This is a genomic window from Streptomyces luteoverticillatus (genome assembly GCF_003970715.1).
GTDB lineage: Bacteria > Actinomycetota > Actinomycetes > Streptomycetales > Streptomycetaceae > Streptomyces > Streptomyces abikoensis.
The window spans coordinates 5,957,499-6,013,307 of sequence record NZ_CP034587.1; the positions used below are offsets into that span (position 1 = coordinate 5,957,499).

Sequence of the window (55,809 nt, forward strand, 5' to 3'; positions counted from 1 at the left end):
CGACGCGGGCTCCCCGGAGAAGGCCCCCGCGGACATCGTCGCGGAGCGGCGCGCGGCGTACGTGCCGCGCTAGGCGCGCGGCCCCGTAAGAGGCGCGAGCCCCTAGGGGCGCGGGGCAGTGTCGATATGCGGCTCCGCCGCGTGGGCGCGACCAGCCCCCACCGGCCCGCGGTCGGGAACGGCGCGACCGCCCAGGACGGGGGTCCGGACGGTCAGGCCTGAGCGCCCCGCTGGTGGGGCAGTCGGGTCGCTGCGGGCCGTCCCGGGCTGAGCGCGCAGTTCCCCGCGCCCCTTCGGGGCGCTCGGAACGGGGCGCTCAGACCGTCCAGTCGAAGAGCGGCATCCGCCGTTCCAAGAACGCGGCGACACCCTCGGCGGTGTCGCCGCTGCCGCGTTCCCGCGCGGCCCAGTGGGCCACGCGTTCCGCCGTGGCCGGGGACGAGGCGAACTCCTTGGCCGCCGCCTGCGTCAGCTGCGAGCGCGCCGCCAGCGTCGCCGCGAACTCCGCCACCCGGCCGTCGAGCGCGTCCGCCGGCCACACCTCGTCCACCAGCCCGGTGCGCAGGGCCCGCTCGGTGTCGATCAGCTCGGCGGAGAACAGCAGGTACTTGGCGGTCGCCGGGCCCACCAGTTCCACCAGCCGCCGCGTCGTGGACGCCGGGTAGACGATGCCCAGCCGCGCCGGGGTCACCCCGAAGGACGCCCCCTCCGCCGCGAACCGCAGGTCGCAGGCGACCGCGAGCTGGCAGCCGCCACCGACGCAGTGGCCGCGCACGGCCGCGATCGTCGGCTTGGGGAACGCGGCCAGCGCCTCCTCCGCCGCCACCGCCAGGTCCCGCGAGCCCACGCCGCCGTCGGCGGCCAGCGTGGTGATGTCCGCGCCCGCGCAGAACGTATCGCCCTCGCCGGTCAGCACCAGCACCCGGACCGCCGGGTCGGCGGCGCAGCGCGCGAGGAGCCCGGGCAGGTCCTTCCACATCCCGGTGGTCATGGCGTTCCGTTTGGCGGGGTTGACGATCCGGACGGTGGCGACGGGTCCGTCGATCACAAGCTGCAGTGCGGGCTCCATGGGCGGATGCTAACCGGGACCAGGAAGTCATGATCAAACAGTCTGCGGGGCGACAGCCGCGTGCGTGATCGGTCGAACCCCGCCGGAATCCGTCGATAGCGATGACTTCTGGTCAGCTCACCGGAGCGGACGCCAAGGTTCCCAACACTCGGCACAGGTGGTCGGGCCACGGCGAGGGGTGGGTTACGGAGATGGAGATGTGCGGGGGACGCCCGCCCGGGCCGGGGCGGGCGGCCGCGCCCCGCAAGCCCGCCGAGTACGACGGGAGCTGGCGCTGGACGGCTCCCGCGCTCGACCGGTCCGTTCCCGCGGCCCGCAGCGCCGTCCGCGAGCTGATCCGGCGCCGCGCGGTGCCGCTGCGCGAGGACCAGCTGTACGGGCTGCTGCTCATCGTCTCCGAGCTGGTCACCAACGCCGTGCGGCACGCGGCGCTGCTCTCCCCGGAGGTGGCCGTGGAGGTCTCCGTGGGCCCGGAGTGGGTCCGGGTGGCCGTCGAGGACAACCACCCGTACCGCCCCGCGCCCATGGAGGCGTGCCCCGAGGACGAGCCGCGCACCGGCGGCCGGGGCCTGCTGCTGGTGCAGGCGACGGTGGAGGAGGCCGGCGGCTGCTACGACATCGAGCACACCGCCGGCGGCGGCAAGGTGGTCTGGGCCGCCCTGCCGCTGCGCTCCCGGCCTACCAGCCCGCGGCGTCCCCGGTGACCTCGCGGATCGCCGGGCGGGCGGCGTCCAGCACGGTCATGAACCACGCCGAGAAGGGGTACTTCTCGCGCAGCGCGTCGAGCTCGGCGGGGGTGACGAACGCGGTCTCCGCGATCTCGGAGGGGTCCGGATCCGGCAGGGCCGCGACGGTACCCACGAACAGGTGGTTGTACTCCTGCTCGACCAGGCCAGAGGCCGGGTCCGGGTGGTTGTAGCGGACGGTCCCGGCCTCGCGCATCAGCGCGGGCGCCAGGCCGAGCTCCTCACCGGTGCGGCGGGCGGCGGCGACGAAGGGCGGCTCGGCCGGGTAGGGGTGGCCGCAGCAGGTGTTCGACCACACGCCGGGGGAGTGGTACTTCTCCAGCGCCCGGCGCTGGAGCAGCAGCCGGCCCGCGTCGTCGAAGAGAAAGACCGAGAAGGCCCGGTGGAGCCTGCCGGGGGCGATGTGGGCGGAGACCTTCTCGGCGGTGCCGATGGTTCTGCCGTCCTCGTCGACCAGCTCCAGCATGATCGGTTCGGCGTCGTCGGCGGCCTCGGGGCGCCGGTCCGAGTCGGCGGAGCGGCCCTTGGCAGATGTGATCGGCATTGACCATCCTCATTGTCGGTCTTCCACCTTCAAGTCTGCCGTACGGAATGCCCACGACCACGGCGGACGATTCCTCGGGGCCTCGGTGCGAGGCCTCAGCGGCAGAGGCCGGCCTCGTGCTCGGCGTGCCCGCCGGGCTCCAGCTGAAAGGTGCAGTGCTCCACGGCGAAGTGTTCGCCGAGGCAGTCCTGAAGGTCGTGCAACATCTTCTCCTGTCCCGCCGAGTCCAGCGCGCCCGGGTCCACCACCACGTGCGCCGACAGCACCGGCATCCCCGAGGTGATCGTCCACATGTGGAGGTCGTGGAGGCCCCGCACCCCGGGCAGGGCCAGGATGTGCGCCCGCACCTCGTCCATGTCGACGTGCCTCGGCGCCGCCTCCAGCAGCACGTCCAGCGCCTCGCGCAGCAGCTTCACCGTGCGCGGCACGATCATCAGCCCGATCAGCAGCGAGGCGACCGGGTCCGCCCGGGTCCAGCCCGTCGCCATGATCACCAGCGCGGAGACGACCACGGCCAGGGAGCCCAGGGCGTCCGAGAGGACCTCCAGGAACGCGCCCCGCACGTTCAGGCTCTCCTTGCTGCCCCGGGTCAGCAGGGCCAGCGAGACGCCGTTGGCGACCACGCCGACCAGGCCGAAGACGACCGTCCGCGCGCCCGGCACCGGCGCGGGCTCCGCCAGCCGCTCGACGGCCTCGATCAGGACGTAGCCGCCGACGCCGAGCAGCAGCACACAGTTCAGCAGGGCGGCGAGGATCTCGGCCCGGGCGTAGCCCCAGGTGCGTCTGCCGGAGGCCGGGCGGGCGGCGAAACGGATCGCCAGGAGGGCCATGAAGACCCCGACCGCGTCCGTGGCCATGTGGCCCGCCTCGGCGAACAGCGCGAGCGAACCGGTCAGCGCGCTGCCGACCGCGTAGACCAGCAGGACGGTCAGGGTGATGCCCAGCGCGATCCGCAGCCGCCCCTTGTGGGCGGCCGCGGCCGTGCCGGTCGCACCGGGCGGGCGTCCCCCGTGCGAGTGGCCGTGGTGGTGACCCGCTCCCATGCCCGCCGCCTTCCGAAGCCGTCGTCGGGCCCAGTCAACTACGGGCGGGGGCGGGATCGCGGGGATCAGGCGCGGCGCGCCTCGGGGTGGTGGAGGCACCAGCCCTCCCAGGCGGAGGCGACCATGTCGCGGAGGCCGTGGCGGGCGCTCCAGCCCAGCTCCTTCGCGATCAGCTCGTTGGACGCCACGACACGCGCCGGATCACCCGGACGGCGCGGGGCCGTCTCGGGCGTCAGCTCCGGGCGCCCGGTGATCTCGCCGATCAGGTCGGCCATCTCCCGGACGGACACCCCGAACCCGGTGCCGACGTTCAGCGTCAGGTCGCCCGCGCCCGGCCGCTCGGCCAGCCGGCGGGCGGCGGCGAGGTGGGCGGTCGCCAGGTCCTCGATGTGGATGTAGTCACGGACGCAGGTGCCGTCCGGGGTGGCGTAGTCGTCGCCGAAGATCAGCGGCCGCTCGCCCCGGGTGACGCGGTCGAACATCATCGGGATGATGTTGAAGACGCCGGTGTCGGCCAGCTCCGGCCGGGCCGCGCCCGCCACGTTGAAGTAGCGCAGGCACGCCGTGGCGATGCCGTGCGCGGCGCCCGTCGCCCGGACGAGCCACTCCCCGGCGAGCTTGGTCTCGCCGTACGGGTTGATCGGCAGACAGGGCGTCCGCTCGGTGACCAGGTCCACGTCGGGCATGCCGTAGACGGCCGCCGAGGACGAGAAGACGAAGCTGCGGACCCCGGCCGCGACCACGGCCTCCAGCAGCACGGTCAGCCCGTGGACGTTCTCCCGGTAGTACAGCAGGGGCTTCTCGACCGACTCCCCGACCTGCTTCTTCGCCGCCAGGTGCACCACTCCCGTCACGCCGAGACCGGTGAGCGTGCGGTCGAGCAGCTCACGGTCCAGCACCGAGCCCCGCACCAGCGGGACCGACTCCGGCAGCCGGCCGCTCACGCCCGAGGACAGGTCGTCCAGGACGGCCACCCGCTCCCCGGCCTCCGTCATCGCCCGCGCCACATGCGCCCCGATGTACCCAGCTCCGCCTGTGATCAGCCACGTCATGACGGCACCCTATTCCAGCCATCCGACGGGAAACGTTTCGTCCGTCCGTGGGAACCGCCCGGACGTCCGGGACGTCCCTGTAGGGGCCGGTTCCCGGGCCCCCGCCCGGGCCGGGAACGCCCGGGTGCACGTGCGGTGAACTCGGCCTTCCGGTGATCCGATAGCCTCTGCCGTCGTGTGCCGTGCGCCGCCCCGCAGACCGGGGCCCGGCGCGGCACGCCAGCCGCCCGCCGCGTCCTGCGGCCGCATGGCGGCCACGCCAGCCGCAAGGAGTGAGTTCGTCTGTCGACCGCCATCCTCACCGGTCCGCCGCCCGCCGGCTCCTCGCTCGAGGACGACCTGCGGGCGCTCGGCTTCGACGTGCGCACCGCGACCGGTGCCGCGGGCGCGGCCGGGGAGCTCGCCGCGGTCCCGGCCGCCGAGCGCGTCGCCGTCGTCGACCCCCGCTTCACGGGACACGTCCACGCCCTGCGCCTGGCCCTGACCGACCCCCGCTTCCCGGCGGGCGCCGTACCGGGTGCCCTCGCGGTCCAGGCGGAAGCGCGGCAGGCGCTCGCGCTGGCGCTGACCGAGACGGCGGGCGCCGGCCCGACGCCGGCCAGTGCTCCCCCGGTCGCCCCGACCGCCGGCCGCCCGGCGGCCGAGGGCGCCGCGAAGCCCGCCGCGTCCGGCGCGGCGGCCGCCCGGCCGGAGGGCTCGCGCCCGGTCGAGCCGGGCGAGGCAGGGGCCGGCACCGGCCCGGCCACCCCAGCCGAGGCCGCGGCCCTGGGCGAGCCGCTCCCCGACACCCTCGCCGCCCGGCTGGAGGCCGGCGGCGTGACCGTGCACCGCCCCGAGCTGGGCGTGCTCGTCGCCGAGCTGCCCGAGGGCGCGGACGCCCGCGCGAAGGCGCTGGCGGAGGTCGCCGCCGTCGACGACGAGGCCGTGCGGCTGCGCGCCGCCGTGAAGTCCCGCGACGGCTTCTTCACGACCTTCTGCGTCAGCCCGTACTCCCGGTACATCGCCCGCTGGTGCGCCCGCCGCGGCCTCACCCCCAATCAGGTGACGACCGCCTCCCTGCTGACCGCGCTGATCGCGGCCGGCTGCGCGGCCACCGGCACCCGGACCGGGTTCGTCGCGGCCGGCGTGCTGCTGATCGCCTCGTTCGTCCTGGACTGCACCGACGGGCAGCTCGCCCGCTACTCGCTGCAGTACTCGACGCTCGGCGCCTGGCTCGACGCGACCTTCGACCGGGCCAAGGAGTACGCCTACTACGCGGGCCTCGCCCTGGGCGCCGCCCGTGGCGGCGACGACGTCTGGGCGCTCGCGCTCGGCGCCATGGTCCTCCAGACCTGCCGGCACGTCGTCGACTTCGCCTTCAACGAGGCCAACCACGACGCCACCGCCAACACCAGCCCCACCGCCGCCCTCTCCGGCAGGCTCGACAGCGTCGGCTGGACCGTCTGGGCCCGGCGCATGATCATTCTGCCCATCGGCGAGCGCTGGGCGCTGATAGCGCTGCTCACGGCGCTCACCACCCCCCGGGTGACCTTCGTCGTCCTGCTGATCGGCTGCGCCTTCGCCGCCTGCTACACCACCGCCGGCCGGGTGCTGCGCTCGCTCACCCGCAAGGCGAAGCGCACCGACCGCGCCGCCCAGGCGCTGGCCGACCTCGTGGACTCCGGCCCCGTGGCCGAGGCCGTGGGCCGCCTGCTGGGCCGCCGGGTGCCCGGCGGCTCGTACAGCGCCCCCTACTGGGCGCTGCTCGCCGCCGTGGCCCTGTTCGTCTGGCCGCTGGCCGCCGGAACCCTGGGCACCTGGCAGGGCCTGGCCCCCGCCGCGGTGTACGCGCTGCTCGCGGGCGTCGCCGTGGCGCACGCCCTCAAGGGGCCGCTCGACTGGCTGCTCCCCGCCGTCTTCCGGGCCACCGAGTACGGGATCGTCCTGCTCCTGGCCGCCCGCTCGGCGGCCCCCGGCGCCCTGCCCGCGGCTTTCGGGCTGGTCGCCGCGGTCGCCTACCATCACTACGACACGGTGTACCGCATCCGCGGCGGCACCGGCGCGCCCCCGCACTGGCTCGTACGGGCCATCGGCGGGCACGAGGGACGCGTGCTGGCGGTCACCGCCGCCGCCTCCCTGTGGCACGGCCGAGGCTTCACCATCGCGCTGACGGTCCTGGCGGCCGCCATCGCGCTCGTGGTGCTCAGCGAGAGCATCCGGTTCTGGGTGTCCTCCGGGGCGCCCGCAGTCCACGACGAAACAGGAGAACCCGCATGATCGGCCTCGTGCTGGCCGCCGGCGCCGGACGGCGTCTGCGCCCCTACACCGACACGCTGCCCAAGGCGCTGGTGCCGGTGGGCCCTGAAGGGGATGAGGAGTCGACGACCGTCCTCGACCTGACCCTCGGCAACTTCGCCGAGGTCGGCCTGACCGAGGTCGCGATCGTCGTCGGCTACCGCAAGGAGGCCGTGTACGCGCGCAAGGAGGCCCTGGAGGCCAAGTACGGCGTCACCCTCACCCTGATCGACAACGACAAGGCCGAGGAGTGGAACAACGCCTACTCCCTGTGGTGCGCCCGTGACGTGCTCGGCCGCGGTGTGATCCTCGCCAACGGCGACACCGTCCACCCCGTCTCCGTCGAGAAGACGCTGCTCGCCGCGCGCGGCGACGGCAAGCGGATCATCCTCGCCCTGGACACGGTGAAGAACCTCGCCGACGAGGAGATGAAGGTCGTCGTCGACCCCGACAAGGGCGTCCAGAGGATCACCAAGCTGATGGAGCCCGCCGACGCCACCGGCGAGTACATCGGCGTCACCCTCATCGAGGCCGACGCCGCCGCCGAGCTGGCCGACGCCCTGAAGGCCACCTTCGAGCGCGACCCCGACCTGTACTACGAGGACGGCTACCAGGAGCTCGTCCACCGCGGCTTCAAGATCGACACGGCCCCCATCGGCGAAGTGAAGTGGGTCGAGATCGACAACCACGACGACCTCGCCAAGGGCCGGGAGATCGCGTGCCAGTACTGACGAGGCTCATCCCCTCGCCGGTCGTCGTCGACATCCGCGCCGGAGCGCTGGACAACCTGGCCGGGCTCCTCCACGACCAGCGGATCTCCAGCTCCGGCAAGCTGGCCGTCGCCATCAGCGGCGGCTCCGGGGCGCAGCTGCGCGAGCGGCTCGCCCCGGCGCTGCCGGGCGCCTCCTGGTACGAGGTGGGCGGCGGCACCCTCGACGACGCCGTCCGGCTCGGCGACCGCATGAAGAAGGGGCGCTACGACGCGGTCGTGGGCCTCGGCGGCGGGAAGATCATCGACTGCGCCAAGTACGCGGCCGCCCGCATAGGGCTTCCGCTGGTCGCCGTGGCCACCAACCTCTCGCACGACGGGCTCTGCTCGCCGGTCGCCACCCTCGACAACGACGCGGGCCGCGGCTCCTACGGCGTGCCCAACCCGATCGCCGTCGTCATCGACCTGGACATCATCCGCGAGGCCCCCTCGCGCTACGTCCGCTCCGGGATCGGCGACGCGATCTCCAACATCTCCGCCGTCGCCGACTGGGAGCTCGCCCACCGCGAGCGCGGCGAGGACATCGACGGGCTGGCCGCCGCCATGGCCCGCCAGGCCGGCGAGGCCGTGCTGCGCCACCCCGGCGGCGTCGGCGACGACGCCTTCCTCCAGGTGCTGGCCGAGGGCCTGGTGCTCACCGGCATCTCGATGTCCGTCGCGGGCGACAGCCGGCCGGCCTCCGGCGCCTGCCACGAGATCAACCACGCCTTCGACCTCCTGTTCCCCAGGCGCGCCGCCAGCCACGGCGAGCAGTGCGGCCTCGGGGCAGCCTTCGCGATGCACCTGCGCGGTGCCCACCAGGAATCCGCGCTCATGGTCGAGGTGCTGCGCCGCCACGGTCTGCCCGTGCTGCCGGGCGACATCGGCTTCACCGACGACGAGTTCGTCTCGATCGTGGAGTACGCGCCGCAGACCCGCCCCGGGAGGTACACCATCCTGGAGCACCTCGACCTCTCCACCGATCAGATCAGGGACGCGTACGCCGACTATGCACAAACCATCAGTCGCTGAACTCCGCCCGGTCGTCCACCCCGCGGGTGTGAAGGACCGGCGCAGTGGCGAGCACTGGATGGGCCGCCTGTACATGCGGGAGATCTCGCTGCGGGTCGACCGCCATCTGGTGAACACCAGGGTCACGCCCAACCAGCTCACCTACCTGATGACCGTGGCGGGCGTCCTCGCGCTCCCGGCGCTGCTGGTGCCGGGGATCTGGGGCGCCGTCCTCGGTGTGGTCATGGTGCAGCTCTATCTGCTGCTGGACTGTGTCGACGGCGAGATCGCCCGCTGGAAGAAGCAGTACTCGAACTCCGGGGTGTACCTGGACCGGGTCGGCGCCTATCTGTGCGACGCCGCGGTCCTGGTCGGCCTGGGTCTGCGCGCCGCCGACCTGTGGGGGAGCGGCCGGATCGACTGGCTGTGGGCCTTCCTCGGCACGCTCGCCGCGCTCGGCGCCGTCCTGATCAAGGCCGAGACGGACCTCGTCGGCGTCGCCCGCCACCAGGCCGGGCTGCCGCCGGTCAAGGAGTCCGCGTCCGAGCCGCGCTCCTCGGGCATGGCCCTGGCCCGCAAGGCCGCCGCCGCCCTGAAGTTCCACCGGCTGATCCTCGGCATCGAGGCGTCCCTGCTGATCCTCGTCCTCGCGATCGCGGACGCGGCCCACGGCGACCTGTTCTTCACCCGTCTCGGCACCGCCGTCCTCGCGGGCATCGCGCTGCTGCAGACGGTGCTGCACCTGGTGTCCATCCTGGCGTCGAGCAGGCTGAAATGAGCGATACGAGCATGAAGGTCGGCGCGGTCGTCCTGACCATGGGCAACCGCCCCGACGAGCTGCGCGCCCTGCTGGAGTCCGTCGCCAAGCAGACCGGCGACCCCATCGAGGTCGTCGTCGTCGGCAACGGCTCCCCGCTGCCCGAGCTGTCCGTGCCCGGCCTGGCCGTGCGCACCGTCGAGCTGCCGGAGAACGTGGGCATCCCGGCCGGCCGCAACGTCGGCATCGAGGCCTTCGGCCCCGCCGGCCGGGACGTGGACGTCCTGCTCTTCCTCGACGACGACGGGCACCTGCCGAACCAGGACACGGCCCAGCTGTGCCGGGAGGCGTTCGCCGCCGACCCGGAGCTGGGCATCATCAGCTTCCGGATCGCCGATCCGGACACCGGCGTCACCCAGCGCCGCCACGTGCCCCGGCTGCGGGCCTCCGACCCGATGCGCTCCTCGCGCGTGACGACCTTCCTGGGCGGCGCCAACGCGGCGCGCACCCGGGTCTTCGCCGACGTCGGCGGGCTGCCGGACGAGTTCTTCTACGCCCACGAGGAGACCGACCTGGCCTGGCGGGCCCTGGACGCGGGCTGGATGATCGACTACCGGTCGGACATGGTCCTCCACCACCCGACGACCGCCCCGAGCCGCCATGCCGTTTATCACAGGATGGTGGCCCGGAACCGGGTCTGGCTGGCCCGCCGCAATCTGCCCGCGCCGCTGGTCCCCGTCTACGTCGGGGTCTGGCTGCTGCTGACCCTGGCCCGGCGGCCCTCCCTGCCCGCGCTGCGCGCCTGGCTGGGCGGCTTCCGGGAGGGCTGGACGACTCCGTGCGGGCCACGGCGCCCGATGAAGTGGCGTACCGTGTGGCGCCTGACCCGACTGGGTCGTCCCCCCGTGATCTGACAAGCTCGTATCCGAGAGTCGTGTCGAAGAGCATCGGGCGCGCACCGGGGCAGGGCCCCGGGAGCGCGCCTTGAGGACGAAAGTGTCAACTGTGAGCGAGACAACGCACGACAGTGCGGTCGCCCTGACTGTGCCGTCGTCACCCGACGACGGACTGCCCGCCGCCGAGCTGGCCCGCAAGTACGGCCTCGCGGTGAGCGGCGCCCGGCCGACCCTGGGCGAGTACGCGCGGCAGCTGTGGGAGCGGCGCCACTTCATCTCCGCCTTCTCCCGGGCGAAGCTGACCGCTCAGTACAGCCAGGCCAAGCTGGGCCAGGTCTGGCAGGTGGCCACGCCGCTGCTGAACGCCGTCGTGTACTACTTCATCTTCGGCGTGATGATGGACCAGAAGCGCGCGATGTCGGTGAACACCTACGTGCCGTTCCTCGTGACCGGTGTGTTCGTCTTCACCTTCACCCAGAGCTCGGCGATGGCGGGCGTCCGGGCGATCGCGGGCAACCTGGGCCTGGTCCGGGCGCTGCACTTCCCCCGGGCGGCCCTGCCGATCTCCTTCGCGCTCCAGCAGCTCCAGCAGCTGCTGTACTCGATGGTCGTGCTGGCCCTCGTCCTGGTCGCCTGCGGGCACATGCCCTCGATGGCCTGGCTGATGATCGTCCCGGTGCTGGCGTTCCAGTTCCTCTTCAACACCGGACTGGCGCTGATCCTGGCCCGCGCGGGCAGCAAGACCCCCGACCTGGCCCAGCTGCTGCCGTTCCTGCTGCGCACCTGGATGTACGCCTCGGGCGTGATGTACAGCCTGGTCGACAACCTCAAGCGGACCCACGCGTCCCAGTGGGTGATCGATCTGCTGGGGGCCAACCCGGCGGCCGTCTACATCGACCTGATGCGCTACGCGCTGATCGACGACTACGGGGCGAAGCACCTGCCGCCGCACGTATGGCTGCTGGCGATCGGCTGGGCCGTGGTGATCGGCGTCGGCGGCTTCGTCTACTTCTGGAAGGCTGAGGAGAAGTACGGCCGTGGCTGAGCAGATCATTCCCAAGGGTGCCGAGCGCGTCCCCACCGTGATCGCGGAGGACGTCCACATCGTCTACCGCGTCTACGGCGGCAACACCGGCCGGGGCAGTGCCACGGCCGCCCTGAACCGGATCGTCCGCCGGCAGCCGAGCGCCGGGGTGCGGGAGGTGCACGCCGTCAAGGGCGTGAGCTTCACCGCCTACCGGGGCCAGGCCATCGGCCTGATCGGCTCCAACGGCTCGGGCAAGTCGACCCTGCTCAAGGCGATCGCCGGGCTGCTGCCCACCGAGCGCGGCAAGGTCTACACCGACGGTCAGCCCTCGCTGCTGGGCGTCAACGCCGCCCTGATGAACGACCTCACCGGCGAGAAGAACGTGATGCTCGGCGGACTGGCGATGGGCATGTCCCGGGAGCAGATCCGCGAGCGCTACCAGGACATCGTCGACTTCTCGGGGATCAACGAGAAGGGCGACTTCATCACCCTGCCGATGCGCACCTACTCGTCCGGCATGGCGGCGCGGCTGCGGTTCTCCATCGCGGCCGCCAAGGACCACGACGTGCTGATGATCGACGAGGCGCTGGCCACGGGCGACCGGGCCTTCCAGAAGCGCTCGGAGGAACGCATCCGCGAGCTCCGCAAGGAGGCCGGCACGGTGTTCCTGGTCAGCCACAACAACAAGTCCATCCGGGACACGTGCGACCGGGTGCTGTGGCTGGAGCGCGGGGAACTGCTGATGGACGGGCCGACGGACGAGGTCGTCCGGGCCTATGAGAAGGAAACGGCCCGCTGACGCGGATGTGATGTGCGAGGCCCCCGCCGCGCTGTCGCGGCGGGGGCCTTGACCGTTCCGTGACGATCAACTGGCTTATTGTCAGGGCTGATTGGGCGCTCGCGTGGCATTGTGAGGATCAAGCACATACCCCGGCGAGCGTCGGACACCTGTGCGGCGTACGCTGTAGCCTGCTCTTTTGCGGCTGTTTTGGCCCGGGGCGTGGCGATACACGCGGACGGTCCCGCCACCGGGGTCGCGATGAAGCGGCCCGGAGGGAGGCCAGGGGCACGGCCCGCCCTGCGGCGTGTCCGAAATAGGATGTTCTGGGTCGGCAGTGTAGAACGGGAGATGTGACGGCAATGGTTACGGGAACTCTCCAGATCAGAGACGCGTACGCCGTCCCCGGTCCGGGCAGCCCGCGATGACCGCGGGGACGGACGCGCACGCGCGCGCCGTGCTCGACAAGGCCGCGCACGAGAACTTCCCCGTGGCGCCCTTCTTCGTGCCGCGCTCCTGGCGTGCCGATCTCATGGCGATCTACGGCTACGCCCGCCTCGTCGACGACATCGGCGACGGCGACCTGGCCCCCGGCGGCCGCGACGCCGAGCTGCTCGGCCTGGACCGCGAGCAGACCGACGACCGGCTCGCCATGCTCGACGCCTTCGAGGCCGACCTCCGGCGCGTCTTCGACACCACCGGCACGGGCCCGCGCCACCCGCTGCTGCTCCGCCTGCGTCCGACCGTCCGCCGGTGCGGTCTGACCCCCGAGCCCTTCCTGGGCCTGATCGAGGCGAACCGCCAGGACCAGCGCGTCCGCCGCTACGGGACCTACGCCGACCTGCTCGCCTACTGCGAGCTGTCCGCCAACCCCGTCGGCCGCCTCGTCCTGGGCATCACCGGCACCACCAGCCCCGAGCGGGTCCGCCGCTCGGACGCGGTCTGCACCGCCCTGCAGATCGTCGAACACCTACAGGACGTCGCCGAGGACCTCCGGCGCGACCGCGTCTACCTGCCCGCCGACGACATGGCGCGCTTCCGCGTCACGGAGGCCGACCTCGCCCTCCCGACCGCCGGCGCGTCAGTGCGCGCCCTGGTCGCGTACGAGGCGGAACGCGCCCGGCGCCTGCTGAATGAAGGCACCCCCCTGGTGGGTAGCGTCCACGGCAGGCTGAAGCTGTTGCTCGCGGGATTCGTGGGCGGAGGGAGGGCCGCACTCGCCGCGGTCACCGCCGCGGGGCACGACGTTCTCCCCGGACCGCCCAAGCCCACCAAGCTCAGCCTGCTGCGCGAGGTGGGGGCGACACTGCGAAGAGAGGGGTGAGCCGGGACGTGACTGGAACGCCACAGACGTCGCCGCCGGTACTCGCCGCGTACAGCTACTGCGAAGCCGTCACCGGACAGCAGGCCGGCAATTTCAGCTACGGGATCAGGCTGCTGCCCACCGCCAAACGGCGGGCCATGTCGGCGCTGTACGCCTTCTCCCGGCGCATAGACGACATCGGTGACGGGACCTTGGACCCCGAGTCCAAGCGGCTCCGGCTGGAGGACGCCCGCACCACGCTCGACCGGATCCGCGCCGGCGACATCGACGAGGACGACACCGACCCGGTGGCCGTCGCGCTCGCCCATGCCGTGCGCCGCTTTCCCATCCCCATCGGCGGCCTCGACGAGCTCATCGACGGCGTCCAGATGGACGTCCGCGGCGAGACCTACGAGACCTGGGACGAGCTCGCCCACTACTGCCGCTGCGTCGCCGGCGCCATCGGACGGCTCTCCCTGGGCATCTTCGGCACCGTGCCCGGCGCACGGGACGCCGCACGCGCCCCGGAGTACGCCGACACGCTGGGCCTGGCGCTCCAGCTCACCAACATCCTCCGCGACGTCCGCGAGGACGCGGCCAACGGCCGCACCTACCTGCCCTCCGAGGACCTCGCCAAATTCGGCTGCTCCGCCGGATTCCACTCCGCCCTGCCCCCGGCCGGCGCGGACTTCACCGGCCTGGTCCACTTCGAGGTCCGGCGCGCCCGCGCGCTGTTCGCCGAGGGCATGAAGCTCCTCCCCATGCTCGACCGGCGCAGCGGCGCCTGCGTCGCGGCCATGTCCGGCATCTACCGCCGGCTGCTGGAACGCATCGCCGAGGAGCCCACGGCGGTGCTGCGCGGCCGCGTCTCCCTGCCGGGCCACGAGAAGGCCCTCGTCGCCGTCCGCGGACTCTCCGGGTACGACGCGCGCAGCGTCCACCGGCAGACCGCCAGGGGGCGCGTTTGATGACCCGCGCCCGCGCCACGACGACCCGCACGAGCCGTACGCCCGGTGAGGCGGTCCACCGCACCGGAAACCACCGCGCCGGAAACCGGTGCGCAACCCTCCGCCCGGCGGACGCGTCCCTGACAGCAGCCGAGGGGATGGGCGCATGACAGAACGAACGACAACCCGGCCCGACCGGCTCCGCACGGACCAAGCAGGCCGCCCCGACGGGGCGGCCGCGGTAGTCATCGGGGGCGGACTCGCGGGCGTCACGGCGGCCCTCGAGCTCGCCGCCGCGGGCCTTCGCGTCACCCTGCTGGAGAGCCGGCCCCGCCTCGGCGGGCTCGCCTTCTCCTTCCGCCGCGGCGAGCTGACCGTCGACAACGGCCAGCACGTCTACCTGCGCTGCTGCACCGCCTACCGCTGGTTCCTCGACCGGATCGGCGGCGCCCACCTGGCCCCCGTCCAGGACCGGCTCGACGTGCCCGTCCTGGACGTCGGCCACCCTTCCGGCAGGCCCCGCCTCGGCCGGCTGCGCCGCGCCGCCCTGCCCGTCCCCCTCCATCTGGCCGCCAGCCTCGCCACCTACCCCCACCTCTCGCTCGCCGAGCGCGCCTCGGTCGGGAGGGCCGCGCTGGCACTGCGCGCCCTCGACCTCGAGGACCCCGCCCTGGACGGCACCGACTTCGGCACCTGGCTGCGCCGCCGCGGCCAGTCGCCCCGGACGGTCGAGGCCCTGTGGGACCTGGTGGGCGTGGCCACCCTCAACGCCACCGCCGGGCACTCCTCACTGGCCCTGGCCGCCATGGTCTTCAAGACCGGCCTGCTCTCCGAGCCCGGCGCCGCCGACATCGGCTGGGCCCGGGTGCCGCTCGGCGAGCTCCACGACACGATGGCCCGCGACGCGCTGGACGCCGCCGGCGTCCGCGTCGCGCTGCGCACCCGCGCCACCCGGATCGCCCGCCCGGCCGACGGCGGCTGGCAGGTCGACACCGAGGCCGGGCCGGGCAAGGGCGAGCGGCTGGAGGCCGACACCGTCGTCCTGGCCGTGCCCCAGCGCGAGACCCACGCGCTGCTGCCCGAGGGCGCCCTCGACGAACCCGACCGGCTGCTGGGCATCGACACCGCGCCGATCCTCAACCTCCACGTCGTCTACGACCGCAAGGTCCTGCGGCAGCCCTTCTTCGCCGCGCTCGGCAGCCCGGTGCAGTGGGTCTTCGACCGCACCGACTCCTCCGGGCTCGCCGCCCGGGACAAGGCCGCGCAGTACCTGGCCGTGTCCCAGTCCGCCGCGCGGGACGACATCGACCGGCCGGTCGCCGAGCTGCGCGAGCGCTACCTCCCCGAGCTGGCCCGGCTGCTGCCGGCCGCCCGGACGGCACGGGTGAAGGACTTCTTCGTCACCCGCGAGCGGACGGCGACGTTCGCCCCCACCCCGGGCGTCGGCCGGCTCCGGCCCGACGCCCCCACGAACGCGCCCGGCCTCTACCTGGCCGGTGCGTGGACCGCCACCGGCTGGCCCGCGACCATGGAGGGCGCGGTGCGCAGCGGTCTCGCCGCCGCCGGCGCGGCCCTCTCGGAGCTCGGCCTGCCCCACCGGAGCCCCCTGCGGGAGGCGGCGGTATGAACCAGCGAGCCCTCAAGGCGCGCGTACCCGCGAGCGGGACGCGCATGAGCACGACCACCACCAGAGGAGAGACCGTGACATCGGCGATCCCAGCTGTCGACACCGCGGGCGTACGCGCCCTGCTGGAGCGCGGACGGACGCTTGCCACGCCGGTGCTGCGTGCCGCCGTGGACAGGCTCGCGGCACCCATGGACACCGTCGCCGCCTACCACTTCGGCTGGATCGACATCGACGGCAAGCCCGCCCACGGCGACCCGGGCAAGGCCGTCCGGCCCGCCCTCGCCCTGCTGTCGGCCGAGGCCGCCGGCGCCCCGGCCGAGACCGGCATCCCGGGCGCGGTCGCCGTGGAGCTCGTCCACAACTTCTCGTTGCTGCACGACGACCTGATGGACGGGGACGAGCAGCGCCGCCACCGCGACACCGTCTGGAAGGCCTACGGCCCGGCCCAGGCCATCCTCGCGGGCGACGCCCTCTTCGCGCTCGCCAACGAGATCCTGCTGGAGCTCGGCACGGTGGAGGCCGGGCGGGCCACCCGTCGGCTCACCACCGCCACCCGCAAGCTCATCGACGGCCAGGCCCAGGACATCTCCTACGAGCACCGCGAGCGCGTCACCGTCGCGGAGTGCCTGGAGATGGAGGGCAACAAGACCGGCGCGCTGCTGGCCTGCGCGGTCTCCATCGGTGCGGTCCTCGGCGGCGCCGACGACCGCACGGCCGACACCCTGGAGGCCTACGGCTACCACCTGGGCCTCGCCTTCCAGGCCGTCGACGACCTGCTGGGCATCTGGGGCGACCCGGAGACCACCGGCAAGCAGACCTGGAGCGACCTGCGGCAGCGCAAGAAGTCCCTCCCCGTGGTCGCCGCCCTCGCGGCCGGCGGTCCCGCCTCCGAGCGGCTCGCCGGCATCCTCGCCGCCGATGCCAAGCTCACCGACGCGCAGCTCGCCGACTTCGACGAGGAGGAGTTCGCCTCCCGCGCCGCGCTGATCGAGGAGGCGGGCGGCCGCGAGTGGACCGAGCAGGAGGCCCGCCGCCAGCACGCCACCGCCGTCGAGGCCCTCGATGGCGTGGACATGCCCGCGGAGGTCCGCGCGCAGCTCGTCGGGCTCGCCGATTTCGTCGTCGTGCGGAAGAGTTGATCGCTATCGGCGCGAAGTAGTCCCGCGGTCGCCGGCCGGTGCCTCGTGTGTGCGGCACCGGCTGACGGAACCCCCCGAAGTACGGCAGTCACAGCAGTACGGCAGAGAAGGAACTCACTGCATTAGGGGAAACCATGACAGCGACGACCGACGGCACCGGGGAGTCACCGCTCCCCGAGGCCGAGGCCGGCCACAGCACCACCGTTCCGGCGCCCGCCACGGCGGCCCCCGGAGCGCCGAAGACGCGTGAAGCCGCGGCGCGGGCCGTCACCCTCGCCACGGAACACCTGCTGGCCCGCCAGGACGCGGCCGGCTGGTGGAAGGGCGACCTGGAGACCAACGTCACCATGGACGCCGAGGACCTGCTGCTGCGCCGGTTCCTGGGCGTCGACGACGAGCGGACCACGGCCGCCGCGGCCCGCTTCATCCGCTCCCGGCAGCGCCCCGACGGCACCTGGGCCACCTTCCACGGCGGCCCCGCCGAGCTCTCCGCCACCGTCGAGGCCTACACCGCCCTGCGCCTCGCCGGGGACGCCCCCGACGCCCCCCACATGGCCGCCGCCTCCGCCTGGGTCCGCGCACAGGGCGGCGTCGCCGCCGCCCGCGTCTTCACCCGGATCTGGCTGGCCCTCTTCGGCTGGTGGCGCTGGGAGGACCTCCCCGAGCTCCCACCCGAGATCATGTACCTGCCGAAGTGGGTGCCCCTCAACCTCTACGACTTCGGCCAGTGGGCCCGGCAGACCATCGTCCCCCTGACCGTCGTCTCCGCCCTGCGGCCCGTCCGCCCCGCGCCCTTCGCCCTCGACGAGCTCCACACCGACCCCCGCCGGCCGGCCCCGCCCCGCCCCCTCGCCCCCGCCACCAGCTGGGACGGCGTCTTCCAGCGCCTGGACAAGGCGCTCCACGTCTACCACCGCCTCCCCGTCGCCCCGCTGCGCAGGGCCGCGCTGCGCTCGGCGGCCCGCTGGATCGTCGAGCGGCAGGAGAACGACGGCTGCTGGGGCGGCATCCAGCCCCCCGCCGTCTACTCCGTCATCGCCCTCCACCTGCTGGGCTACGACCTCCGCCACCCGGTGCTGCGCGCCGGCCTCGAGTCGCTGGACCGTTTCGCCGTCTGGGACGAGGACGAGGACGGCGCACCCGTCCGGATGATCGAGGCGTGCCAGTCCCCGGTCTGGGACACCTGCCTGGCCACCACCGCCCTCGCCGACGCGGGCCTGCCCCCCGACCACCCGGCGCTGGTCAAGGCCGCCGACTGGATGCTGGACGAGCAGATCCTGCGCCCCGGCGACTGGACCGTGAAACGGCCGCACCTGGCACCCGGTGGCTGGGCCTTCGAGTTCGAGAACGACGCCTACCCCGACATCGACGACACCGCCGAGGTCGTGCTCGCCCTCAAGCGGGTCCGCCACCCCGACCCCGAGCGGATGGAGAAGGCGATCCGGCGGGCCGCCAACTGGGCGGTGGGCATGCGGTCGAGAAACGGCGCCTGGGGCGCCTTCGACGCTGACAACACCAGCCCGTTCCCCAACCGGCTGCCCTTCTGCGACTTCGGCGAGGTCATCGACCCGCCGTCCGCCGATGTCACCGCCCACGTCGTGGAGATGCTGGCGGTCCTCGGCAAGCGGCACGACCCGCGCGCCCGCCGGGGCGTCGAATGGCTGCTGGGCGAACAGGAGGAGTGCGGCGCCTGGTTCGGCCGCTGGGGCGTCAACTACGTCTACGGCACCGGGTCCGTGGTGCCCGCCCTGGTGGTCTCCGGCATCCCCGTCTCCCATCCGGCGATCCGCCGGGCCGTCACCTGGCTGGGCGAGGTGCAGAACCCGGACGGCGGCTGGGGCGAGGACCTCCGTTCCTACCGGGACCCCGAATGGATCGGCCGGGGTGCCTCCACCGCCTCCCAGACCGCCTGGGCGCTGATGGCGCTGCTGGCGGCGGGGGAGCGGGAGAGCGCGGTGGTGGAGCGCGGGGTGACCTGGCTGACCGACACCCAGCGGGAGGACGGCTCCTGGGACGAGCCGTACTTCACCGGCACGGGCTTCCCCTGGGACTTCTCCATCAACTACCACCTGTACCGCCAGGTGTTCCCGCTCACTGCCCTCGGCCGCTATCTCCACGGCGAACCCTTCGCCGAGACGCCGCTGGAGGGCTGATGACCGCCGGCACGGGTACTCCCGCCCCCGCACCGCTGCTGATCGCCTGCGCGCTCGGTATCGAGCGCCTCGCCCTGCGCGGCGGCCTCGGCGGCGCGGCCGGACCCGTGACCGTCCTGCGCACCGGGATGGGCCCGCAGGCCGCGGAACGCGCCGTGACCCGGGCCCTCGACGGCGGCGCCCCGCCCGGCTCCGGGGGCGAGACGGCGGTGATCGCCACCGGCTTCTGCGCCGGCCTGGCGCCGGGGATGCACCCCGGCGACCTGGTCGTCGCCGACGAGACCCGCGACCCGGCGGGCCGCACGGAGTGCGCCGGCGTGGAACTGCTCGCCAAGGAGCTCGCCCGGGTGGCGCCCCGGCGCGTCATCCACACCGGGCCGCTGGTCGGCTCCGACCACGTCGTCCGGGGCGCGGAGCGGGGAGCGTTGCACGCCGCCGGGGCGCTGGCGGTGGACATGGAGTCCGCGGCCACGCTCCGAAGCGCCGTGCGGGCCGGTGCCCGCCCCGTTGCGGCCGTAAGAGTGGTCGTGGACGCTCCCGAACATGAACTTGTGCGAATCGGGACCTTGCGGGGGGGAATATCGGCTTTCCGTGTGCTCCGCACCGTCCTGCCGGCTTTTTTCGAATGGCACCGTTCTTTGCTGCTCCCCAGGAGGTGAGCCAGATGGCCATGCCGCTTCGCCAGACCATCCGGGTGGGAACCTATCTCTTCGAACAGAAGCTCCGCCGGCGGGAGAAGTTCCCGCTGATCGTCGAGCTGGAGCCGCTCTACGCCTGCAACCTCAAGTGCGAGGGCTGCGGGAAGATCCAGCACCCGGCCGGGGTGCTCAAACAGCGGATGCCCGTCGCCCAGGCGGTCGGCGCGGTGCTGGAGTCGGGCGCGCCGATGGTGTCCATCGCCGGCGGCGAGCCCCTGATGCACCCTCACATCGATGAGATCGTGCGCCAGTTGGTGGCCAGGCGGAAATACGTCTTCCTGTGCACCAACGCCCTGCTGATGCGGAAGAAGATGGAGAAGTTCACCCCCTCTCCGTACTTCGCCTTCGCCGTGCACATCGACGGGCTGCGCGAGCGCCACGACGAGTCCGTGGCCAAGGAGGGGGTGTTCGACGAGGCGGTGGAGGCGATCAAGGAGGCCAAGCGCCGGGGCTTCCGCGTCACCACCAACTCCACCTTCTTCAACACCGACACCCCGCAGACCATCGTCGAGGTGCTCAACTTCCTCAACGACGAGCTGCGCGTCGACGAGATGATGATCTCGCCGGCCTACGCCTACGAGAAGGCCCCCGACCAGGACCACTTCCTGGGCGTCGAGCAGACCCGGGAGCTGTTCAGGAAGGCGTTCGCCGGGGGCAACCGCTCCCGCTGGCGGCTCAACCACAGCCCGCTCTTCCTCGACTTCCTGGAGGGGAAGGTCGACTTCCCCTGCACCGCCTGGGCCATCCCCAACTACTCGCTCTTCGGCTGGCAGCGCCCCTGCTACCTGATGAGCGACGGATACGTGCCCACCTACCGGGAGCTGATCGAGGAGACCGACTGGGACAAGTACGGCCGCGGCAAGGACCCCCGGTGCGACAACTGCATGGCGCACTGCGGCTACGAGCCCACCGCCGTCCTCGCCACCATGGGCTCGCTCAAGGAGTCGCTGCGCGCGGCCCGCGAGAGCGTCGCCGGAAACCGGGGCTGACCGCGATGGCCACCGCGGAGCCCGTCTCCCTCGGGCTGCCCGTGCCACCGGCCCGGCCCCTGGCGGTACGCCGCGCGTCACGGCGCATCCAGGTGGGCCGGGTGCCGGTGGGCGGGGACGCCCCCGTCTCGGTGCAGTCGATGACGACGACGGTCACGGCCGACGTCGGCGCCACGCTGCAGCAGATCGCCGAGCTGACGGCGGCGGGCTGCCAGATCGTCCGCGTCGCCTGCCCCTCGCAGGACGACGCGGACGCGCTGCCGGTCATCGCCAGGAAGTCGCAGATCCCGGTGATCGCCGACATCCATTTCCAGCCGAAGTACGTCTTCGCCGCCATCGACGCCGGGTGCGCGGCGGTGCGCGTCAACCCGGGCAACATCCGGCAGTTCGACGACAAGGTCAAGGAGATCGCCAGGGCGGCGGCCGCGGCGGGCACCCCGATCCGCATCGGTGTCAACGCCGGGTCCCTGGACAAGCGCCTGCTGGGCAAGTACGGCAAGGCCACCCCGGAGGCCCTGGTGGAGTCGGCGCTGTGGGAGGCGTCCCTCTTCGAGGAGCACGGCTTCCGCGACATCAAGATCTCGGTCAAGCACAACGACCCGGTCGTCATGGTCAACGCCTACCGCCAGCTGGCCGCCCAGTGCGACTACCCGCTGCACCTCGGCGTCACCGAGGCCGGCCCGGCCTTCCAGGGCACCATCAAATCGGCCGTCGCCTTCGGCGCCCTGCTGGCGGAAGGCATCGGCGACACCATCCGGGTCTCCCTCTCCGCCCCGCCCGTGGAGGAGGTGAAGGTCGGCATCCAGATCCTGCAGTCCCTGGGCCTCCGCCCGCGCCGGCTGGAGATCGTCTCCTGCCCGTCCTGCGGCCGCGCCCAGGTCGACGTCTACAAGCTCGCCGACGAGGTCACGGCCGGGCTGGACGGCATGGAAGTGCCGCTGCGCGTCGCCGTCATGGGCTGCGTCGTCAACGGCCCCGGCGAGGCCCGCGAGGCCGACCTCGGCGTCGCCTCCGGCAACGGCAAGGGCCAGATCTTCGTCAAGGGTGAGGTCATCAAGACCGTCCCCGAGTCGAAGATCGTGGAGACCCTCATCGACGAGGCCATGAAGCTCGCCGAACGGATGGAGAAGGACGGCACCGGCTCGGGCACGCCGGCCGTCACCGTCCTCTGATGAAACCGGCGGAGTCCGATCACCCGGCCCGGCACACCGGGCCGACGACAGGAGGAGGGGGCCGACGTGTCGTTGCTGGAGAACATCCGCGGTCCGCGCGACCTGAAGGCACTGGACGGCGAGGAGCTCACCGACCTCGCCGAGGAGATCCGCCACTTCCTGGTCCACGCCGTGGCCAGGACCGGCGGCCACCTCGGGCCGAACCTCGGCGTGGTCGAGCTGACCATCGCCCTGCACCGGTCCTTCGACTCGCCCTCGGACCGCATCCTGTGGGACACCGGGCACCAGTCCTACGTCCACAAACTGCTCACCGGCCGCCAGGACTTCTCCAAGCTGCGCGGCAAGGGCGGCCTCTCCGGCTACCCCTCGCGCGAGGAGTCCGAGCACGACGTCATCGAGAACAGCCACGCCTCGACCGTCCTCGGCTGGGCCGACGGCCTCGCCAAGGCCAACCAGGTCCTCGGCCGCTGGAACGACCACGTCGTCGCCGTCATCGGCGACGGCGCCCTCACCGGCGGCATGGCCTGGGAGGCCCTCAACAACATCGCGGCCGCCAAGGACCGCCGGCTGATCATCGTCGTCAACGACAACGAACGCTCCTACGCCCCCACCATCGGCGGCCTCGCCGACCACCTGGCCACCCTGCGCACCACCGACGGCTACGAGCGCGCCCTGTCCTGGGGCAAGGACGCCATCCAGGGCCTGCCGCTGGTCGGCAAACCGCTGTACGAGTCGCTGCACGGGGCGAAGAAGGGCTTCAAGGACGCCTTCGCCCCCCAGGGCATGTTCGAGGACCTGGGCCTGAAATACCTCGGCCCGATAGACGGCCACGACATCGCGGCCGTCGAGTCGGCGCTGCGCCGCGCCAAACGCTTCCACGGGCCCGTCCTCGTCCACTGCCGTACGGAGAAGGGGCGCGGCTACCAGCCCGCCCTGCGGGACGAGGCGGACCGCTTCCACACGGTGGGCGCGATGAACCCGCTCACCTGCGAGCCCCTCGCCCCGCCGGCCGGGCGGTCGTGGACGTCGGTCTTCGGAGACGAGATGGTACGGATCGGCGCCGAGCGGCCCGACGTCGTCGCCATCACGGCGGCGATGCTCGACCCCGTGGGCCTGACCAAATTCGCGACGGCCTACCCGGACCGGGTCTGGGACGTGGGCATCGCCGAGCAGCACGGCGCGGTATCGGCGGCGGGCCTGGCCACGGGCGGCCTCCACCCCGTCTTCGCCGTCTACGCCACCTTCCTCAACCGCGCCTTCGACCAGGTGCTGATGGACGTCGCCCTCCACAAGTGCGGCGTGACGTTCGTCCTGGACCGGGCCGGGGTCACCGGCACCGACGGGCCGTCCCACAACGGCATGTGGGACATGTCCATCCTCCAGGTCGTCCCCGGCCTGCGGATCGCCGCCCCGCGCGACGCCGACCAGCTGCGGGCCCAGCTGCGCGAGGCCGTCGAGGTCGAGGACGCCCCCACCGTCGTCCGCTTCCCCAAGGAGAACGTGGGCGAGAGCATCCCGGCCGTCGGCCGGACCGGCGGCATGGACGTGCTCGCCCGGCCGGCGGACACCGACGGGGCCGACGTGCTGCTGGTCGCGGTGGGCGCCATGGCCCGGGTGGCGCTGGACGCGGCCGACCTGCTGGGCGCCCGGGGCACGAGCTGCACCGTCGTCGACCCGCGCTGGGTCAAACCCGTCGACCCGGCACTGCCGCCGCTCGCCGCCCGCCATCGCGTGGTCGCCGTCGTCGAGGACAACAGCCGCGCCGGCGGTGTCGGCTGGGCCGTGGCCCAGGCGCTCCGCGACGCCGACGTCGACCTGCCCGTACGCACCTTCGGCATCCCCGAGCAGTTCCTGGCCCACGCCAAGCGCTCGGAGGTGCTGGCGGACGTGGGGCTCACCCCCGCCGAGATCGCCGGGCGGATCAGCGCCGTACTCGCCAGGGACGAGGAGCGGGCCAAGGCCGAGGAGAAGGAGACGAGCAGGGCATGACCGCCGACGGCACCGAGAGATTCGACCTGACCCGGCTGCTGGCCGAGCGCGGCGGCGAACGCTACGACCTCCACGCCCGCCACCTCAACCACCAGCTGCCGCGCATGCTCCGCACCATCGGCTTCGACAAGGTCTACGAGCGGGCGGAGGGCGCGTACTTCTGGGACGCCGAGGGGCGGGACTATCTCGACATGCTCGCCGGCTTCGGCGTGATGGGCCTGGGCCGGCACCATCCCGTGGTCCGCAAGGCGCTCCACGACGTCCTGGACGCCTCGCTCGCCGACCTCACCCGCTTCGACTGCCCGCCGCTGCCGGGCCTGCTCGCCGAGCGGCTGCTGTCGTACACCCCGTACCTGGACCGGGTGTTCTTCGGCAACAGCGGCACCGAGGCCGTGGAGACCGCCCTGAAGTTCGCCCGGTACGCCACGGGCAGACCCCGCGTGCTGTACTGCGCCCACGCCTTCCACGGCCTGACCGTCGGCTCCCTCTCCGTCAACGGCGAGAACGGCTTCCGGGACGGCTTCGCGCCCCTGCTCCCGGACACCCCGGTCCCGCTCGGCGACCTGGACGCCCTCGAACGGGAGCTGCGGCGCGGCGACGTGGCGGGCCTGATCGTCGAGCCCGTCCAGGGCAAGGGCGTCCACGAGGCCCCACCCGGATACCTCCGCGCCGCGCAGGACCTCCTCCACCGCCACAAGGCCCTCCTCATCGCGGACGAGGTGCAGACCGGCATCGGGCGCACGGGCGCCTTCTACGCCCACCAGCACGAGCCGGGCGTGGAGCCGGACCTGGTGTGCGTGGCGAAGGCGCTCTCGGGCGGCTACGTTCCCGTGGGCGCCACGCTCGGCAAGGACTGGATCTTCAAGAAGGTCTACTCGTCCATGGACCGCGTCCTCGTCCACTCGGCCAGCTTCGGCTCCAACGCGCAGGCCATGGCCGCCGGCCTGGCGGTCCTGGCCGTCATGGAGGACGAGGGGATCGTCGCCAACGCCCGCACCACGGGCGAACTCCTGCGCTCCCGCCTCGCGGCGCTCGTCGACAAGTACGAGCTGCTGCACGACGTGCGCGGCCGCGGCCTGATGGTCGGCATCGAGTTCGGCCGCCCCAGGTCACTGGGCCTGCGCGGCCGCTGGACGATGCTCCAGGCGGCCCGCAAGGGCCTCTTCGCCCAGATGGTCGTGGTGCCGCTGCTCCAGAAGCACCGCATCCTCACCCAGGTCTCGGGGGACGAGGTGGAGGTGATCAAACTGATCCCCCCACTCATCATCGGCGAACGCGAGGTGGACCGCTTCGTGACGGCCTTCACGGCAGTCATGGACGAAGCCCACAACGGCGGCAGCCTGATGTGGGACTTCGGCAGAAACCTGGTGAAGCAGGCGATGACACGGTGACGGTGTGGGCAATCGTCCCGCAGGGCGCCCTACCGCTCCTCGGCAAGGTCGAACTCACGCTGCAGTTCGGTCTCCGGGATGACGGCCGGGGCCTCGTGGCTGCGCCACGGGTGGCTGATGGGAGGTGCCACCGCTCGCCACCAAGGATCCACGGGGACGGCGCCGGCGGGCTCGAAGGGTTCGCCGGGCTTGGGGAGCGCCACGACATACCCGGTCTCTTCCGCCGCGTCCTTCGACCACTCCGCGGGCTCCGCCCACGGGTGCGGGGCGAGGTTGAACGTGCCCCAGTGGATCGGCACCATGACGCCCCGCGTGGCGTCGCCGCCCTGGAGGTCGAGGTGAGCGCGCATGCCCTCCTCCGGGGTCATGTGGATGTCCGGCCAGAACTCCGAATACGCGCCGACCTGCATCATCGTGGCGTCGAACGGCCCATACCGCTCGCCGATGGCGGTGAAGCCGGGGAAGTAGCCGGTGTCGCCGCTGTGGAAGATCCGGTGCTCCGGGCCGGCGACCACCCAGGAGGCCCACAGGGTGTGCTGGGTGTTGCGCAGCGCGCGGCCGCAGAAATGCCGGGCGGGGGTGGCGGTGAGGGTGAGCTCGCCGATCCGGGTCGACTCGTGCCAGTCGAGCTCGGTGATCCGGTCCGCCGGGACGCCCCAGTGCTCCAGGTGGGCGCCGACGCCGAGGGGGACGACGAAGGCGACGCCGGTGCGGCGGGCCAGCGTCCGGACGGTCGGCATGTCGAGGTGGTCGTAGTGGTCGTGCGAGATGACCACGGCGTCCAGCGGGCCCGTCTCGGCCAGCGGCACCGGCACCGGGTGGAGCCGCCGGGGGCCCGCGAAGGAGAAGGGCGAGCAGCGCTCGGACCAGACGGGGTCGAAGAGCACCCGGCGGCCGTCGATCTCGGCGAGGACACTGGAGTGGCCCATCCAGGTCAGCCGCAGCCCGGAGGCCGGGGGAACGGCCAGGTCGGCGACGGTGGTGGGGTGGACGGGCACCGCGTGGACCGGGGCGCGCAGGGCGCGCTCCTCCTTGCGGAAGTAGGTGGGCAGGAACTTCAGCATGGAGCCGGACGGCGTACGGCGCGTGCCCTCCGGGTTGACGAACACGCCGTCGGCGAAGTGCGGCGACCTGCGGATGCGCGCCATCCGCTCCCCCGCCGGATCCACGCCGAAGGCGGCGGGACGCAGCGCGTCCAGGGGCGGGCGGAACGGGCGGGAGCCGGTCACGGCACCTCCAGGGTCGGGCAGGCAGGTCGTCCCATTATCCGCCGGGCGTCACAGGCCGCTCACGCGCAGGGTCACGTTGAGCCGCCCCTTGAGCCCCAGCCGGGGCGGGGCGGTGCCCGGCAGGATCCGGGGCACGCCGTGGTAGGCCTGCCGGGACGGGCCGCCGAAGACGAAGAGATCGCCGCTGCGCAGCTCGACGTCCGTCCAGGGGCGGGTGCGGCCACCCGGATGGCCGAAGCGGAAGACGCAGGAGTCGCCGAGGCTCAGGGAGACGACGGGCGCCGGGGACTTCTCGTCGGCGTCGCGGTGCAGGCCCATTTTGGCGCCGGCGTCGTAGAAGTTCACCAGCGCGATGTCGTACGGCTCCGGCCCGGCCGGGCGGCCGTACGCGCGGGCCACCGCGGCCCGCGCCAGTTCGTCCAGCCAACGGGGGAACGGCTTGACCGGGGCGCCGTCGCCGTCGACGACGGTGCGGGCGTAGCCGTAGGGGAACCAGTGCCAGCCCAGCCCGACCGAGCGCACGGACATCTCGCCCCCGCTGGGCATGCGTACCGTGCGCAGGCCCGCCGGGGGCCGGGCCCACTCGCGGCAGGCCGCCAGGAGGCGGTGCTGGGCTTCCTCGTCCAGCCAGCCCGGGACGTGCACGGCGCCCGGAGCGACCTCGGTCACCGGCCGCGGGAAGAGCTCACCGTCCATGCGGTCAGCCTATGCGCGGGCACCTGGGGCACCGACAAAAGATCTTCGTCCGGTGATGTCACATCCGGGCGGGGTCGTCCCGTCGTAGGGGTGACAGCAACCGTTCTCCCCTGGAGGCACCGGCCATGGCCCGCATCTCCCTCACCCCGCCCCGCACCCTGCTGAACCGGCTCACGGCCTGGTACAGCAGGCGGACCTACGGCAAGGTCATCGACCCGCTGCTCGCCATGGGGCACAACCGCAGGGTGCTGATGACCGACGCGCGCTTCGAGAAGTCGCTGGCCCGCTGGAACGCGTTGGACAGTGGGCTCAAGGAGCTCGCCGTGATGGCGTCGGCGGCGGCGATCGGCTGCTCGTGGTGCATGGACTTCGGCTACTGGCTGAGCCACAACCAGGGCATGGCCCCCGACAAGCTGCGCGACGTGCCGCGCTGGCGGTCCAGCGACGCCTACACCCCGCTGGAGCGGGATGTCATGGAGTACGCCGAGGCGATGAGCGCCACCCCGCCGGCCGTGGAGGACGACCTGGCGGAGCGGCTGCGGCAGCGGCTCGGCGACGCGGCGTTCGTCGAGCTGACGGCGATGGTGGCGGTGGAGAACCTCCGCTCGCGGATCAACTCGGCGCTGGGGCTGACCAGTCAGGGCTTCAAGGACAGCTGCGAGATCCCGGCCCGTCCCGGCGCATGAGTCAGTCCTCGCGCCTGAGTCAGTCTTTGCGCCCGAGTCAGCCCTTGCGGCCCATGCCGCCGTAGAAGACGGTCTCGCTGAGCTCCCGGGGCCCGGGGACCGGTCCGTCCGGGCGCCACAGCGGCACCCGGACCAGCCCCGGGTCGAGGAGCGCGAAGTCGCCGAAGAAGGGTTCGATGGCGGTGCGGCCGCGCAGGTTGAGGGCGGCGGTGGCGTTCTTGTAGGCGTCCAGCACGCCGTCCCGGGCGACGGTGTCGGTACGGCCCTGGGCGTAGCCCTCGTAGGGCTCCTCCGTGGCGTGGGACATCACCAGGAGACTGCCGGCGGGCAGGGCGTCGCCGAGGGTGGCGACGATGCCCGCCGGGTCCTCCTCGTCCTTGACGAAGTGGAGGACGGCGACGAGCAGCAGGGCCACCGGCCGGTCGAAGTCGATCAGCTCGCGGACGACCGGGTGCCCCAGGATCGTCTCCGGCTCCCGGACGTCGGCGAGGGCGAAGCCCGCCCCGCCCGCGCTGGTGAGCTTGGCCTCCGCGTGAGTGGCCACGATGGGGTCGTTGTCGACGTAGGCCACGCGGACGTCCGGCGCGGACTCGCGGGCCACCTCGTGGGTGTTGGGCGAGGTGGGGATGCCCGTGCCGATGTCGATGATCTGCCGGACGCCGCCGCGCACCGCCTCCCGCACGGCCCGGCGCAGGAAGGCGCGGTTGGCGCGGGCGGAGAGGCGCACCTGGGGGTGGGCCGCGATGACGCGCTCGGCGGCGGCCCGGTCGACCTCGTAGTTGTCCCAGCCGTCGAGGTAGTAGTCGTACATCCGGGCCGGGTGGGGCCTGCTGGTGTCGATCTCCTCGGCCGGTGTGCCCCGGCCGTCCGCGCCGTACTCGATCACGCCTTGATCGCCCTTCTATACGTCCGTTCGGTTTTTCGGTTCGCCACGAGGGCCGAGGATGCGCTACGCCAGCAGGAAATCGGCCTCGCCCGCCTTGGCGCCGCGGATGAAGGTCTCCATCTCGTGACGCGTGTAGATCAGCGCGGGACCGCCGGGGTCGGTGGACTGGCGCAGGGCCACCCGGCCGTCGCACAGCCGCATGGCCTCCACGCAGCTGCCGCCGTTGCCGCCGCTCCACGGCTTGCTCCAGCCCTCGGTGCCGAGGTCGGTCGCGGGCATGCCGTTGTAGACGCGGTCCGGATCCATGGTTCAGATCTCCTTACGAATGCCACCGAGGATGGCCTTGGTGGTGTGTGCCGGCGCGGCCTGCGCGCACATCCGGTCCAGTGCCTCCAGGAACGACGAGACATCGTCACGCTGGTCGAAGTACGAGGCTCCGACGAGGTTCTCGGCGTACGCGATGTCGGGCAGCTCCTGGAGGGGGAACCGGAAGATGTGGAAGGGGCCGTACATCGCCGGGTGCGGCCCGGCGGCGAACGGCATGAGCTGGAGTCGTACGTTCGGCATGTCGGTGGCCTCGATGAGCCGGTCGACCTGGGCGCGCGTCACGTCCGGGCCGCCGATGGGGCGGCGCAGCACCGTCTCGTCCATCACCACCCACAGCAGCGGGGCGCCGTCCTTGGCGAGGAGGCCCTGCCGCTCCCGGCGGACGGTGACGGCGCGCTCGATCTCGGCGTCGCGGGCGTGCGGCATCCCGGCGCGGAGCACGGCCCGGGCGTACTCCTCGGTCTGCAACAGGCCGGGGACGTAGTGGGGTTCGTACGCGCGGATGAGATTGGCCTCTCCCTCCAGGCTCACGAACGCGCTGAACCACTCGGGGAGGACGTCGCGGAAGCGGTGCCACCAGCCGGGGCGGTTGGCCTCGCGGGTGAGGCAGAGGAAGCCCTCGACCTCGGCCGCGTCGAGCACCCCGTAGACGTGGAGGAGCTTCTCCACATAGGGGATCTTCAGCCCGACCTCGGCCTTCTCCATTCTGCGGACGGTGGCGTGGGTGACGTCCAGGGCGCGGCCCGCCTCCTCGTAGGAGAGCCCGGCCCGCTCCCTCAGGTGCTGGAGACGCTTGCCGAGCACGACCCTCAGGACCGTCGGGGCACCCGCCGGTCGCGAGTCCGCCACTGTCCACCCCCTCCAACTGCCGTCATATGCCAGCAGTGTGCCACGCGGTCTGTCGGCCCGACAGACTGTCCTTGCGATTCTGTAATTTGCAGGTTGAACCTTGCCACAACTGATACGTATCGCACATAGTTGCGGAGTGGTCCTCTCCCATGACGCACCATCGTCCGGGCTCTGCGGCAGATCTCTCCTCGGCCATCTGCGGCAGGACGCCTTTCATTTCCCCGCCCTCAACACCTCCGTGGCGGAGGCGCGCCAACGAGTCCTCACGCGACTGCGGGAGTGGGGAATAGACGAAGTGGCCTGCGACGACGCCCAGTTGGTGGTGTCGGAGCTGGTCACCAACGCGGTGCGGCACACGGACAGCGAGAAGGTCAGCTGCCAGCTGCGGGTGAGCCGCGTGGTGGTGCGCATAGAGGTCGCCGATCAGGGCGACGCCCCGACGGAGCCTCGGGTACGCCGGAGCGGTACGGACGAGGAGAGCGGGCGCGGGCTGCTCCTGGTCGGCGCGCTGTCCCGGGAGTGGGGGGTCCGGCCCGACGACAGCGGCCACGGCCGAGTCGTCTGGGCCGACCTGCCGCACGGACGGCACCCCCACTGACCGCCCCGGGCCTACAGCGGCAGCAGGTCCGGGCGCTTGGGCTCCACGTTGTCACCCGAGGACTCACCGCGCAGCCGGCGGCCGATCCACGGCACCAGGTACTCGCGCGCCCAGTGGACGTTGTCCCGGCGCACCTCGGCGGCCGAGCGCTGCTCCTCGTCCGGCCAGGGCTGGTCGGGGTCGGCGGGCACCTCGAAGCCCAGCACCTGGGCGGCCCGCAGCGCGACGCGCGTGTGCCCGTCGGGCGACAGGTGCAGCCGGTCCTCGCTCCAGGCCCGGCGGTCCTGGACCGAGCGCAGCGACCACAGGTCGAGGACCGGGCAGTCGTAGCGGTCGGCGATGGCCCGGACGTGGGCGGTGTACGTCGCGATCTTGCCCCGCAGATGGCGCAGGACCGGCATGCCCCGGGTGTCGAAGCCGGTGCACAGCAGGACCGTGCCGACGGAGGCGCGCAGCTCGGCGACGGCCGCCTCGTAGCGCAGGGCCACGTCGTCCGGGTCGCTGCCGGGGCGCAGGATGTCATTGCCGCCGGCGCAGAAGGAGACGAGGTCGGGGCCGAGCTCCTTGGCCCGGGGGACCTGCTCCTCGACGATCTGGTCCAGGAGGCGGCCGCGGACGGCGAGGTTGGCGTAGCGGAAGGAGTGTTCTTCCTGCCGGTCGGAGAGGAGTACGGCCAGTCGGTCGGCCCAGCCGACGAAGGTCCCGTCGGGGCCTGGGTCCCCGACGCCCTCGGTGAAGCTGTCCCCGACGGCTGCGTACGACCCGATCGCGCTCTTGCTGAATGAATTCGAATCGTCTGCCACGTCAGTGCATCATTCACGTTCTTGAGTGACCTACGCCACCGTAACCAGGGGTTGACGTGCCGTGATGTATCCCACCCCGGCAATGTGGCGTGACCCGGAATACGATCGGCGCCACGACCGGAACACCCCGAGGAGCGCACGTGACACAGACGCCGCCCGCCCCGCAGGCCGAGCCCGAGCTGGCGGGGGTCCGCAACTTCCGCGACCTGGGGGGTCTGCCGGCCGCCGACGGGCGGCGCGTCCGGCCCGGCGTCCTGTTCCGCAGCGGGCACCTGGCCCACGCCACCGAGGCGGACGCGGCGTTCCTCGCCTCGCTGGGCCTCCACACGATATTCGACTTCCGCAACGCCGCGGACATCGCGCTGGAGGGCCCGGACGTGACCCTCCCCGGCGTACGGAACGTCAACCTCCCGCTGAGCGACCCGGCCGACGGCAGCGAGTTCTGGCGGATGGTGCGCGACGGCGACCTGGCCACGCTGCGGTCCGTGCTGGGCGAGGGCCGCGCGGCGGACCGGATGGCCGCCTCGTACCGCAAGATCGTCACGACGCGGACGGCCGAGCACGGGCGCGTCGTGCGCGCCCTGGCCGAGGGCGACGTGCCCGCGCTGATGCACTGTGCCGCCGGCAAGGACCGGGCGGGGCTGTCGGTGGCGGTGACGCTGCTGGCGCTCGGCGTTCCGCGCGAGGCGATCGAGGCAGACTATCTGGAGTCCAACGCGCCGCACCGGCGGTATCGGGTGCGGCGCGACGCGGAGGTTTCTCCCGAGGTTTCGGAGCTGCTCTCTCCGCTCTTCGAGGCGCGGGCGTCTTATCTGGGGGCGGCGTTTGATGCGATCGGGGAGGTGTGGGGCACGGTCGACCGGTACCTTGCCGAGGGGCTCGGGCTCTCCGCCGCCGGGCGGTCCTCGCTTCAGGAGCGTTTGCTGCGCTGAGGCCGGTGGTCGGCGGTGTGCCCACCCCGTCCCGCGCGGTGGCCGACCAAAGTTTCCTGTTCAGGCAAGGCAGTGCTGCCACCGCAGCGCGGGATGGTCGCCGATCCAGTAGGTGTGACACACGCTGTCGACGTGCAGGCGGACGGTAGTGATGTCCGGGCGGCCGGCGTCCTGCCACGCGTTAAGCGCCGTCTCAATGTCGTCCCAGAGTGATACCGGGCCGCCTTGCCGGACCGTCCAGCTTTTGTCGGCCGCGATGAACTCGGCAAACGATTCGCGCTCCGGGTCGAAGAGATACAGCAGCGGGGTGCCGTCGCTGCGCGTCGCGCGAACGAACTGTGCACCGGGGGCGGCGAGCTGGGTGAGAAAGGCGGGCATCCAGTCCTCCAGCACGAGGGGAGAGACCCTTGTGTCCCTCTCGCTGTCGGCATAGGCGGTGCGGGCGGACAGGTCTCCGGCCACAGGAGTGACGGCCTGGGCCCGTGCCTGCATGAAGGAAGAGCAGCCGATGATCTCGCCTTCGGCGGTGCCGTCGTCGCCAACCGTGACCTTCGCGAGGCCTGTGCCGTACGGCCACGAGCCGACCGTGGAGAGGACAACGCCACCGGGGTTGGTCTGCTGGATCCAGGTGTACGGAATTCGGCGGATCGCGCAGGTGGCGATCACCCTGTCGTAGGGGGCGCGGCGTGGGTGCCCGAGGAGCCCGTCTCCGGTCACGGTCCACGTCGAGTAGCCGGCGGTTTCCAGCGCGGTATCCGCACGGGCCGCCACTTCAGGGTCCACCTCGATGGTGGTCACGTTGTCCTCGCCGAGGTGGTGGCACATCAGGGCCGCGGAGTAGCCGGTGCCTGTACCGATCTCCAGCACGCGGTGACCGGCCTGCGCATCGAGGCTTTCGATCATGCTGACCACTGTGGCCGGTGTGGTCGATGAGGACGTGGGCACGCCGGTCACGGGATCGTCGACCTGGTCGGCGGTCAGGTGGCCGTCGAGCTGAGTGGTGAGCGTGTCACAGTCGTATGCGATCTGCGCCCACTCGACCGGGTCTGCGCCGACTGCAGGGACAGGACGCCAACGTCCCCCCGTTTCAGGCAGAAACACCCCAGGGTTGAGGAATAGCTCTCGGGGTACTGTCTCGACAGCTCTCCGCAGCCCCGGAGACTTGAGGACGCCACCGTCCACCAGAAGGTCGGCAAGGCGATGGCGCTCGGACGCGGTGTCAATCATGAGATAACTCCTCGTGTGAGTAGGTCGGCGAACGCGGCGGACATCTCCAGCCCGGTCTTCCCCTCCAGCCACCCCCACTGGCCATTCGGGTTCAGCTCCAGCCACCAGTGGACCCCCGCTCGATCCACGGCAAGATCGAAACTTCCGGAGACCAGCCCGACGTGATCCAGATAGGCCAGCAGCGCCTTGTTCACTCCTCTGGGCAGGCCTTCCACGGTGTAGGAGAGGGCGCTGTAATCCCTGCGCCAGTCCAATAGGCCGGAGTCAATGCGTACGGTGAACGTGCGCCGACCGACGATCAGCACCCGAAGGTCAGCGATCTTGTCCACGCGGGCCTGGAACAGGTGTGGCGTCACGCGGACGCTGTCGTCGATCTCGTCGGCGGTGACCGGATCCGCCCAGCCGGTCAGCGGGACGCCGTTTCGTTCATACGGGGTCCATCGCAGCGGCTTGGAGATCACTTGACCGTGAGCGGCGATGAACTCGCGCGCGTCGGCAGGGGCGTTGGTGACGAGCGTCGGTGGCACGGTGAGGCCGAGCCGCTGGGCGAGGGCAAGCTGCGTGGGTTTGTAGTCGGCCACGGCAATGCGAAGGGGGTGGTTCACCCACAGCGGGCCGTCAAGGGCGTAGAGGATGCCACCGAGCCCGTAGCGGACCTGAGCAGCGGCGAACCGGGAATCGTCGGGGGCAGGTATGGGAAGCGGGGCCACTCCGGACGGCGCCAGTACACCGCCCGTACACGAGACAGATCAGCGGTTCTCGACGGGGTGTGCATCTGCCCGGCCACAGGTGCCGGGCAGATGCCGAACCGAGCCGAGACCGTCAGGTCGGCGCCGATGTCGGCGGGGTTGAATCTGACCACCGGCACGTTCCGCCGATTGAGCTCGTTGATCACCATGTCAGCGGTCAGATCATCCGCCTCGGTGGCCACGAGCACCGGCCTCTCCTCGGCCATGATGTCAGTCCTGCTCGGAGTCCTGGTCGTGCCCCTGGTCGTTCCGGGAGTCCGAGTTCGTGGTGGTCGAGGTCTCGGTTCCTTGGCTCGTGCCGTGCTTCCCCATCTCGACGACCTGGCCGACGCGATCACGGAACACGCCGAGCTGCGTCGCGGGATCAATGGTGACCGTGGCATGCGGTCGGCGAACGGTCATCGGGTACGGCGCGAGTCGGCCGGCGCACCAAGGACGAACAAGGGTGAGGTTCGTAGCAGACGTGACGCGCTCGGTATCGGTGGTCGCGGACATGCCGCGCCCCCTTTCTCTCGTAGGCCCCGGCCCGGCTGGGCTCGGGATACTCGCCTCACACGGGGCGGCGGCGGGCGAGGCGCCCCAGCTCCGGTCACGCGTAGGCCACCGACAGGTAGCTCGTGACCAGAGCCGGGGCGATGATGCTCCAACCCGGCCGCTCGCGACCAGACGGCTGGGGTGATCGGCCGCCGATCCGCTCGCGCGGGCGGGGAACGGATTGTGGTACCGGATCGCCATCAGCGCTATCCCGTGTGGTGTCTGCGGGTGTGCTCCTCACGCAGGGCCTCGACCCTCGCTGCTTCGGCGAGGTCACCGCGGGCCAGACACGCCTTTTGCGAGGTGATCGATTCGCGGCAGTTCTCACACGTGATGTGCCCGACGGACCCGACGGCCGACGTGTGTGGCAGAGAGAGGACCGGCGGCCGGTAGGTGATCGGCGCGGCGATGTGCGGCGGGATCATCACGAGTGTCCTCCCGTCATGCTGGCCAATTCGCGCGCCGCGCTGCAACGGTGACCCGGGGAGTGGCTGCACTCGCAGCGCGGGAAGCGCAACGGGTCGTCCTCAACGGTTTTGGCGGCGCGCACGTAGCGTGTGGGTCCCCAGGTGCGTCCGCTGTCCAGCGAGACCCGCATCGTCATCTGAGCGGTGCCGGGGTCCCTGCCCCTCTGCCTGGTCATGTGTTCGAGCCTCCGTGTGTCCCGCTCTCCGCTGGCGAGCAACTGGTGGTCAACTTCCGGCCCTCCAAAGGACCCTGGTCGATTCCATGGCCTGACCGTACGGTCGTCCGCAATGCAGTAGGACTGACTACGAGTACGTATTCCGCCGTGGAACGCACTCGAGGAGCCGACATGACCACAAGACCGCCCGCACGCCGTCGTGCGGTCACAGGAATTATCGCCGGGTACGTTCTGCGCCTGGCCAGAGAGAGCGCCCTGTACACGCAAATTGGGCTGGCTGAAGCCCTGGAGGTCGACCTCGCCACCGTCCAGGGCTGGGAGTCAGGGCGTCGGCCACTGGCAAACATGAGGGCAGGTGGCCTGCTGGACCTGAAACGACGCTTACCGGTGCTCGGAGCAGACCGGGACGTTGTCCAGCTCCTGGAAGCCGCGATGGATGCTGACCGTATTGTCGGCGCGGCCCTCGACCCTCCCCAGCGTCCCGACCAGCATCCCCTTGCGGAATGGGTTCACACCCGCACGACTGCCCACATGATCGCTTGGGCAGTGAACGGTACGCCGCCGCCGTCGATCGCGAACAGGCCATCGCCTACCCGTCGTGGCGCTTCCCCCATCGCTCCCCGGCTGCCGGTGCAGGAGCGATCGGTCCTCTTCACGCAACTACGCGATACGGCGGAAGCAGCGCACACAGCAGGAGACGGCGCCGCGCTGCTACGCCGCCAGGCGCTCTATCTCACCTCGTACGACCGGAGTCCTGGGGCACCCGCCTGGACGTCTCATGCCTTGCACAGCCGGCGCGGCGTGCTCGCTGTGCGAGGCTGGTCACAGCACTGGGCGGAGGCACGTTCCATGGCAGCCGCACTTGCCCGGCAGGGTGACCAGCAGCCGCTGTTGGACTTCATCAACCGCTCCCTTGTGGACGACGAGGCCGCCGAGGCCGCGAACCTGAACTATTGGGCTTACTGGCTTGGCGCTGCCCGCGGACCACAGAGTAATGACGCCTTCATGCTTGACCGCAGGCTGACCGACTGGGACCCGGTTACCCTTCTGCGCCTTCTCGTTCAAGGACTGGATGAGGCTCCGACCTACGTCGAGCTGTATGCCCACTCGCTGTGGGCACTCCTGACGGCATGTCCCTGGCTGCCCCAGGCTGCGCCGAAGCTCTCCGCCGACCTCCGTGAGCGCATCGAACGCATCCTTGACAGCGGCGGCATTTCGGCAAGATCTCGACAGGAACTTGGGACGGTGACATACCGTCTACGCGAGCATGGCAACTGACGAACCGGAGGGGTACCACATGGCCGACGAGACCGAGCACGCCCAGGGCACGGCTGGCTTCCTTCTGGAAATGGGCATGCTGAAGCGCGCCAAGAGGAGCGGGTGGTGGATCGCTGGGGTCAAGGATCCGGAGACCATCGCCGAACACAGCTTCCGAGCTGCCATCGTCGGGTCAGTCTTGGCCATGATGGAGGGAGCCGACCCGGCGAAGACAGCCCTCCTGAGCCTGTGGCACGACACCCAGGAGACCCGGGTAGGAGACATCCCGCACGTCGGCCGACGGTATCTGAACGCTGCGTCGAACGAAAAGGTCACCGCGGACCAAGTCTCGGCGTCGCACCCCGCCGTCAAGGCGGCAGCGCAACGCATCGTAAGCGAGTACGAAAACGGCGACTCACTGGAAGTCGTCTGCGCACACGACGCGGACAAGCTTGAGTGCCTCATCCAGGCCGTGGAGTATCGCGAACAGGGTTACAAGAACGTCGGGCCTTGGATCGACAGCAGCATCTCGAAACTCAAGACCGCATCGGCCCAGGCCCTCGCCGAAGCAGCGCTGCGAATGACTTCAGTGGAGTGGCAGCAGACCTACCTCCCCTGAGCCGGCCGAGGACCGAGGGGTTTGCCAGGCCAAGTCGTAGCCCCCGTCGACAGCCCCCTCCCTCCGAGGAGGGGGTTTCCTTACATCCGTGTGCATCAACGCAACGGGGGTGGGAGGCGTCTGATGGAGCGTCAGGATGGTGTGGAATCGGCAGGGAGCATGGCTCAGTTAGGGGTGGGCCTGACCTTCAGACTTGGGTGTGCTCGCGTGCCTGCGGCACTCGCCAGGTGGCGGCCTGTACGGTTTTGGTGTTCTCGACCCGTTGTGTCACCTCACCAGCACCCCGGAGCGCGGCCACCAGGGCCCAAACGGCGTCCTGCGGAATGCTCGTGTACTCCGCGACCAGCGCGACGGCCGCAGCTGCAAGATCGAACTCGGGGGCACGGTTGTTAATCCAGTCGCCCAACTCGGGTCGCTTCCAGGGCGGAACCTTGGTTGCGCTGACGTTCAAGTCTCCGCGACGCCAACACGCGGCAGCCCCGCATGAGGGCGAAGCGGCGAAGGTCTAGCTCTGGCTCGCGGTGCATGGGCAGGGAGGAGTGATTCCCGCTGCCGCAGCTCCTCTGGCTCTCGTAGCTCCGCGTCCAGACCAGGGTGAGTCAAACAAGGCTAATCCCAACTTTGGTGTCATATGGGATGTAGGTGTCAAGCATCCACATCTGTGACACCTGGGTGAGCCTGTGCTGACGTGGATGCCCGGCCGCGTCCACGTGTGCGTTTGCCTAGCCTGCTGATCTGCACTTGGTGTGGATCTGGCCGGACATCCACATGACCCCGGAGGAGGGCATGCGCGCTCACCTCGACCTCCAGGGCGGCGACGCCACGCAGGGCGTCATGATGCCGATCCACTGGGGCACGTTCAACCTCGCCCCGCACCCGTGGGCGGAGCCCGCGGAGTGGTCGAAGGACGCGGCGGAAGAGACCGGGTATGTCGTGGCGCTCCCCAAGCCCGGCGAACCCTTCGAGCCCGCCGGCGCCGTCCCCGTGGATCCTTGGTGGCGAGCGGTGGCACCTCCCCTCAGCCACCCGTGGCGCAGCCCCGAGGCCCCGGCCGTCATCCCGGAGCCCGAACTGCAGCGTGAGTTCGACCTTGCCGAGGAGCGGTGACGGGCACCGCCTGAAGGTGGCGCGCGGAGTGCCCGGAGCGGCGATGCCGCTCCGGGCAAGGTGCGTCATGACCGTCGCCTACGTGGCGATCACGCGTACTGGAGGAGCTGGGTCTGGATGATCTGGCTCGTGGGTGCGCTGGAATTCGTCACCACCTGTGCGGTGGTCAGGTTGTTCTCCATGGCGGACACCTTGTTGAGGATGTCGGGCGTGACCCCGTCGGCAGCCCTCAGGTAGAGCTCTCGCAGGACAGCGACGTTTGTCTGGCTGCCTCTGTCGACATAATCCGCGACGGATCCCAGTGACGCCTTGAGGCTGTCCCATCCGTTGGCGACGCTCTGCGCCGCGGCGGCCGCCTCGTGCGCCTGCTTCCCCAGAGAGGTCAGCCCGGCCTCGCAGGCCTGGAGCAGCTTCACCTCGTCCCGGATCCTCTGCTGCCTCCGGAGGATCTCGCCCCTCTGGTCGTGGAGTTGCGCCAGAGCCTGCCCGTTGGTGCGCCCCATCCCCTTGACGAGCAGCGCGCCGCCGCCGATGGCCAGCCCCAGGGACAGCCCTCCGGTGAACACCGCGCCGAGCACGCCGACGGCTATCAAGGCCAGGCCGCCGAGGATGGCCAAGCCGTTCGCCGCCCTGGAGGAGTTCGCCTGGATCTGCGCGTTCACCTGCTTCAGCTGGTCGTCCAGCTGTTTGAGGATGCCTTGGTCGCCGCCCACCACGGAGTGCAGCTTGGTGGCGTAGGAGGCGAACTCCCTTCCGTTGGCCCCGAAGGCGTCGCGCATGCCCTGCATGCTCGTGGCGTGCTGCTGCGCCTTGTCCCTGAGTCTGCCCACATCGTCCCGGATGGCACGGAGCAGTTGCGCCACGGTGTTCGGGGGTAAATTCTGCTGGAGAATGTCGACGAACGCTCCTTGGAGAGCGAAGTACGAGCGGGTCTCGGCGAGCAGTGCCATGGATTGCGGCTGCACATTGTTGAGGTACGTTCTGGCCGTGTTCGCGGCACGGTCCAGTTCCTGGTTGATCCCCGCCGCGTACGCCCTTATCTGGCTGTTGTCGCTACGGCTCAGGTCGAGCCGCGCCTGCTGTGTCACGCTCAGCGCGTACGACTGGACGATCGCGGTCATTCCCCCTTGCTGTACGACCGCGTTTCCCAATTGCTGCTGCTGTGCGATGCTCGTCTGGATGGCCGTGGTCATGCTCTTCCCTTCGGTTGCGTTTCCCGGTGATCCGGGCGTCAGTTTCCGGTGATCGCGGCACTCAGTGTCTTCGTCCGCTCCCGAAGCGATTCCCACTTGACGGCGGCCTCGTCGATGTCCTTGGCCAGCGCGAAACTGTCACTGGGCCGCGTGTGCTTCACCACGGCCGCCGAGTATTCCGCGTACATCTGCTGCCACATGTTGGCGACGGCTCTGGCCGGCCCCGCGACAGCGCACACACTGCGCACATAGGCGTCGCAGTCCGAGTCGACCTTCAGCAACGTCTGCAACCCGGCCTGCTGCCCGGCAAGTTCCTTGTAGAGCGTCTCGAGCTTTTCGGTGTCCTTGCGGAGCTTCTGCAGCGCTCTTCCGACATCGCCGGCCTCCGGGTCACCAGTGGCCTTGATCCCGATTCCCCTGAGGGAGTCCGCGACGGAATCGAGGATCTTCCGCGCCCCCTTCCCGGACCTGTGGGACGCCTCGATGACGTCGTCCAAGTCCTTGCGCACGGTCTGCCGCATGTCCTTCAGCGCACGGGACGTGGTGGGGATCTTCCCCGTGCCCGTGGAAAGTCTCCTGATCTCGGCACCCGTGCGGTCGGCGAGGACGGCTCCCCGGGCCTTCACCTGCTCGCAGAAACCCTCGTACAGGCCGGCGAACTCGTCCGCCATCTGCTGGAAGGTTCCGAAGTCCTTCGTCACGGCGTCGAGGCAGACGGCCGACTGTTCGGGAGCCGTCGCGGCCAGCGTCCGTATGCTCTGGAAGAGCGCGACAGCGCTCTGGATATCGACGAGCCTCTTGACGACTCCGGGGACCTGCGTGCCCAGGTAGGCGCGAGCGCTGTCCCTGACCTCTTCCTGAGCCGTGCGCATGTTCTGCGCCTCGTTCTTGTCCGTGGTCTCCACCGCCACCTCGGCGGCGCCGACCAGGCTCCAGGTCTGTGCGGCGAGAGCCGCCGTCACCAGCTTGTCCACGGCGCGCCCCAGCGCGATCGGGTCGAGCGACCCGGTCGGCGCGATGCTCGGTCCGGCCTCTGACGACGAGGTCATGCGTACCTCCAACTGTCGAATGAAACAGTGAGTTTCTTTGTTTTCCCGGAGAGGCGGTTACGGATTCGGCGCCGCGAGGCCCACCGCCATGAAGGAGAACCCCAGAGAGGTCCAGACACCGTTGGTCGCGGTGCGCACGTCGAACATGCCCGTGTCGACGCTTTCGACCGAGAGGGTTCCCCGCTCACCGCCCTTCCGTAAAGTGGCCAGGACGGTCGGCGGAGAAACGAATGCCTCGGTGAAGACGACCCTGTGCACCCCCGTCAGACCCGGCTTCACGACGAAGCCGTCGCCGGAGATGATGTTTCGGTTCGCGTCGACGGTTCCGTGCACCCGCCGCTCCACCGGCCGCGGTGGCTGCTGGGCGCCGATGTGGAAGTTCAAGGCCGCCGTGGTGGTGCCGATGACGAGGCCGTCCGGGCCGGTCCGGGGGCCCGCCGCGGCGTCCGGCAGCGCTTGGACGTTGACGGAGTAGAAGCCCGCGGGCTGATTGCCGATCGCTTTGGCCTTGAAGCGCACAAGGCTGCCGTCGAGTTCGCGGCTCACGTCCATCAGTTGTTCGTTGATACCTTCGTCGATCTTCATATAGCGGACCTGGCCGCCGGGCGGAAAGGTCAGCCCTTGGGGGAGTTTCACGCGGATGGTTTCGCCGGGGCCGACCGGGAGGCCGTCGACGAACACCTCGATGGTGAAAGAGGCGTTGGCTCCCGGCGCCAGGGTCAGCGGGTTCGGGTTTCCCTGAGTGATGTGAAATGCCATGTCGGTTCTTCCCCTTCTCGTTCTCTCCGTGTGTGGAGTGGTGACAGCACACCGCAAATGAGCAAATGGTCAATCAACGATCCATTGACGCGCAGGTGGCGGAGTCGGCGTTCCGGGCCGCGAGCGGCGCCGGGCATCGAGCATCGTGGGCGGCCACGCAACCGTCCACGGGGCCTCGACCGGCTGAGGCGCATCCAAGCCATTCGCGTCAGCCGTACCGGCGACCTCTTGCGGGTGAAGTGGAGCTGCCGCTTCAATGCCCGGTGTCGGTTAGGAAACTTTCCTAACCACCAGTCAATGGCCCTGCACGAAACGGAGTTCCGCATGCCGGCGAATACGACCCTCGCCCGCCTCGCCTTACCGGTCCTGGCGATGGCCCTGCCCGCGTCCCTCGCCCTGGCCGGCCCGGCCCAGGCGGCCCAGGCGGCGCAGCCGTCCCCCGTCCATACCGCCACGGTCCCCGCCGCGGCCGTGGCGGGCGCGCCGCTCGACGACCCGTACGAGAAGGACATCGCCATGCGGCTGGTCTCCAGCGCGGAGAACTCCACGCTGGACTGGCGGGGACAGTTCCGGTACATCGAGCCCTACCCCGACGGCCGGGGCTACACCGGCGGCATCATCGGCTTCACCTCGGGCACCGGCGACATGCTCGAGCTCGTCGAGCGCTACACCAAGAAGAAGCCGGACAACCCGCTCGCCAAGTACCTTCCCGCCCTGCGCAAGGTCAACGGCAGCGACTCGCACGCCGGGCTCGGCAAGCCCTTCGAGGAGGCCTGGCGGAAGGCGGCCGACGAGGACAAGGCGTTCCGGGACGCCCAGGAGGCCGAGCGCGACCGTGTCTACTTCGACCCGTCCGTCAAGCAGGCCAAGGCGGACGGCCTGCGCACCCTCGGCCAGTTCGTCTACTACGACGCGATCGTCATGCACGGCCCCGGCGACGGCAAGGACAGCTTCGGCGGCATCCGCAAGGCCGCCCTCGCCAAGGCCAAGCCCCCGGCCCAGGGCGGCGACGAGAAGGCCTACCTCGACGCCTTCCTCGACGCCCGCAAGAAGGTCATGAAGAAGGAGGAGGCCCACAGCGACACCAGCCGCGTCGACACGGCCCAGCGCGTCTTCCTCAACGAGGGCAACTTCGACCTCCGGCCGCCGCTGAAGTGGAAGGTCTACGGCGAGTCGTACCGGATCGACAAGTAGATCGACAAGTAGATCGACAAGTAGCCGCACGGAGTACGGGCGGGCCCGGGGCGACAGGCCCCGGGCCCGCCCGCCGTGTCCATCAGTGCCCGTCGAGGTGGCCCAGCTCGCTCAGGTCGCAGCAGGAGTCCCGGCGCAGTTGCCGCCCGACCTCGAGCCACTCCCCGTGGAGCCGCCCGTGGCGCGGGGCCAGGTCGGCCGTCCCCTCGTACGAGGCCACGAGCTCCCGCTGCTCGAAGCGGACGCCGCCGCGCAGCACCGAAGCCGTCCGCACGAGCGTGTCGAAGTCCGTGAACGGGTCGCCGTCGATCACGGTGGCGTCGGCGAGCTTGCCGACCTCCAGCGTCCCCAGGTCCCGTTCCGCCCCGAACGCCCGCGCCGGCAGCACCGTCGCCGTCCGCAGCGCCTGGGCGGGCGTCAGCCCGTACCGGTGGAGGGCGCGCAGCCCGAGGTGGAGGGAGAGGCCGACGGGGACGAGCGGGGCGTCCGTGCCGAGGGCCACGACGCCGCCGCCCGACAGCACCTTCCGGTAGACGTCGATCTCGCGGCGCAGCGTGGTCAGCTGGTCGTCCGTGGGCGCCTTCGCGGCGGTCTGCCGGACGGTCGCCACGTCCCACGGCGGCATCAGCACGGTGACGCGGGGGTCCTCGGCCAGGTCCGGGGTCTCGCCGAGCAGGGGGACGGAGGTGAAGATCGTGGCGATCATGCGGAAGTCGGTGCCGGTGTAGATCTCCGTCAGGTCCTGGTACGCCCGGCCGGTGGCCGTCGTGGCGTGGCCGAACTCGAGCCGCTGCGTCGCCTGGAGGTGCGTGGTGAGGTCCTGCCCCAGCTGGACGCCCGGCGAGCACAGGTGGCTGCCCGTGCGCACCCCGAGCCGTTCGTGCGCGAATCGGGCCGCCTCGCGCATGACCCAGCCCGGCGCGCGGACGTACGTCTTGACGAAGTCCCAGTCCAGGGCGGTCGCGCGGGTCAGGGAGCGGCGCAGTCCCTCCTCGGTGCGGTGGGCGCGGCCCATGGTGTAGGCGACGCGCGGGCCGTCCAGCAGCTCGCCCGCCGTCAGCAGCCTCGGCCCGGCCAGCGCGCCGGCCGCCACGGCCTCGCGGATGCGGGCCTGCTCGTAGGCGAAGCCGCCGAGGGAGACGGCCGTGGTGATCCCGTAGGCCAGCTGGAGGGCGGTCTGGCGGCCGCCGTAGGTGTACTGCCAGGGGTGGGTGTGGGCGTCCCAGAGGCCGGGGATCACGGTCTGGTGCGAGGCGTCGACGGTCCGCAGGGCGGGCCGGCGGGCCCGGCGGGGCTCGACGGCGGCGATCCGGCCGTCGCGGACGAGCAGGTCGACGTCCTCGCGGACGGTCGTGCCCGTGCCGTCCCAGAAGCGGCCCGCGCGCACGACGGTGTCGGCGGGGGTGGGGCGGCGGTAGTCGAGGGCGACGGGGACGGTGCGGGCGGTGCCGTCCGCCACGTCCAGCAGCCGCAGCCGCCCGGCGGACAGGTAGAGGATCCGGCGGCCGTCGGCGGACCAGGAGGGGTGGTCGGCGGCCTCGTCGGTCAGCCGGCGCGGCTCGCCGTCGGGCGTGCCGTCGGCGCGTACGGGCAGCAGCCACAGCGCCGATTCGTTGATCACGGCCATCGAGCGGCCGTCGGGCGACCAGACGGGCCCGGAGTCGTAGCGGTCGGAGACCGAGGCGTGCGGGGCGAGGGCGTGCAGCCGGGCGGCTCCGCTGTCGGCGTCGACGACCCTGATCAGGTTGTAGCCCTCGCGGAACCGCTGGTTGAGGCGGTTGCGGTCGCACAGGGCGACGAAGCGCCCGTCGGGCGACCAGGTGGGCCGGCCCGGCAGGCCGCCCGCGCCCATGGGGGCCGCCAGCAGCTTCTCCGTGCCCGCCGCCAGATCGCGGACGATGAGGTTGCCGGACATGTCGACGCAGGCCAGGCGGGTGCCGTCGGGGGAGAGCGCCGGGTGGACGCGCCCGCCGTCGGCCAGCACGGTCTCCTCGCCGGAGGCGAGGTCGCGGCGGCGGACGGCGTAGAGCCCGTCGCGGTCGTCCGTGAAGATCAGCGCCCGGCCGTCGCGGGTCCAGGTGGGGGCCATGACGTACCGCCCGGGGGAGGCGGCGAGAACCTGCCGGGGCCGGTCGCCCTTGTCGATCTCCGCGACCCAGAGGGCGTTGAGGGCCGCGAAGGCCACCTGACGGCCGTCGGGGGAGAGGGCGGGCAGATGGAGCGAGCGGACGCGGCGGACGACCGCGCCGGTGTCCGCGAAGTCGTACCGCTTGACCTCGTAGCGGGGCCGGTCCAGGGGCAGCTCGGCGTGGAAGGGGATGGTCGCCGCCGGTACGCCCCGGGCGCCGGCCGGGGGCGTGGGCGCGGGGGCGGCGGAGGGGTGGGGGAGGGAGTCGGCGGCGGGTGCCCGGGGCGGCTCGGGGGCGGCGCCGGGTCTGATGATCGTGAACTGTCCGCCGACGGTCAGCAGCAGCTCGTCGCGGGAGACCCAGCGCGGCGGCACGGGCTCCACGTCGCCGTCGACGGGCACGACGGCCCCGTCCACGACGAGGACGCAGGTCGCGGTGGGCGCGGCCGTCGTCCGCAGATAGGCCAGCCGCCCGGTGGGCGAGACGGCCGGCGTCATGATCTGCGCGCCGGCCGCGCCCTCGGCGCGCTCGACGCGCACCGGCCCCCGCCCGTCGGCCGCCACGGACGCGACCGTACGGGCCTGGAGCGCGCCCCCGGTCACCTGGCCCCGGACGAACAGCAGCCGCTTGCCGTCCTGCGACCAGACGGGGTCGAAGTCCTCCCACGCCCCGTCCTGCCCGGGCCCCTCCTGCCCGTCGCCCCCGGTGATCCGCGTCAGCGCGCCCGTCCGTACGTCGACCACCCACACCCGGTAGGGGCTGCCCGCCACAGGGTCGCCCCCGCGCTCGGACGCGAACGCGATCCGCGTCCCGTCCGGCGACCAGGCCGGTCCCCGGTCGTCCCACGGCCCGTCCGTCACCTGCCGCAGCCCGGAGCCGTCGGGCCGCAGGGTCCAGATGTGGAAGCCGCCGCCCCGGTAGGCGCAGACGGCCAGCAGCCGCCCGTCGGGCGAGTAGGCCGGTCTGGTCGGCTCGAGATCGGCCGGGGTGATCGCGACGGCCTCCCCGCCCTCGCGCGGCACGGACCACAGCACGTTCTGCACCTCGACGACCAGCCGCCCGCCGCCCGGCGCGAGCGACCCGGCGCCATTGGTGGCGGCCGTGAACGACAGCGCGCCACCCTTGGCGCGTGGGGCCGCCACCGCTTCTATCGCGTCCACGGGCAGCGCGACGGCCGCACCGGCCACGGCGGCGGTACCGGCCGCCGCCTGAAGAAAACCGCGTCGGGAGAAGGTGGTGTCCAACTGTCCTCCTGGGTCGGGGGAGTTGCACGGGGCGGCAGCCCCCATGGCGGAAGCCGATGGTTGCACGCCCCACAGGCCATGGGTCAACACCCTGGGCCGATCACGAACCCCCGCCAGGCCCGTTTCCCGGGGTGCCCACGTGGCACCCCCCACCGCCGACCTCCGGGGGCGGGGGATTCTTCATCCGAACGGGTAACCCACGTCACACCCCCGCGGGGCCCGCGTCGTGCCGGAGGGGGGGCGGCGCAAGGGGTGAGCGAGCACCGCGCGAAGTGCGGTATTGTTCTCATGCGCGGTCGGCGAGGGCGAAAGCCCGGGCCGGACGAGCACCGGGACGTGGCGCAGCTTGGTAGCGCACTTGACTGGGGGTCAAGGGGTCGTGGGTTCAAATCCCGCCGTCCCGACACGGTGAAAGAAGCCTCTGATCAGCGGGAAACCGCAGGTCAGAGGCTCTTTTCGTATGCGTCAGCGGACGAGCCGCAGGTGCCGAACAGGCGCGGGCTCTGGGACCAGTTTGGGACCAGCGGCCTCTCGGCGGCCGTCGGTGAGGTAGCGGCTGAGGGCGGCGCCGGCCAGGTGGATCGACCGGCGGTCGGGGTGCAGGTACCGCTGAGTGGTGGTGATCGAACCGTGCCCGGCGATCACGCGGAGCACGTGCACGGGGATTCCGGCGTCCGCCATCCACGTCAGTCCGGTGTGCCGGAGGTCGTGGCGGCGCAGGTGCTCGTAGCCGAGGCGGACGACCACCTCGTCCCAGTGGGTGGCGTCCCGCAGGATGGCGGTGGTGATCCGGCCACCGCGCGGTCCGGTGAAGAGCCGGGCCATGGGGTCGTTCCCGACGGCGTCGAGGCGCGCGCTGACCATGGGCCGGATCTCGGGGATGAGGGGGACCGCCCGGCGTCTTTTGCCCTTGGTGCCCTTGTCGATGAGGCCGCCGGGGCCCGGGGTGGTCTGGCGGCAGCACTCCCAGGTCCAGGTGCGGCGGTCGATGTCCTGGGCGCGGACGCCGGAGACCTCGCCGATGCGGGCGGCGGTGCAGGCGGAGAACCGGACGACGTCGCCCCAGCCCAGGTACTGGTCGTGGGAACGCTCGACGAGGGCGTTGGCCAGGTCGTCGAGGGCGTCCCAGTCGCGCAGGGCCAGGGAGCGGGGGTCGTCGAGTTCGTCCTCGACCTGCTGGTACGTCCTCTGCCAGCCGGTGATCTTGGCGGGATTGACGTCGATGATGCCGTCGCGGACGGCCTGCTCCATGACCCGGTTCAGCGGGGCGATGGAGTTCTTGACCGTCGAGCGGCCGTGACCGTCGGCGATCCAGCCGTAGACGGTGCGGTCGACAACTCCGTTGGTGATGACGGGCACTTCGAGGTGCCCGATCGCCGGGACGACGCGCAACCGCCAGCCCGCGCCGTACGGGTCCATGGTCTTGGGCTCCAGGCCGCGCATGGCCAGGTCCCATTCCAACTCGCCGTATTCGGCAAGCGGCATCGTCGCCACGGCGGGACTCACGCCGCGCTGCGCGATGCGCTCCATCCGGTCAACCCAGGACTGGGCTTCGTCGTCCGTGGGCAGCATCCGCGAGCGGGAGAGGCGCTGGCCGGATTCGGGGTCGAACCATCTGACGCGGGCGCGATGGGGATTGGGGAATCCCTCACGGTATTCCACGTCCACCGACAGCTTGACGCCGATCGGCGGAATCTGCTTCTGCATCAGGCGGCCTGCGCCGGGTCGATTCGGCGGCTGACGAGCCACTGCTGCAGGTCGAGCGCGCTGTACATCACAGCGCGCTGCGACAGCTGCACGAAAGGCGGCCCCTGCGGAGGGCGCGCGGTGCGCCACCGGCGGAGGGTGGAGGGATCGCGCTTGAGGAGCCGGGCGACTTCTTCCGTGGTGTACCAACTGGCGGTCAGAGAGTCGACCGAAATCTCTTTGCTGGAGGCAGGGGATATGTGCGGTGTAGCGCGGTCGGGCATGGTCTTCCTGCGGTTGAACGAGGATCTGTGCAAGGCGAATTCCGCGAGAGTTTCCGATCGCTGATCGGCTGGTTCCGGCGAGACACAACACTGGGTCGACCTCGCGGAAGAGTCCACTCAAACGGGGGCGCATTCTCTGACGGAGAACACGCGCACAGGACCAGTTTCTTGACCGCAGTCGGTTGGGATAACCGGCGAATGCCTGCTATAAATCGCGCGCTACTTCTCGGAGAGGCGACGGCTTCGGATGGCGGCGCACCAGCCGCAGGAGGCTGCGCTGCCGACTGACGACCTGCGGGATCAGGGCTTCGGCGTAGTCGGATGATGCCCGGTTTCTGATCACCCGAGGCCGAGGCCGAGGAGCGCGAGCGGTTGTTGGGGGTCGCGAGCGTTGCGGCGGAGGGCGGCAGCGATGTTGGTGACGCCGGAGCGTTTCAGGATGCCGATGGCGAGGTTGCGCCACGTGGCCATCGCCCGGGGTGCGTTGCCGGTCCGCGGTGGGGAGGCGTCCTCGGCGAACGTGGTGTCGCGGAGGTGGTGCAGGGACTCAATGCCCCAGTGGTCGCGGACCAGCCGGGCGAGCCGGGCGGGGGACGCCTGCTCGGCGGTCAGGCTGGTGACGGCGTAGATCGTCTTGACGGTGGTCTTGCCGGTCTTGCGGCAGGTACGGCGGCGCTTGATCTGGATGGCCTTGCGGGCGCCGGGGAACAGCAGCCTGTTCACGGTGGCGACCTTGATCCGGCGGACCTCGCAGCGCCCGTGGCCGGTCTCCGTCGTCCGACCCAGAAGCGGGATGTCCCGCCAAGGAAGCGACTTGAGCTGCTTGCGGAGACTCTTCCGGCCGCCCTTGACAGTGGGCCTTCCGGCCGAGGAGGTAGCTGGCGTGCTCGCGTTGGGTGTGCAGCGCGTCGCTGGTGACCACCGTCCCGGCGAGGTCGGCGACGGTGTCGAGCAGGGGCCGGAGGCAGGTGATCTCGTTCGTTTTCTCGCCGACGTCCAGCTGGGCCAGGGATAGGCCGCTGGTGTGCTCCATGGCTGCCAGGAGGTGGATCTTGCGGCCCTTCGTCCTGGCCGCGCCGCGCAGGCTTTTGCCGTCCACCGACACTCCGCGCAGGTCAGCGCCACCGCTCGGTTGCGGGCGGCGGTCGGCGAGCCAGCGGCCGACCGCCCGGTCCAGCGCGTCTGCGTTGAGGCGGGCCCGCAGTCGGCGCACGGCGGACCAGGAGGGCGCCAGACGCCGCGGCAGCAGCGGATCGAGCCGGACGTCGAGCTGTTCCAGCACATGGAACGGGGCGTCGGCGATCCACTCACCGACCGCCGCAAGCGAGGTCGCCCCTGCCGGCACCGCGCACGCTGTGAGGGACACGTGGAAGGTTGGGTAGGACTTCCTACGCCATTTAAGGGCTTGCAGAGAATCAACGTGTTGCTTCACGCTCCGACGGTCGTTGATGTGGTGTGGGCATACCGGAGTCGACGCGTGAACAACTTGCTGTGAAGTTCGCGGTGTTGTTTCCGCATCTGGATGAACGGCAGCGTCGGCTGGTGATGGGGGCCGAGGCACGCATCCTGGGGCACGGCGGGATACGGGCTGTCGCCCGGGCGGCTCGGGCCAGTGAGACCACGGTCCGCAAGGGTGTCAACGAGCTGGAGACGGGCGAGGCCCGGCTGGGCCGGGTCCGCCGGCCGGGCGGAGGCCGGAAGAAAGCGGCCGAGCTGGACCCGGGCCTGCGGCCCGCGCTGCTGGCCCTGGTCGAGCCCGATATGCGGGGTGATCCGATGTCGCCGTTGCGCTGGACGGTGAAGTCCACGAGAACGCTCGCCGCCGAGCTCACCCGCCAGGGCCACCGTGCCTCAGCCGACACGGTCGGTGACCTGCTGCGCGAGGAAGGCTTCAGCCTGCAGGCCAACGCCAAGACCATCGAGGGCACGCAGCACCCGGACCGGGACGCCCAGTTCCGCTACCTCAACGAGCAGGCGCGCGACCACAGGGACACCGGAGACCCGGTCATCAGCGTGGACACCAAGAAGAAAGAGCTGGTCGGGCAGTACAAGAACGCCGGACGTTCGTGGCAGCCCGCCGGCGAGCCAGTGATGGTCAAAACCCACGACTTCCCTGGCCAGGCCGACAAGGCGATCCCGTACGGAATCTACGACATGACCGCGAACACCGGCTGGGTCAACGTCGGCACCGACCACGACACCGCCGCTTTCGCGGTCGCCTCCATCCGCCGATGGTGGCAGGCCCGCGGCCGGCACGACTACCCAGGAGCACGGCGATTGATGATCACCGCCGACGCCGGAGGCTCCAACGGCTACCGCACCCGAGGCTGGAAGACCGGACTCGCAGCCCTCGCCGCCGAGACCGGCCTGGACATCACCGTCTGCCACCTGCCTCCCGGCACATCGAAGTGGAACAAGATCGAGCACCGGCTCTTCTCCCACATCACCATGAACTGGCGCGGCAGGCCCCTGACCAGCCACGAAGTCGTCCTCCAGAGCATCGCCGCAACCACCACCCGCACCGGCTTGACCGTGCACGCCGAACTCGACACCGGCCAGTACCCCACCGGCATCCACATCAGCGACGAGGCCATCGCCGCCTTGCCGATCACACGCCACCGCTTCCACGGCGACTGGAACTACACCCTTCGCCCTCAGCTGCCCCTGGAAGCGACCCCGGTCAGCAGCACAGCAGCAGACCAGGCATCGGCGGGCACAAACCCTGGCCTGACGCTGCATTCACTACAGGACCCGGAACTGACCGGGATGCCCCGCCAGCAGCTCAGCGAGCTGATCGATGCCCTAATGCCCCAGCTGGAACTGCAGCGTGAGCGAACACTCCGCATCCGCCGGGGACACGAGCGCCTGGTGGCCCCCGGCACAGGCGCCAAAGCCAAGCTCACCCCAGCCGACCGAATCCTGGCCACCGTGCTCCACCAGCGCAAGCTCGCCACCATGGACCTCCTCGGTCAGCTCTTCGGCGTCACCGCCATGACCATCAGCCGCGCGAACCAGGAAGTCCGCCCCCTCCTGGAAACGCACGGACATCACATCAACGCCTCCACCGCCCGGTTCCGCACACCCGCCGACATCACCACGTTCCTTGCCCCCCACCCCACCCAAAGCGAGATCAAGTCAGCATGTTGATTCTCTGCAAGCCCTAAGAACCTCTAACAGAATGACCACTGGGGTGGTTGAATCCGACTCTGCGTCAAGTTGATCACGCTATGGGGCTGGGGTAGCTCGGTCGAAGCTGTGGAGATTGGTGACAATCTACGGGCGGTGGCCGAACCGCTGTTGCCGAAGGTTGGCGCTCCAGGTTCTTCCTGGTGGTGGACGCGCGCGTAGCCGATCTTGATCTCGGCCCGAGGGTGGGCTCGGGGATCAGGAGGCCGAATTGATGGAGTGCGCCAGTTGGCGGGTTTCGTCAGCCGACGCGCTCAGGGGATACGTTTGCGGAGCTCTCCGGGCCTGTAGGCGTGTTACTTGACGATCCCGGACTGGGCGATGGTGACCTTTTCTCTGGGGGTCCCGCTGGACGAGCCGAAACTCTCGATCGTCTTGACCGTATCGTAGCCTTCGACGACCTCCCCGAACACGACGTGCTTGCCGTCCAGCCACGACGCACTCACGGTGGTGATGTAGAACTGGGAGCCGTTGGTGTTCTTTCCTCTGTTGGCCATCGACAGGAGGCCCACCTTGTTGTGCTTGAGGGTGAGGTTCTCGTCGTCGAACGTCTCCCCGTAGATGCTCTTGCCGCCGGTCCCGTTGCCTTTGGTGAAGTCGCCGCCCTGCAGCATGAACTCGGGGATGATGCGGTGGAAGGACGACCCGGCGTAGCCGAAGCCGTGCTGGCCGGTGGCCAGCTCGCGGAAGTTGCGAGCGGTCTTGGGGACCACGTCGTCGTACAGCTTGAACACGACGCGCTCAGCGTCCCGCCTGGGCATGATGATGTCGAAGTAGACGTTGTTCATGGCGCCATCCTGACACGATTAGCTGCTCTTCCTGAGGCACCTCGCCTATGGCGATCCGTTGAGCAGCCATGGCCAAGGGCTCAGCAATTGGCGCACTCATTCGCCGTTCGAAGCGAACACCATTTCGCCCCCCGAAGAAGTGAGCGACTTTTGCGTCCCTGTGTTCCGTCCCTTGTGCCTTGGGGAGGGGTGATAGACGAGCAGCGGAGGCTGCTCGGGCATGTCCGGCAGGAGTGGCCGCGCGAGGTCCTCGAAACGTCACCAGGCGCCTATGAGTGGCGGCGTTGAACTGCTGCCAGGCGGCGCCAGCAGATGAGTGCACACCCCAGGGTGAGGAAAGCTTTGTGGATGTCGTCGCGGATCTCCCAGCGGATCCGCAGGCGGCGGAACCAGTGCAAGTGGGCGGAATGCGCGCTCGACAACCCAGCGTTGGGCACCGAGTCCGGAGCCGTGCCCGGTGCCCCGTCGGGCGATCAGTGGCTTCACCCCAAGCACGCGGACGAGGCGGCGGTACTTGTCGTGGTCGTAGCCGCGGTCGCCGAACACGACGTCCGGGCGACATGGGGGCCGGCCGCGCTTGCCCCGCACGGACGGCACCGCTTCGAGCAGCGGAATGAGCTGGGTGACATCGTTGCGGTTGCCGCCGGTCAGCGTGACTGCGAGCGGGATGCCAGTGGCATCAGGCCGGCGTGCACGACCCGCGACTGCGGGCCGACTACACGACCATCGCGCGGTACATGCCCCGCCGTGAGACAACGGGCTGGCTCGCCATCCGGGCAACCGCCCCAGCCCACTACCAGGCGCACTTCATCGCGGGCGGCGCACTGATCCACTTCAACGACGACGTCTACGACCGGGCCCCTGCTGACCGGAAGACCCGTAACCTGACCACCTGGTCGGCCCAGGTGCGCGAAGCGGTAGAGGGCAAACGCCCCCGGCATCCGATGCTGCGCCTACCTGCACACCGCGCAAACCTGCGGGCTGTCCCCGCAATGGGCTCTCGACCAACTGGAAGGCATGCACATCGACATCGGCTTCACCGGATTCACCACCGAAGCCGACTATCAGGCATACGTCGACGCGGTCACCTGGCCCGGTGCCATGATCACCTCCGGCCTGATCCCCCACCAGGTACCGGACCACGACTTCGCCCAGACCTGCCGGGTACTCTCCGACGGAATCCAGCGCACCGACAACCTCTTCGACATGGCCGACGACCTGCGCGAAGGGCGCATGACGCTCCCGACAGCCGACCTGGACCGGCACGGCGTCACCCGCCGTGAACTCGCCCTGGGCGTCGATACGCCGGGCCTACGCGCGTTGCTGACGGCCCATGTGCGCACCGCCCGGGAAGCCCTGGAGAGGGCGAGCCGCATGTTCGACGAGGTCCCCCCTGAGTTCGCCCCCTCCGTCCGCTGCCTGATCGGCCTGTACCACCACCGCCTGAACCAGGTCGTCGATCGCGGGGTGACCATCGCCCGCACCCCAGTGCGCGACGACCCGCTCACCTGCCTGCGCCTACTGGCCTCCGCCCGCACCCCCGTCTTTGCCTGACGGCGCGCCATGACAACACCATCCCGCTCCACAGCGGCCACCGCCCACCCCGACCTGCCCGGTCCCGGCTCGGTCACCTGGGAACGCATGGGCCGGTGGGCCACTCTGAGCGTGGGCCTGCGCGCCCTGGTTCTGCAGACCGCCCACCCCGTCGTCGGTGCCGGCGTCGCCGAGCACTCCGACTTCCGCGACGACTTCTTCCCGCGGTTCACCCGCACCCTCGCCTCAACCCTGCGCTTCGTCTACGGCACGCCGGCCGAGGCCGCTGCCGAGGGCCGCCGGCTGCGAGCCCTGCACGCGCGCATCCGCGGCACCGACCACCACGGCCGTCCCTACCGGGCCCTGGACCCCCAGGCGTACGCCTGGGTCCACGCCACCCTCTTCGAAGCCGTGGTCGCCCTGGGCCCTGCCCTGCCCGGCGTTCCGCCACCGCCCTTGGTGCCCGCCCTGCTGTGGCGAGTCGCCTGGCCGCCCATCGCACGCTATGCGGTCCGGGTCACCGTCCCCACCCTGCCCCCGGCCTATCTCGACCGACTGGGTCTCGCCTCGACCAGTACCGACACCCGGCGAACCAGTCGGTTCTTCGCCCGCACCGCCCGCATCGACCGCCTCCTCACCAGCCGCTACCGCTACCTGCCCGCCGCAGCAAAAGCCCGCCGACAAGCCGACACCGCCAACGCACTAATGGCGCGTCCGTGACCGACACCGCCCGTTGTACCCCGGAGCAAGTAGCCGGTGAGCTCAGCGCCCGCCTCCGGCGCGGACCATCTGATACGAGATCTCGTCCGCGCGGTGCTCATCCTGCAGCCGTTCGAAAATCCGCTTCACTGTGTGACGCTCTCGCGCGGCCCTGACGGCAGCACGGCGGATCGCCGCGTACAGATCAACCTTGGACTCCGGCAGCAACCCGCCCCCTCGCCATGCAGAGCACAACCATGGTCCCGAAGCAAGCACTCATCTGCTCTCGAAACTCGGCGACATCATTCTCCCGGGGAAAGCCATCTTGGCGCCGGGCAACAGGCGCTCTCGTAACTCACCGACAAAGCCAAAGTGCGGCTTTCCCTCTCAGCTTGTAGTTTATCTGGCAGGGTCGAAATATCCCTCGAGCTGGGGCGTTCGGCGTTCCCGTCGGCCGTCGCTTCCGCGTGAAGAGATCTAGCATCGGCGAAGGTTCATCATCGAGCGGAGGCAGGTCGCATGGGCGTGACTAGGGAGATCATCGAGCCCGGGGACGGAGTGAACTTCCCCAAAAAAGGGGACACCGTCACGATGCACTACACAGGCGTGCTGACGAACGGCCAGAAGTTCGACTCGTCCCACGACAGGAATGAGCCGTTCAAGACTCCGATCGGGATCGGCAAAGTGATCAAAGGCTGGGACGAGGGTGTACCCCAGATGTCACTGGGTGAGCGCGCGAGGCTGACCATCACGCCCGACTACGCCTATGGGAGCGGTGCCGTCGGCAAAATAATCCCGCCCAACGCCACACTCATCTTCGACGTTGAGCTGCTGAAGATCAACTGAGTTTGCCTTCATCCGGAGACGAAGCGTCCCTCGAACTGGGGCGCTCACCTGAGTATTCCGGACACGCGGGTGGCCTCGGCCTGATCATGTGTTCCGACCAAGGACGCACCTGACCAGACCGAGGCCGTGGAGACGAGAGTGCTGCAGGGGGACCGGCAGGAAGCATTCGTGAGGTTGTCTCACTTCCGGACGGAGTTGTACGCCTGCCTGGCTGCTCGGGGCGACGCGTTGTTCGAGTTGTGTGATGCGTTGTTGCGCATGGACGGGCCGGTGCGGACGCTGGTCGACCTCGCGCTCGCACCGGAACACCGCCGCGGGCACGGAGCCCTTTACGGTGGCTTGAACCGGGGGGATCGACGTCGCCCGACTGCGTCGCGCGCTGGCCGGCGATGCCGCTGCCGAAAGCGGCGGATGTTCGGATCGTTCTGGCCGCAGATGTCTCTCCGTGGCTGCGGCCGGACGCCGACACCTGCGCTGACCGGTCCTTCTGCCACACGTTCGGCCGCGGGAAAGGCAAGCACCAGATGGTCCCGGGCCGGCCCTACTCGATCGTCGCCGCACTGGAGACCGGCCGCACGTCCTGGACAGCGGTACTGGATGCGATCCGCCTGGAGCCCGGCGCCGATGTCGCCGCGGTGACCACAGCCCAGATCTGCGAGGTAGTCGAACGGCTTGTGGTCGCCGGCCAGTGGAAGCCGGGTGATCCGAAGGTCCTGGTCGTCTC

50 protein-coding genes, 1 tRNA gene and 5 pseudogenes (2 of these 56 running past the window's edge) are annotated in these 55,809 nt (G+C 70.9%); 32 read left to right on the forward strand and 24 right to left on the reverse strand.

Annotation, left to right across the window (positions count from 1 at the left end; all coding sequences use genetic code 11):
* Positions 1–73 carry the 3' portion of a DJ-1/PfpI family protein gene (locus EKH77_RS26535; RefSeq protein ID WP_126916801.1) on the forward strand. 557 nt of this gene lie to the left of the window's left edge, so the window shows 73 of its 630 coding nt (coding positions 558–630); the start codon falls outside the window, past its left edge; the stop codon is at positions 71–73.
* A gap of 243 nt (positions 74–316) precedes the next feature.
* Here the strand turns inward: EKH77_RS26535 and EKH77_RS26540 are convergent, their stop codons facing one another.
* Positions 317–1,069, reverse strand: coding sequence for an enoyl-CoA hydratase/isomerase family protein (locus EKH77_RS26540; RefSeq protein ID WP_126916802.1), 753 nt, complete (start codon positions 1,067–1,069; stop codon positions 317–319).
* A 191-nt stretch (positions 1,070–1,260) separates the two neighbouring features.
* On the opposite strand from EKH77_RS26540, the gene EKH77_RS26545 reads away from it, so the two are divergent.
* Positions 1,261–1,773 carry an ATP-binding protein gene (locus tag EKH77_RS26545; protein ID WP_126916803.1) on the forward strand — a complete coding sequence of 171 codons (513 nt, stop codon included), beginning with the start codon at positions 1,261–1,263 and terminating at the stop codon, positions 1,771–1,773.
* On the opposite strand, the gene idi is transcribed toward EKH77_RS26545, so the two are convergent.
* The 3 genes from idi to galE all read right to left on the reverse strand — a co-directional run bounded on the left by idi (position 1,748) and on the right by galE (position 4,454).
* The gene (idi, locus tag EKH77_RS26550; RefSeq protein ID WP_126916804.1) at positions 1,748–2,359 is read right to left on the reverse strand and encodes an isopentenyl-diphosphate Delta-isomerase; all 612 of its coding nucleotides are present in this window, start codon (positions 2,357–2,359) and stop codon (positions 1,748–1,750) included. The genes EKH77_RS26545 and idi overlap by 26 nt on opposite strands.
* Positions 2,360–2,454: 95 nt before the next feature.
* Complete coding sequence (locus EKH77_RS26555) at positions 2,455–3,402, reverse strand: cation diffusion facilitator family transporter (protein WP_126916805.1); 948 nt, start codon at positions 3,400–3,402, stop codon at positions 2,455–2,457.
* A 65-nt stretch (positions 3,403–3,467) separates the two neighbouring features.
* Positions 3,468–4,454: a UDP-glucose 4-epimerase GalE gene (gene galE, locus EKH77_RS26560; protein ID WP_126916806.1), complete on the reverse strand. Its 987-nt coding sequence runs from the start codon at positions 4,452–4,454 to the stop codon at positions 3,468–3,470.
* Positions 4,455–4,814: 360 nt separating this feature from the next.
* Between galE and EKH77_RS26570 the strand changes: the two genes are divergently transcribed.
* From EKH77_RS26570 to EKH77_RS26650, 17 genes are all read left to right on the forward strand, one after another.
* Positions 4,815–6,710 carry a DUF5941 domain-containing protein gene (locus tag EKH77_RS26570; RefSeq protein WP_430981013.1) on the forward strand — a complete coding sequence of 632 codons (1,896 nt, stop codon included), beginning with the start codon at positions 4,815–4,817 and terminating at the stop codon, positions 6,708–6,710.
* Positions 6,707–7,459 carry a sugar phosphate nucleotidyltransferase gene (locus EKH77_RS26575; RefSeq protein ID WP_126916809.1) on the forward strand — a complete coding sequence of 251 codons (753 nt, stop codon included), beginning with the start codon at positions 6,707–6,709 and terminating at the stop codon, positions 7,457–7,459. The genes EKH77_RS26570 and EKH77_RS26575 overlap by 4 nt, the downstream gene beginning before the upstream one ends.
* Positions 7,447–8,508, forward strand: a complete 1,062-nt coding sequence (locus EKH77_RS26580; protein ID WP_126916810.1) for an iron-containing alcohol dehydrogenase family protein — start codon at positions 7,447–7,449, stop codon at positions 8,506–8,508. The genes EKH77_RS26575 and EKH77_RS26580 overlap by 13 nt, the downstream gene beginning before the upstream one ends.
* Entirely contained in the window at positions 8,486–9,265 is a 780-nt protein-coding gene (locus tag EKH77_RS26585; protein ID WP_126916811.1) for a CDP-alcohol phosphatidyltransferase family protein, read from the forward strand. The genes EKH77_RS26580 and EKH77_RS26585 overlap by 23 nt, the downstream gene beginning before the upstream one ends.
* Complete coding sequence (locus EKH77_RS26590; protein WP_126916812.1) at positions 9,262–10,158, forward strand: glycosyltransferase family 2 protein; 897 nt, start codon at positions 9,262–9,264, stop codon at positions 10,156–10,158. The genes EKH77_RS26585 and EKH77_RS26590 overlap by 4 nt, the downstream gene beginning before the upstream one ends.
* A 91-nt stretch (positions 10,159–10,249) precedes the next feature.
* On the forward strand, positions 10,250–11,185 hold the full coding sequence (locus EKH77_RS26595) for an ABC transporter permease (protein WP_126916813.1): 936 nt from the start codon (positions 10,250–10,252) through the stop codon (positions 11,183–11,185).
* Entirely contained in the window at positions 11,178–11,966 is a 789-nt protein-coding gene (locus tag EKH77_RS26600) for an ABC transporter ATP-binding protein (protein WP_126916814.1), read from the forward strand. The genes EKH77_RS26595 and EKH77_RS26600 overlap by 8 nt, the downstream gene beginning before the upstream one ends.
* A 403-nt stretch (positions 11,967–12,369) precedes the next feature.
* Positions 12,370–13,269: a squalene synthase HpnC gene (gene hpnC / locus EKH77_RS26605; protein ID WP_126916815.1), complete on the forward strand. Its 900-nt coding sequence runs from the start codon at positions 12,370–12,372 to the stop codon at positions 13,267–13,269.
* A complete protein-coding gene (gene hpnD, locus EKH77_RS26610) occupies positions 13,266–14,216 on the forward strand; it encodes a presqualene diphosphate synthase HpnD (RefSeq protein WP_126916816.1) in 951 nt (316 codons plus the stop codon). Before hpnC ends, hpnD begins: the two co-directional genes overlap by 4 nt.
* 145 nt (positions 14,217–14,361) lie before the next feature.
* On the forward strand, positions 14,362–15,822 hold the full coding sequence (gene hpnE, locus EKH77_RS26615; RefSeq protein ID WP_126916817.1) for a hydroxysqualene dehydroxylase HpnE: 1,461 nt from the start codon (positions 14,362–14,364) through the stop codon (positions 15,820–15,822).
* A 44-nt stretch (positions 15,823–15,866) separates the two neighbouring features.
* Entirely contained in the window at positions 15,867–16,961 is a 1,095-nt protein-coding gene (locus tag EKH77_RS26620) for a polyprenyl synthetase family protein (RefSeq protein ID WP_126918312.1), read from the forward strand.
* Positions 16,962–17,095: 134 nt separating this feature from the next.
* Positions 17,096–19,114, forward strand: a complete 2,019-nt coding sequence (gene shc / locus EKH77_RS26625; protein ID WP_126916818.1) for a squalene--hopene cyclase — start codon at positions 17,096–17,098, stop codon at positions 19,112–19,114.
* Positions 19,114–19,773: a 1-hydroxy-2-methyl-2-butenyl 4-diphosphate reductase gene (locus tag EKH77_RS26630; RefSeq protein ID WP_126916819.1), complete on the forward strand. Its 660-nt coding sequence runs from the start codon at positions 19,114–19,116 to the stop codon at positions 19,771–19,773. The genes shc and EKH77_RS26630 overlap by 1 nt, the downstream gene beginning before the upstream one ends.
* A gap of 5 nt (positions 19,774–19,778) precedes the next feature.
* Positions 19,779–20,801, forward strand: a complete 1,023-nt coding sequence (hpnH, locus tag EKH77_RS26635; RefSeq protein ID WP_126916820.1) for an adenosyl-hopene transferase HpnH — start codon at positions 19,779–19,781, stop codon at positions 20,799–20,801.
* Between the two features lie 5 nt (positions 20,802–20,806).
* Positions 20,807–21,973, forward strand: a complete 1,167-nt coding sequence (gene ispG, locus EKH77_RS26640) for a flavodoxin-dependent (E)-4-hydroxy-3-methylbut-2-enyl-diphosphate synthase (RefSeq protein WP_126916821.1) — start codon at positions 20,807–20,809, stop codon at positions 21,971–21,973.
* A 66-nt stretch (positions 21,974–22,039) separates the two neighbouring features.
* Positions 22,040–23,962 (forward strand): 1-deoxy-D-xylulose-5-phosphate synthase, encoded by a 1,923-nt coding sequence (dxs, locus tag EKH77_RS26645; protein ID WP_126916822.1) that lies wholly within the window; start codon positions 22,040–22,042, stop codon positions 23,960–23,962.
* Positions 23,959–25,353, forward strand: coding sequence for an aspartate aminotransferase family protein (locus EKH77_RS26650; protein ID WP_126916823.1), 1,395 nt, complete (start codon positions 23,959–23,961; stop codon positions 25,351–25,353). Before dxs ends, EKH77_RS26650 begins: the two co-directional genes overlap by 4 nt.
* Positions 25,354–25,382: 29 nt before the next feature.
* Here the strand turns inward: EKH77_RS26650 and EKH77_RS26655 are convergent, their stop codons facing one another.
* Both EKH77_RS26655 and EKH77_RS26660 read right to left on the reverse strand, forming a co-directional pair.
* The gene (locus tag EKH77_RS26655; protein WP_240667545.1) at positions 25,383–26,582 is read right to left on the reverse strand and encodes an MBL fold metallo-hydrolase; all 1,200 of its coding nucleotides are present in this window, start codon (positions 26,580–26,582) and stop codon (positions 25,383–25,385) included.
* 48 nt (positions 26,583–26,630) lie between these two features.
* Positions 26,631–27,278, reverse strand: a complete 648-nt coding sequence (locus tag EKH77_RS26660) for an alpha-ketoglutarate-dependent dioxygenase AlkB family protein (RefSeq protein ID WP_126916824.1) — start codon at positions 27,276–27,278, stop codon at positions 26,631–26,633.
* Between the two features lie 125 nt (positions 27,279–27,403).
* On the opposite strand from EKH77_RS26660, the gene EKH77_RS26665 reads away from it, so the two are divergent.
* The gene (locus EKH77_RS26665; protein WP_126916825.1) at positions 27,404–27,964 is read left to right on the forward strand and encodes a carboxymuconolactone decarboxylase family protein; all 561 of its coding nucleotides are present in this window, start codon (positions 27,404–27,406) and stop codon (positions 27,962–27,964) included.
* 37 nt (positions 27,965–28,001) lie between these two features.
* On the opposite strand, the gene EKH77_RS26670 is transcribed toward EKH77_RS26665, so the two are convergent.
* The 3 genes from EKH77_RS26670 to EKH77_RS26680 form a co-directional block, all read right to left on the reverse strand.
* Positions 28,002–28,775: an SAM-dependent methyltransferase gene (locus EKH77_RS26670; RefSeq protein WP_126918314.1), complete on the reverse strand. Its 774-nt coding sequence runs from the start codon at positions 28,773–28,775 to the stop codon at positions 28,002–28,004.
* 138 nt (positions 28,776–28,913) lie between these two features.
* On the reverse strand, positions 28,914–29,156 hold the full coding sequence (locus tag EKH77_RS26675) for a DUF397 domain-containing protein (protein ID WP_126916826.1): 243 nt from the start codon (positions 29,154–29,156) through the stop codon (positions 28,914–28,916).
* Positions 29,157–29,159: 3 nt separating this feature from the next.
* Entirely contained in the window at positions 29,160–30,026 is an 867-nt protein-coding gene (locus tag EKH77_RS26680; protein ID WP_126916827.1) for a helix-turn-helix domain-containing protein, read from the reverse strand.
* Positions 30,027–30,162: 136 nt separating this feature from the next.
* On the opposite strand from EKH77_RS26680, the gene EKH77_RS26685 reads away from it, so the two are divergent.
* On the forward strand, positions 30,163–30,624 hold the full coding sequence (locus EKH77_RS26685; RefSeq protein WP_240667546.1) for an ATP-binding protein: 462 nt from the start codon (positions 30,163–30,165) through the stop codon (positions 30,622–30,624).
* 11 nt (positions 30,625–30,635) lie between these two features.
* On the opposite strand, the gene EKH77_RS26690 is transcribed toward EKH77_RS26685, so the two are convergent.
* On the reverse strand, positions 30,636–31,427 hold the full coding sequence (locus tag EKH77_RS26690; RefSeq protein ID WP_126916828.1) for an SGNH/GDSL hydrolase family protein: 792 nt from the start codon (positions 31,425–31,427) through the stop codon (positions 30,636–30,638).
* Between the two features lie 140 nt (positions 31,428–31,567).
* On the opposite strand from EKH77_RS26690, the gene EKH77_RS26695 reads away from it, so the two are divergent.
* Positions 31,568–32,359 (forward strand): tyrosine-protein phosphatase, encoded by a 792-nt coding sequence (locus tag EKH77_RS26695; protein ID WP_126916829.1) that lies wholly within the window; start codon positions 31,568–31,570, stop codon positions 32,357–32,359.
* 60 nt (positions 32,360–32,419) lie between these two features.
* On the opposite strand, the gene tgmC is transcribed toward EKH77_RS26695, so the two are convergent.
* The 3 genes and pseudogenes from tgmC to tgmA all read right to left on the reverse strand — a co-directional run bounded on the left by tgmC (position 32,420) and on the right by tgmA (position 34,830).
* Entirely contained in the window at positions 32,420–33,586 is a 1,167-nt protein-coding gene (tgmC, locus tag EKH77_RS26700; protein WP_126916830.1) for an ATP-grasp peptide maturase system methyltransferase, read from the reverse strand.
* Positions 33,583–34,541, reverse strand: a pseudogene (tgmB, locus tag EKH77_RS26705) (ATP-grasp ribosomal peptide maturase). The gene tgmC and the pseudogene tgmB overlap by 4 nt, the downstream one beginning before the upstream one ends.
* Before the next feature lie 4 nt (positions 34,542–34,545).
* Entirely contained in the window at positions 34,546–34,830 is a 285-nt protein-coding gene (gene tgmA / locus EKH77_RS26710) for a putative ATP-grasp-modified RiPP (RefSeq protein ID WP_126916831.1), read from the reverse strand.
* A gap of 853 nt (positions 34,831–35,683) precedes the next feature.
* Here tgmA and EKH77_RS26720 point away from each other — a divergent pair.
* Complete coding sequence (locus tag EKH77_RS26720) at positions 35,684–36,790, forward strand: helix-turn-helix domain-containing protein (RefSeq protein WP_240667547.1); 1,107 nt, start codon at positions 35,684–35,686, stop codon at positions 36,788–36,790.
* A 19-nt stretch (positions 36,791–36,809) separates the two neighbouring features.
* Positions 36,810–37,388 (forward strand): HD domain-containing protein, encoded by a 579-nt coding sequence (locus EKH77_RS26725; RefSeq protein ID WP_126916833.1) that lies wholly within the window; start codon positions 36,810–36,812, stop codon positions 37,386–37,388.
* A 187-nt stretch (positions 37,389–37,575) separates the two neighbouring features.
* Here EKH77_RS26725 and EKH77_RS33120 read toward each other — a convergent pair whose 3' ends face one another.
* The gene (locus tag EKH77_RS33120; RefSeq protein ID WP_164737667.1) at positions 37,576–37,839 is read right to left on the reverse strand and encodes a hypothetical protein; all 264 of its coding nucleotides are present in this window, start codon (positions 37,837–37,839) and stop codon (positions 37,576–37,578) included.
* Positions 37,840–38,141: 302 nt separating this feature from the next.
* Between EKH77_RS33120 and EKH77_RS26730 the strand changes: the two are divergent.
* A pseudogene (locus EKH77_RS26730) lies at positions 38,142–38,495 on the forward strand (MBL fold metallo-hydrolase); the annotation flags it as partial.
* Between the two features lie 89 nt (positions 38,496–38,584).
* Here EKH77_RS26730 and EKH77_RS26735 read toward each other — a convergent pair.
* From EKH77_RS26735 to EKH77_RS26745, 3 genes are read right to left on the reverse strand one after another with little or no spacing between them, the layout of a single operon-like run.
* Positions 38,585–39,688, reverse strand: coding sequence for an HBL/NHE enterotoxin family protein (locus tag EKH77_RS26735; RefSeq protein WP_126916834.1), 1,104 nt, complete (start codon positions 39,686–39,688; stop codon positions 38,585–38,587).
* 38 nt (positions 39,689–39,726) lie between these two features.
* Entirely contained in the window at positions 39,727–40,737 is a 1,011-nt protein-coding gene (locus EKH77_RS26740; RefSeq protein ID WP_126916835.1) for a hypothetical protein, read from the reverse strand.
* Between the two features lie 57 nt (positions 40,738–40,794).
* Entirely contained in the window at positions 40,795–41,496 is a 702-nt protein-coding gene (locus EKH77_RS26745; RefSeq protein WP_126916836.1) for a hypothetical protein, read from the reverse strand.
* A gap of 297 nt (positions 41,497–41,793) precedes the next feature.
* Between EKH77_RS26745 and EKH77_RS26750 the strand changes: the two genes are divergently transcribed.
* On the forward strand, positions 41,794–42,690 hold the full coding sequence (locus EKH77_RS26750) for a chitosanase (RefSeq protein WP_276319240.1): 897 nt from the start codon (positions 41,794–41,796) through the stop codon (positions 42,688–42,690).
* 82 nt (positions 42,691–42,772) lie between these two features.
* Here EKH77_RS26750 and EKH77_RS26755 read toward each other — a convergent pair whose 3' ends face one another.
* On the reverse strand, positions 42,773–46,108 hold the full coding sequence (locus tag EKH77_RS26755; RefSeq protein ID WP_126916837.1) for an amidohydrolase family protein: 3,336 nt from the start codon (positions 46,106–46,108) through the stop codon (positions 42,773–42,775).
* A gap of 285 nt (positions 46,109–46,393) precedes the next feature.
* Between EKH77_RS26755 and EKH77_RS26760 the strand changes: the two genes are divergently transcribed.
* Positions 46,394–46,467, forward strand: a tRNA-Pro gene (locus EKH77_RS26760).
* Between the two features lie 61 nt (positions 46,468–46,528).
* Here EKH77_RS26760 and EKH77_RS26765 read toward each other — a convergent pair.
* From EKH77_RS26765 to EKH77_RS34005, 4 genes and pseudogenes are all read right to left on the reverse strand, one after another.
* Positions 46,529–47,770, reverse strand: a complete 1,242-nt coding sequence (locus EKH77_RS26765) for a tyrosine-type recombinase/integrase (RefSeq protein ID WP_126916838.1) — start codon at positions 47,768–47,770, stop codon at positions 46,529–46,531.
* Positions 47,770–48,033 (reverse strand): helix-turn-helix transcriptional regulator, encoded by a 264-nt coding sequence (locus tag EKH77_RS26770; protein WP_126916839.1) that lies wholly within the window; start codon positions 48,031–48,033, stop codon positions 47,770–47,772. Before EKH77_RS26770 ends, EKH77_RS26765 begins: the two co-directional genes overlap by 1 nt.
* A 339-nt stretch (positions 48,034–48,372) precedes the next feature.
* Positions 48,373–48,756, reverse strand: coding sequence for a transposase (locus tag EKH77_RS34000; protein ID WP_240667548.1), 384 nt, complete (start codon positions 48,754–48,756; stop codon positions 48,373–48,375).
* 175 nt (positions 48,757–48,931) lie between these two features.
* Positions 48,932–49,594, reverse strand: a pseudogene (locus EKH77_RS34005) (hypothetical protein); the annotation flags it as partial.
* Between EKH77_RS34005 and EKH77_RS26780 the strand changes: the two are divergent.
* Complete coding sequence (locus EKH77_RS26780) at positions 49,489–51,180, forward strand: ISAzo13 family transposase (RefSeq protein WP_276319241.1); 1,692 nt, start codon at positions 49,489–49,491, stop codon at positions 51,178–51,180. The pseudogene EKH77_RS34005 and the gene EKH77_RS26780 sit on opposite strands and share 106 nt — an antisense overlap.
* 335 nt (positions 51,181–51,515) lie before the next feature.
* Here EKH77_RS26780 and EKH77_RS26785 read toward each other — a convergent pair whose 3' ends face one another.
* The gene (locus EKH77_RS26785) at positions 51,516–52,007 is read right to left on the reverse strand and encodes a peptidylprolyl isomerase (RefSeq protein WP_126916840.1); all 492 of its coding nucleotides are present in this window, start codon (positions 52,005–52,007) and stop codon (positions 51,516–51,518) included.
* A 269-nt stretch (positions 52,008–52,276) separates the two neighbouring features.
* Positions 52,277–52,688 (reverse strand): annotated as a pseudogene (locus tag EKH77_RS26790) (transposase); the annotation flags it as partial.
* Positions 52,689–52,964: 276 nt separating this feature from the next.
* Between EKH77_RS26790 and EKH77_RS26795 the strand changes: the two are divergent.
* From EKH77_RS26795 to EKH77_RS26810, 4 genes and pseudogenes are all read left to right on the forward strand, one after another.
* Positions 52,965–53,561 carry a squalene/phytoene synthase family protein gene (locus EKH77_RS26795; protein ID WP_276319264.1) on the forward strand — a complete coding sequence of 199 codons (597 nt, stop codon included), beginning with the start codon at positions 52,965–52,967 and terminating at the stop codon, positions 53,559–53,561.
* A 9-nt stretch (positions 53,562–53,570) separates the two neighbouring features.
* Complete coding sequence (locus EKH77_RS26800; protein ID WP_240667549.1) at positions 53,571–54,260, forward strand: oxygenase MpaB family protein; 690 nt, start codon at positions 53,571–53,573, stop codon at positions 54,258–54,260.
* 498 nt (positions 54,261–54,758) lie between these two features.
* The gene (locus EKH77_RS26805) at positions 54,759–55,085 is read left to right on the forward strand and encodes an FKBP-type peptidyl-prolyl cis-trans isomerase (RefSeq protein WP_126916842.1); all 327 of its coding nucleotides are present in this window, start codon (positions 54,759–54,761) and stop codon (positions 55,083–55,085) included.
* A 138-nt stretch (positions 55,086–55,223) separates the two neighbouring features.
* Positions 55,224–55,809 (forward strand): annotated as a pseudogene (locus tag EKH77_RS26810) (transposase) (its annotated part continues 540 nt past the right edge of the window); the annotation flags it as partial.

What these genes read in the sequence shown, in the direction of transcription:
- EKH77_RS26540 (WP_126916802.1), bottom strand. Translation starts at nt 1,069, where the DNA reads ATGGAGCCCGCACTGCAGCTTGTGATCGACGGACCCGTCGCCACCGTC.
- EKH77_RS26545 (WP_126916803.1), top strand. Translation starts at nt 1,261, where the DNA reads ATGGAGATGTGCGGGGGACGCCCGCCCGGGCCGGGGCGGGCGGCCGCG.
- idi (WP_126916804.1), bottom strand. Translation starts at nt 2,359, where the DNA reads ATGCCGATCACATCTGCCAAGGGCCGCTCCGCCGACTCGGACCGGCGC.
- EKH77_RS26555 (WP_126916805.1), bottom strand. Translation starts at nt 3,402, where the DNA reads ATGGGAGCGGGTCACCACCACGGCCACTCGCACGGGGGACGCCCGCCC.
- galE (WP_126916806.1), bottom strand. Translation starts at nt 4,454, where the DNA reads ATGACGTGGCTGATCACAGGCGGAGCTGGGTACATCGGGGCGCATGTG.
- EKH77_RS26575 (WP_126916809.1), top strand. Translation starts at nt 6,707, where the DNA reads ATGATCGGCCTCGTGCTGGCCGCCGGCGCCGGACGGCGTCTGCGCCCC.
- EKH77_RS26585 (WP_126916811.1), top strand. Translation starts at nt 8,486, where the DNA reads ATGCACAAACCATCAGTCGCTGAACTCCGCCCGGTCGTCCACCCCGCG.
- EKH77_RS26590 (WP_126916812.1), top strand. Translation starts at nt 9,262, where the DNA reads ATGAGCGATACGAGCATGAAGGTCGGCGCGGTCGTCCTGACCATGGGC.
- hpnC (WP_126916815.1), top strand. Translation starts at nt 12,370, where the DNA reads ATGACCGCGGGGACGGACGCGCACGCGCGCGCCGTGCTCGACAAGGCC.
- hpnE (WP_126916817.1), top strand. Translation starts at nt 14,362, where the DNA reads ATGACAGAACGAACGACAACCCGGCCCGACCGGCTCCGCACGGACCAA.
- EKH77_RS26620 (WP_126918312.1), top strand. Translation starts at nt 15,867, where the DNA reads ATGAGCACGACCACCACCAGAGGAGAGACCGTGACATCGGCGATCCCA.
- shc (WP_126916818.1), top strand. Translation starts at nt 17,096, where the DNA reads ATGACAGCGACGACCGACGGCACCGGGGAGTCACCGCTCCCCGAGGCC.
- EKH77_RS26630 (WP_126916819.1), top strand. Translation starts at nt 19,114, where the DNA reads ATGACCGCCGGCACGGGTACTCCCGCCCCCGCACCGCTGCTGATCGCC.
- hpnH (WP_126916820.1), top strand. Translation starts at nt 19,779, where the DNA reads ATGGCCATGCCGCTTCGCCAGACCATCCGGGTGGGAACCTATCTCTTC.
- ispG (WP_126916821.1), top strand. Translation starts at nt 20,807, where the DNA reads ATGGCCACCGCGGAGCCCGTCTCCCTCGGGCTGCCCGTGCCACCGGCC.
- EKH77_RS26650 (WP_126916823.1), top strand. Translation starts at nt 23,959, where the DNA reads ATGACCGCCGACGGCACCGAGAGATTCGACCTGACCCGGCTGCTGGCC.
- EKH77_RS26660 (WP_126916824.1), bottom strand. Translation starts at nt 27,278, where the DNA reads ATGGACGGTGAGCTCTTCCCGCGGCCGGTGACCGAGGTCGCTCCGGGC.
- EKH77_RS26665 (WP_126916825.1), top strand. Translation starts at nt 27,404, where the DNA reads ATGGCCCGCATCTCCCTCACCCCGCCCCGCACCCTGCTGAACCGGCTC.
- EKH77_RS26670 (WP_126918314.1), bottom strand. Translation starts at nt 28,775, where the DNA reads ATGTACGACTACTACCTCGACGGCTGGGACAACTACGAGGTCGACCGG.
- EKH77_RS26675 (WP_126916826.1), bottom strand. Translation starts at nt 29,156, where the DNA reads ATGGATCCGGACCGCGTCTACAACGGCATGCCCGCGACCGACCTCGGC.
- tgmC (WP_126916830.1), bottom strand. Translation starts at nt 33,586, where the DNA reads ATGATTGACACCGCGTCCGAGCGCCATCGCCTTGCCGACCTTCTGGTG.
- tgmA (WP_126916831.1), bottom strand. Translation starts at nt 34,830, where the DNA reads ATGTCCGCGACCACCGATACCGAGCGCGTCACGTCTGCTACGAACCTC.
- EKH77_RS26720 (WP_240667547.1), top strand. Translation starts at nt 35,684, where the DNA reads ATGACCACAAGACCGCCCGCACGCCGTCGTGCGGTCACAGGAATTATC.
- EKH77_RS26725 (WP_126916833.1), top strand. Translation starts at nt 36,810, where the DNA reads ATGGCCGACGAGACCGAGCACGCCCAGGGCACGGCTGGCTTCCTTCTG.
- EKH77_RS26735 (WP_126916834.1), bottom strand. Translation starts at nt 39,688, where the DNA reads ATGACCACGGCCATCCAGACGAGCATCGCACAGCAGCAGCAATTGGGA.
- EKH77_RS26740 (WP_126916835.1), bottom strand. Translation starts at nt 40,737, where the DNA reads ATGACCTCGTCGTCAGAGGCCGGACCGAGCATCGCGCCGACCGGGTCG.
- EKH77_RS26745 (WP_126916836.1), bottom strand. Translation starts at nt 41,496, where the DNA reads ATGGCATTTCACATCACTCAGGGAAACCCGAACCCGCTGACCCTGGCG.
- EKH77_RS26750 (WP_276319240.1), top strand. Translation starts at nt 41,794, where the DNA reads ATGGCCCTGCACGAAACGGAGTTCCGCATGCCGGCGAATACGACCCTC.
- EKH77_RS26755 (WP_126916837.1), bottom strand. Translation starts at nt 46,108, where the DNA reads ATGGGGGCTGCCGCCCCGTGCAACTCCCCCGACCCAGGAGGACAGTTG.
- EKH77_RS26765 (WP_126916838.1), bottom strand. Translation starts at nt 47,770, where the DNA reads ATGCAGAAGCAGATTCCGCCGATCGGCGTCAAGCTGTCGGTGGACGTG.
- EKH77_RS26770 (WP_126916839.1), bottom strand. Translation starts at nt 48,033, where the DNA reads ATGCCCGACCGCGCTACACCGCACATATCCCCTGCCTCCAGCAAAGAG.
- EKH77_RS26785 (WP_126916840.1), bottom strand. Translation starts at nt 52,007, where the DNA reads ATGAACAACGTCTACTTCGACATCATCATGCCCAGGCGGGACGCTGAG.
- EKH77_RS26800 (WP_240667549.1), top strand. Translation starts at nt 53,571, where the DNA reads ATGACAACACCATCCCGCTCCACAGCGGCCACCGCCCACCCCGACCTG.
- EKH77_RS26805 (WP_126916842.1), top strand. Translation starts at nt 54,759, where the DNA reads ATGGGCGTGACTAGGGAGATCATCGAGCCCGGGGACGGAGTGAACTTC.